Source organism: Paraglaciecola sp. 25GB23A (genome assembly GCF_040012495.1).
Taxonomy (GTDB): Bacteria; Pseudomonadota; Gammaproteobacteria; order Enterobacterales; family Alteromonadaceae; genus Paraglaciecola.
Window position 1 is genome coordinate 1095760 of record NZ_JBDYKM010000001.1, and the last position, 57671, is coordinate 1153430.

Here is a 57671-nt window from a genome sequence, read left to right on the forward strand (position 1 = left end):
ATTACGAAGAGCCTTTCTATCCTACTACTGTGTTCGTACGTGGTGGGTTTAATGGTTGGGGTGAAGGTAATCCAATGAGTTATGCAGTGGGTGGTCAATATACTGCAACCATGGATATAACTGCTGGCTCTTACGAGTTCAAGGTTGCTTCATCAGACTGGTCAACTGTGGACTACGGTTCGGCAGATGCTGATAACTCAACCACAGTCGGCAACAATAAAGATGCGGCATCAGGCGGTGGCAACCTTGCAGTTACTATCCCAGCAGATGGTAGCTATACCTTCTTGTTTAATGCAGCCGATTTAACAGCGCCAACCATTTCTGTTTTTAACGCAAGAATGTTTGGTGAGACAGCTGTATTCATTCGTGGAGGATTTAATGGTTGGGGCGAAGCTGATGAGGTTACTTATGCAGGTAACAGCACTTATGAAGCTGAAATTGCTATAGATGCGGGTGACTATGAGTTTAAAGTCGCGTCATCTGATTGGTCTACCGTCGATTTCGGTGCCCTAGGCGATGATCCCGTAGTGAACTTAGAAACAAAGACTAACTTAGGCAGCGCGGGTGCAAACTTAAAGATTACGGTAGAAAATACCGGAACCTATAAGTTTACTGTATCAGGTCCTGATCCAAGTCAGCCTAAAGTCACCGTAACGGAAGTCACACCTTAACTGATAATATGTAAAAGCTAATCCAGCCGCTTACTAGAGCGGCTTTTTTTTATCTGTTAAATAAAGACTATATAAATTAGCTATACGATTAAACTATGAAAAATAACCAGCCGCGTGTCGGACTTATAAGTCAGATATAAAGTATTAGCAGGACATATCGGGAGCGTCCATATATGTCTTAATAAATTGTCTGAGTGACTTTTTTGAGATGGTTCAGAACTGAACATAAATTGTGGACCACTTTAAGGTAGTAATTAACATTCATCCATTATCGGTGTTTTGCAAGAACCCCAATTAATGTCTAATATCTTATTGGTTCAATGAACCAAAGATTGCTTAGGTGGTCGGAGATGTTGGATAATAAATTGCGCTCCAGTAAGGGATTTTCAACATATGGCTAAAACATTTTTATTACTTTTTGTACTGATTACGATGCAAGGATCTACCCTATTTGGTCTAGCGGGTGATTTAGCTATTTTAGCCGCAGCTGGAGACCCTAATGAAGATAAGGCCGTTAATGATCCTACACGACTAGATACAGGCGGGCTGACAAAATTAGGTCTTGAACAAGATGTTAAAGTCATAAAAACGGTGTTTAATTATATCGCTGGAAAAATGCTAACAATACGGCCGCAGTAAATGCCCCTTTATTTCCTGCTAACTATGCGAATAAAGCATTATGCAAAAAAAATGATAGCTTAGTTACTGACTGTTATTCCCCAGAATATTATCAAGCGCTATATAAAGAAGCACAGAGGCAGCCCGCTGCGGTGAATAATGATGCCGCACAACCCGAACTTGTGCCACAACAAAACTCACATTCTACCGAGCCTTAGCGAGTGCACTGCGTTGGGTATAATAGTTGGCCAATGACGCACTATTTTGTTGCGCATAAAGTTGTGCCACATACTGATTAATTTGACTGTCGTGCGGCAGGGCTTCAGCTAATATTACCGCGGTTTTAAGTGTCATTTCCTTGTTGTTATCTGCTTGATAACGGGTCAAACATTCTTTCATCATGCTCAGCCAATCAATTTTTTTTAAAAAGACGGCCTTGCCTAAGGCGAGCTGCCAATCAGTGGCAGGCGGTAAATTTAGGGGTTTTTCTTTGCCATCTTCGTTTGGCTCAACAAATGGGTAGTCATTCATTAACTGCAAGACTTTGGCAAATCCCGTGTATTCTTCTGCTGGCAATAAAGGTCGTTCTGTCCACGCTTGTTCGATGCTCACGGATTGCCAGTCTGTTAGTTTTAACTGTTGTTTAAGCGCAATATAGAAACTGTCAGCTAACAAAAAATAACCACGGACATTGGGATGCAAGTGTTCAAGCATCAAATTATTGCCAATCAACCCCATGGGCGAAAATTGACTGAGGTGCTGCTCAGCATCGACTAAAATTACACTGTCATATTTTTCTGCTGTGCTTCGAATAATTGCATTTAGCTCACTGGGGGCTCTAAAACGTAAACGGTCTAAGTCGCGGGCAAGCTCAAGTTGTTGTTTGGCCCCACTTGCTTGGTTGAGCTGGACATAAAGACGACCTAACTCATAATGCGCCGATGCGTTGTCAGTCTTATCTATATATGCAGCTAATTGATTAGCTAAATTGATCGCTTGTTGTTGATCTGTACCGGCCATGGTGGACTTGATTTTTTGCAGAGCAAGGTCGATTTCAGGCGCAATGGGCTCGCTAGAAAAGGGTTTTTGATCGAGTAGGTTGCTGGCAATCGTGGCCAAATACACTGGTATATTGGCTTGTTGGTACTTATTCAGGATCAATTGCAGATTGTCAGAAAATTGTTCAAGTCCTGCCTTGTATAAATCAGAATTGAGCGGAATATCTTTGTGCTTAGCCACTTTGGCCATAAAAGTACGCGAGTTATTTTGCTCTGTAGCAAAGGCGGTTGTATGACCTTGTAAACTGGCATAGCTATTTTGTAATAATTGAAATAGCCGCAACGAGCGTAATTTTAAAAATAGCAAGGTACTGGCATAAGAGTTGGCAGCCGTATAGTTTGAGCCTACACCCAGTATGCCCAAATATTCATTGTGACCTAAGTACAGCAACACTGCGTCTGGTTGCTGTGCAATAATTTCATCAGTTAAGTCTAAAACAGTGAATGAATTAACGGCGGCAAGTGCAGTATTAACCACTTCAACATGATGCTCAGGTAAGGTCGCTTTTAAACGTTTGTCCAGCATACCGGCAAGTGAGGCACCTAAGCCATAAGGAAAACCCGCTGCGGTTGAGCCGCCTTGCACAAAAAGTCGAAAGCCATTTTGAGGTTTGTCGGTCAATAAAAAGTTCGCTTCCATCGTAACACTGGGTATATCTGCATTGGCTGCAAAATAACGTTTAACAATATCAGGGCGTGGTAGCAGATAATTTGGGTTGGCTGGATTTTTAATAAATAAAGGGTAGTCGTTACCGTAGTCCGACATTCTTAAAATACCTTCTAATCCACCCAAAAAAACCAAGGGCAAGCTGATGGCAATGGCCCAATACCACGCTGTCACTTTTTTAGGGTGTTTTTTGATTGTCATAGGGCTTTTTTCTGCATGCTTAATTGATTGAGATAATACCGCGCTTCTTTATGATCTGGCGATAAAGTTAACACCTCTTGCAAGCTAGCGATCGCCTTATCTAGTCGCTTGGTTTGATACAGCATTTGCGCCAAAGTAAGCAAATAATTGACGTTTTGCGGCTCAAGCTCATGAGCTTTGCGAGCATAATAATAAGCCAGAGTAAAATCCTGTGAATCGCGATAAAGCTTTGCCGCCACAATAGCGAGCTGTGGTTTGTGCGGCAGGGCATCAAATAAAATACCCGCTATTTTTGCTGCTTGCGGCAGATTATTATGCTGCTGATACGCAGTTAATAAGTCTTGTTGGATTTCAAGCCAAGGCGTGCCTTTGAGCCAATTGAATGCCATCTGCTGTTCAAAACTGTCGATAGGGCCAAACTCCACTTTTTGCGGGTTTGCACTAAAGGGATAATCTGCCAGTAAGTTTTTAATTTTAAAGTCTGCATTAATGATATCGACTTCTGACAACGGCATATCTAGCCAGGCTTGTTGTTCACTCACCGGATGCGAAACCGGTCCAAGCAAGTTACTTTTGATGATCTGCTCAACAAAGGTTTGTGCTAATACAAAATAACCTAATTTATTGGGGTGTAAGTGTTCATACATCAGGGTGTGATCAATTAAGCCACCGTTGTATTGCCTCAGACTTGCTTGGCTTTCAACCACACTGGCATTATAACGTTGAGCCTGCTGGCGAATAACTTGATTAAAAATACTTGGGGCCCTAAAACGCAGTAAGTCTTTGTCGCTAGCCTGAATATAATGCTGCAAGGCAAGAGGGATATCAGCTTGAGCTTGATAGAGTGAAGCGAGTTTATATTCAGGCTCTGCCGCGTTGGGATTCTCGTCAATCAGTTTTTCGAGTTGCTCTTTCGCTAAGCCACTATCCGTAAGCAGGTTATTATTAATGGTTGAAAAATCGATAGGGGGGGCAGAAGCAAACGGAGGTTGCTGAGCTTCATTTGCCGCTAAGGTACCAATTAATACCGGCACTTTAGCCTGTTGAAACCGGGCTAAAATGAGCCCTAAATTTTGTTCAAATTGCTCAAGCCCCGCGTTAAACAGGGGGCTGTCGAGTGGAATGTTTTTTTCTTTTGCTACTTGAGCCATTAGAGTATGGCTCGTATCTTTAGGATTTAGTTGGGCTTGGTTTGCATTAAATAAAGCATAATAAGCCCATTCTACCAACTGAAATAAACGCCAATCTTTGATTTTTAAAAAGAGTAGATTTGCGGCTCGACTGCCTTTACCAGCATAAGCCGAGCCAACACCCATGACACCTAAATATTCATTGTGACCGGCATAGATCAACACTAGGTCAGGTGCAATGTCGATTATCTCTGGCGTAATATCTAATAGGGTATAAGTATTAACACTGGCCATAGCGGTTGAAATGACTTCGATGTTTTTATCGGGGTAAAGCCGTTTAAAACGCGTTTGTAACTGGCCCGTGATCGAACCAAAACGACCAAAGGGAAATCCGGCTGCTGTAGAGCCGCCCAACAGCACAATACGAAAACTATCTTGTGCCTTGTTCTGCTTAAATAGCAAGGTGTCTGGACTCACATTAGGCGCTAATTCGGGGCGATGAAAATAACGTTTAATCAGCTCAGGATTAGGTTGGATATAACCCTCAGCTCCCGTAGCCGAGATAAATAAAGGGTAACTATGGCCAAAGCCCGCTAAACGTAAGCCCCACTCAACACTGGTTAAAATAACAATAGGTAACAGCAACATAATGACATAGAAGTAACTACGCACAGGGCGCAGAGGCTTGGCATTGCTGTTGTGTTTAACATGGCTTTGTATTTTTTTTCTAGAAGTCATCGATACGTCGTCTATTTAAGCGCAACTAGGATATTATCATCAAAATTCACTTAGGTTTACTCACTTAAACAGTCTAATGTTGTGCATTCGTATTCATAAAAAAAACCGTGAATTTAATCATAAATAACATATTATTTACAACTTTAACCTAAACGCTTTAATGAGAGTAAATGACAAAAATTTTAGGTATTTCAGCTTACTATCATGATAGCGCGGCAACTTTAGTGGTTGATGGCAATATTGTTGCTGCAGTGCAAGAAGAGCGTTTTAGTCGCATAAAACATGATCCTGCCTTTCCGGCTCAGGCCATCAAGTATTGTTTAAGTCATGCATCTTGCCTATTAGACGAACTTGACGCCATTGTGTTTTATGACAAACCGATGCTCAAGTTTGAGCGTTTACTCGAAACGTATCTGGCCACTGCGCCCCGCGGATTTTTGTCATTTTTGCGTGCTATGCCTATTTGGCTAAAAGAAAAACTTTATTTAAAAGCTGTATTACGTCAAGAATGCCGTCAGTTAATTCATCAACAGCGGGCAATATTAAATAGTACCAGTGTTGCTGTTGAGAAAAAAAAGCAAAAGAAACCCCCGGTACCGACTTTGCTATTTTGTGAGCATCATCAATCTCATGCTGCTTCCGCTTATTATCCAAGCCCCTTTGATGAAGCCGTTGTCTTGTGCCTAGATGGGGTAGGCGAGTGGGCGACTTCTTCAGCTTGGCATGGCAAAGGTGCAAATTTAAGTCCTCTGTGGGAGCTGCAATTTCCTCATTCACTAGGCTTACTTTATTCAGCTTTTACCTATTACTGTGGTTTTAAGGTTAATTCTGGCGAATATAAACTCATGGGTTTGGCGCCTTATGGTGAACCAAAATACGTTGATCTTATCTATCAGCATCTAATAGAGGTGAAAGATGACGGAAGTTTTCAACTGAACATGGACTATTTTGATTACCCTGCTGGCGAAACGATGACTAATAGCAAGTTTGCTGCTTTATTTGGTGGGCCGCCAAACGATACTAATGCTCAGGTTTCGCAAAAAGAAATGGACTTAGCACGTTCTATTCAAGTGGTTACAGAAGACATTGTGCTAAAAATAGCCGGTTATGCCCAGCGTGAAACTGGCTGTAAAAATCTGTGTTTAGCTGGTGGAGTGGCGTTAAATTGTGTGGCCAATGGCCGTATTCTGCGCGCGGCTATATTTGACAATATTTGGATCCAACCGGCTGCAGGAGACGCGGGGGGCTCCTTAGGCGCGGCAATGTTGGCTTGGCATCAATATTTTGAACAAGCTCGCCTTACATCGAATGCTGGTCAAGATGCTATGCATGGCGCTTATCTTGGGCCACGCTTTTGCAATCAAGCAGTGGTGCATTGTTTACAGCAACAGGGGCTTGAATATAGGGAATATGATTGGTCTACTCTGTATGCCAGGATTGCGAAGTTAATGAGCGAGGGTAATGTAATTGGTTGGTTTCAAGGGCGTATGGAATTTGGTCCTCGGGCACTGGGTAATAGGTCAATCATTGGTGATCCGCGCAGCCCTAAAATGCAATCAATCATGAATTTAAAAATTAAACAAAGAGAGTCATTTAGACCCTTTGCCCCTGCGGTGTTGGCTGAGGATGTCAGTGAGTATTTTGTACTTAATGTGCCAAGCCCTTATATGCTTTTAGTAGCTGATGTGCAGGCTGCTTTGTTGATTGATAATACTGATAAAGAGACTTTGTTTGGACTTGAAAAGCTCAAGCAACTGCGCTCGCATTTACCCGCTATTACCCACATTGATAATTCAGCCCGCGTGCAAACCGTGCATGCCCAAAGTAATCCAGAGTTTTATGCTTTGATTGAAGCCTTTAAACAACTCACTGGTTGTGGGGTTGTGATCAATACCTCATTTAATGTGCGGGGCGAACCGCCTGTTTGCTCGCCACAGGATGCTATTCGTTGTTTTCTGGCCACAGATATGGACTACTTAGTGATGAATAATATTGTGCTCGACAAAAGCCTGATGCCGCTTGAACTGATTCGGGCAGCCAAAACTCTTAGCTTTGAATTAGATTGACATTATGCTGAAACTGACAGTAAAGAAAACTGATATCGCCGGTCTAAAAGCCATCGTGTTTCCCCTGATCTGGGCATTTCCGCTGGTGTTTATGGGCTTGCTTCCTTGGTTGTTTGCGCGCAGTCCACACTGGGGCCTAAGTTATTGGTGGCCTGCACTGTTGAGCACTATTTTACTGAGTTTGTATGTTGTCTATCCTAAAGGCTTGTATTATCCCTGTCGACTATGGCTAGCTATTAGTGGTGTACTTGGATGGTTTAATACGCGAGTGATCTTGGCCCTTGCGTATTATGGCTTGATCATGCCAATTGGTTTTTTGATGCGTAATTTGGGTAAATTACAGTATCAGTCAGGCAAAAATAAGCATAAACAACATTCATTTTGGATTAAACGCCAAGATAATAACGTTAAACAGAATATGAAGGATCCGTTTTAATGTGGGAGTTTATTCAAGACTTATGGGCTTTTTTGCGGGTTAGAAAAAAAATATGGCTATTACCCATCGTTGTGGTACTGGCCTTACTGGGAGGATTAGTGGTGGCCACACAGCAATCTTCGTTAGCCACTTTTATTTATACTTTGTTTTAGTCTTTGGTCAATTTAAGGTAAACTTTATACCATAGTTAGTCTTAACACGACTTTCAGCTTAGTTGTAGACAATGCTTGTATTTTCCTTGTTTTGTTTACGCTAAACTAATTAAGTAAATCAGCTTAAAGGTTCAATAAAGTGTCTAGCGAAAATGAGTTAACATCCCAACATCATTGCAGTAAGTGTAAGAATAAAGATAACTTAGGTTTTGATTTTACAATGGCCTTTCAACCGATTATTGATTGGCAGACTAAAACTATTTTCGGCTACGAAGCCTTATGTCGCGGGCCAAATAACGAATCTGCTTATTCGGTAATTTCACAGGTAAATGATGACAATCGTTATTTATTCGATCAGCAATGTCGAGTGAAAGCCATTGCTCTGGCAGCAAAGTTAAAACTCACTTCAAAGTTGAGTATCAATTTTTTGCCCAATGCCATATACAATCCAGAACGTTGCATTAAAACTACCTTGGAAGCGGCAAAACAATACAACTTTCCGACTGAAAATATTATGTTTGAGTTTACTGAAGTTGAAAAAATTGAAGATGCTGAACATGTCAAAAAAGTCGTTGAATATTATCGAGCTTTAGGATTCCAGACGGCGATTGATGATTTTGGTGCAGGTTTCTCCGGCTTAGGATTGTTGGCCAATTTTCAAACCGATATCGTAAAATTAGATATGGGTTTAATTCGTGGTATCGCTTCCGACAAAGCTAGGCAGAGTATTGTCAAAAATTGCCTTAACATGTTTCATGATATGGGTATTACGCCCTTAGTTGAGGGTATTGAGACTCTTGATGAAATGCACTGGTTAGCCGAAGCGGGTTGCTCACTCATGCAAGGTTATCTGTTTGCAAAACCAGGCTTTGAATCGTTACCTGAAGTTGATTTTAGTCAGTTTTAGGACTTTCACTACCAGAGTTGCGGATACTTTTAGCTCAGTGCGTTGTAGAAAACAGAACAGCCTTTAGTAGGACAGACTCAATATTGTGCATAACATGGCTTATGCACAATTCATTTTATTTAGTTGCTTTCACACCGCCAGTAAGGGCAATGCGCATGGCTGCTTCAGCACTGATATTTAGTGCGGTAACCTGACTACGCTTAACGTACAAGGTATAACCGCCAATTTGGTAGCTAAAGGGAATATAAACCCCAATTTTATCCTCATCATTAAATAACTGCTGACCGGTTTTTTCGCCGGTAATAAAACCGATCAAATGCATATTGGGTTGAATCTCAATAGAAACCACTGTTTTACTGGTGTCTTTATCTTTGATAGAAAAAACCGTCATGATGTCATTAATCGCCCCATAGATAGATTTAATTAAGGGGATTTTTTCAATTTGGCGGTTGAAAAATGCCACTAAGCCATTAACAAAATATAAGTTCATTAATAGGCCTGCCAGTAAAATAATGCCGCAAGCAAGCAGTATCCCCAAACCAGGAAAATATAGGTGGTTGGGAACAAAGGGCTGTAATAAGCTTTCTGTGCCTTCCATAAACCAATAGACAAAGTATAAGGTCAAGGTTAAAGGCAATACAGCAACGAGTCCTTTAACGGAAAGGGTAACTAATTTATTCATGTTTTACTCAAGAAAAACGGGCTTAAAAAATATCATTGGGCCTTAGGTGGTGTCTCAGGCTTAAGGTTTTGTGCATATTTAACCCTAATTTTATTGGCGCCTAAGTAAGTGTCATTAAGATGTTTAATGGCGGCTTTAGCTTCACCTGGTTTGGGTATGTCAACAAAGCCAAACCCTTTGGACAAACCATTACTTTTTTCTCGAATTATAGTGCAAGATTGCACCTTGCCATGGGCTGAAAAAGCCACTAGTAGTTCTTCTTCTGTGGTTTCGCGATCTAAATTTCTGACGAGTATTTTCATTTTTTTCTCTTTATTTTAAAAGCTGGGTAGCATAATGCGTATAGTTTAACAGGTTACGTAAAAGTGTCAGAGCTGAAATTTAACTATATGTAAGACTTGAATACGTATGTAGTACGCTGTCAGAATCCCTCAGCTAAAGGTATCATTTGTAATTATTTTGTTAATAACACAAGCGTCGGATAATAATCTCTGCAACGACTTGTACTTTGTTAGGATATATTAACTATGCGCCCAACCAAATTGCGACAAGGTGTTCATGCCTGCTACTTAAGTTTGATTGCCTTGACCTTAGGAGCAACCTTGGCCTGTACCCCTGCAAATAAAGAAACCCCAAATGGTAGTACTACACCGTCAAGCGATATAGACACCATGTTGCCCACTAAACCAGAAGGTAAACCTGTTGTTTATCAGGTGTTTACTCGACTATTTGGCAATAAAAATCAAACTAATATCCCTTGGGGTACGATAGAAGAAAATGGCGTCGGCAAATTTAGTGATTTTACCGATACGGCTCTACAAGGTATTAAACAACTGGGCGTAACCCATATTTGGTACACAGGCGTGCCGCATCATGATGTCATCACCGATTATAGCGCCTATGGCATTAGTAATGACGATCCTGATGTGGTCAAAGGGCGAGCCGGTTCGCCCTATGCGGTTAAAGACTATTACAATGTTAATCCTGACTTGGCTGATGATCCCGCGCAGCGTTTGACTGAATTCGAAGCCTTAATAAAACGCACACATGATAATGGCATGCAGGTTATTATCGATATTGTACCCAATCACGTGGCGCGTAATTATCAATCTTTGCATCAAACTGCTGGAGTCTCAGACTTTGGGCAAAATGATGATACGACTGTGGAATATAGCCGTGATAATAACTTTTATTACGTGGTGGGCGAAGATTTTGAGGTGCCAGTATCCCTTGATGGTTATCAACCTTTAGGTGGCGCATCGCACCCTTTGAGTGACGGCTTATTTAAGGAATATCCGGCTAAATGGACTGGTAACGGTTCACGCTTAGCCCAACCTCATGCTAACGATTGGTATGAAACCGTAAAAGTTAACTACGGGGTCAAGCCTGATGGGTCTTATGATTTCCCCCGTCTGCCAGAGCAATATTTAAAACTCGGTATTAGTGAACATCAGACATTTTGGGCTGACAAGCAAGTTCCAGATTCTTGGCAAAAATTTCGAGATATTGCCCAGTTTTGGCTAGAGAAGGGTGTTGATGGCTTCCGGTATGATATGGCAGAAATGGTGCCAGTGGAATTTTGGAGTTATTTAAATTCATCAATAAAAAGCGTCAATCCGCAAGCATTTTTACTGGCTGAGGTATACAACCCAGATTTGTACCGTGATTATATTCAAATGGGTAAAATGGACTATCTTTACGATAAAGTTGACTTTTACGATACCTTAAAAGCCATCATGCAAGGCAAAGAATCGGCGCAGAAACTCCATTATATTCAACAAGGTATTGCTGATATTGAGTCGCATATGCTGCATTTTTTAGAAAACCACGATGAACAACGAATTCCCAGCAACGACTTTGCTGGATTAGTCGGGGGGGCGCAAATGGGCAAACCTGCTTTAGTGGTTTCAGCGCTGATGAGTCGCTCACCTACCTTGATCTATTTTGGTCAAGAAGTAGGTGAAGATGGTAGTGAAGATATGGGCTTTGGTAAACCCAGTCGCACGACTATTTTTGATTACGCTGGGGTGCCGGCTCATCAACGTTGGATGAATAATGGCAAATTCGATGGTGCTCAGCTCAGTGCAGAAGAACAAGCCTTACGTGACTACTATGTCAAAGTGTTGCGCATTTCTGCTTTTCATCCGGCTATGTTGGGTGAGTATCAAGGGATCCCTATTCTGGCGAATCATCTATATTCAGTTGAGACCGATGCTGCAGGCCGAGTGACACGCTTAGGTAATGACAGTGCGGCTAAAGTTGCGGCATTTGTACGCTACACTGCAACTGACAGTTTACTGGTGGTGAGCCATTTCTCAACAAGTGAAAGTGTCAATCTTAATTTGCCACTCGGGCGCGAACTAGTGCAAAAGATGATGTTAGGTAGTGGCAATCATAAAGTCACAGATATGTTGACGGGCAAACAATATTCTCTTGACGTGGAGGAGCAACAAGCGGTATTTAGTGCGACATTAGACCCCATGCAATCTTTGGTGATCCAATTAAAATGAAATTTAAGTGCGCTTTTTTAAGTGTTTTGCTGTTGTTGTGTGCTTGCACTGAAGGCTCTAAAGCCAATATTCAGCCCTCAACAGCTGCCGCTAATGTTGAGGTATTGCCCTTTAAGTTTGTGCTGGATGGCTTGGATAGGCAACGCACTGTGCGTCTCTATTTACCGCCAGATTACGCGCTTTCTAGCGACGCCTATCCGGTACTTTATATGCAAGATGGTCAAAATCTATTTGATCAAGCTACCGCTTATGCGGGAGAGTGGGGCGTTGACGAAACGCTCAATGAACTCGCTCAGCAACAGGCCTTAAAGTTTATTGTGGTTGGTATTGATAATGGCGGTGATAAACGCATAAATGAATACTCACCGTGGGAAAATAAGCGTTTTGGACCGGCAGAAGGCGAACTATATGTGAACTTTATTGTAGAAGTAGTTAAACCCTTCATAGACAATAATTATCGCACTAAGCCAGAGCCTCAAGATACCGCTATCATCGGCAGTTCCATGGGGGGGGTAATTGCCCATTATGCCCTTCACGCTTATCCGCAAGTCTTCGCAAAGGCGATGATCTTTTCACCCGCCTATTGGTACTCATCTGAAGTATTTGAATTCAGCAAAAGCCATAAAGCTGCGCTTAACGCCAAAATTTATGTGATGTTTGGCGATAAGGAAGGGGACGGCATGATTGTTGATACAGGTCGCATGGAACGTCAATTAAAAGAGCAGGGACACCCCCGTGAAAATATGCAGTTTAAACGGGTAGTGGGAGGCGAGCATAACGAAGCTCTGTGGCGCCAAGAATTTTTACCTGCAATTCAGTGGTTATTTGCTCCTTAGGCCTGTGGTTTAATAGCTATGCCATCGAAAGTGCCAATATATCTTTAATTAGTTAATTACTCAGGTAACCGCCGGTAATGGCGGTAACAAGGACATCAATATGAAATCCAGCCCTACAGGCTTAGTACCGACATTTGGCAAAATGAATTGGCTTAGGCCTTACTCTGATATAACAACTCGATTCAAGCTAGAGTCGCAAGGCCGCTCCATAAGGTCATTGCTACTGTTGTTATGTGTTTTAGGCCTAAGTTCGGCCACTATAGCTGCCAACTATCAGAGCCATTCTATTGACGGTAATACACTCATTATTGACAGTGACGAAGGTCGAGTGGTGATGCGTGCTTACGGAGATTCTGCGTTTGAAGTGTTATATCAAACAGCACAAGGCAAGCAATTGCCTTCTTTTGCCATCAGTGAAAAAGCGCAAACTACGCCCTTAGATGTGGCCAATAATATAGAGTTTTTATCCGTTAATGCGGGCAATATTAATGCAGTAATATCAAAGTCGCCCCTGCAAATATCTTATTATCAGGCAGGTAAACTGCTGATAGCTGAGGAAGTGGGTTTGTTTCAGCATGCCACTACTCGCGGTTTCCGGTTTAAGTTACAGGCCAATGAAAAATTACTCGGCGGTGGTCAGCGCGTCCTGGGTATGGATCGCCGCGGTCAGCGCTTTCCCTTATATAACCGTGCACACTATGGGTATACCACAGAATCCAAACAAATGTATTTTGGTTTGTCTGCAGTTATGTCGAGCGAACATTACGCCTTGATTTTTGATAATTCTGCCAGTGGTTTTATGGACTTGGGGCATACGCAAAGTGATGTCTTGCAATTTGAAGCCGTGGCAGGGCGAACCGCTTACATTGTGGTTGCCGGTGAAACTTATCCACAGCTCATTGAAAATACGGTCAATGTAACCGGGCGGCAACCTTTGCCACCGCGCTGGGCCCTAGGTAATTTTGCTTCGCGCTTTGGCTACCACAGCGAACAAGAGACCCGCGATACGGTACAGGCCTTTATCGATGAAGGATTTCCACTTGATGCGGTGGTACTTGACCTTTACTGGTTTGGTAAAGATATTAAAGGCATGATGGGTAATTTGGATTGGGATAAAGAGGCCTTTCCAGACCCCGAAGGCATGATGGCCGACTTTAAAGATCAAGGAGTAAAGACCATCGTTATTACCGAACCGTTTATCTTGTCTACCTCAAAACGTTGGCAAGAAGCAGTGGACAACAATGTGCTGGCACTCGGGCTTGATAAGCAAGCTAAACAATATGATTTTTACTTTGGTAATACGGGTTTGATTGATGTGTTTTCTGAGCAAGCCAGCCAATGGTTTAACGGCATCTATACCAATCTCTATGAGCAAGGTGTTGCCGGATGGTGGGGGGATTTAGGTGAGCCAGAGGTGCATCCTAGTGATACCCTCCATCAGTTTAATGGCATGACTGTTACTGCAGATGAAATTCACAATGCCTATGGACATATGTGGGCTAAGCAAGTGTTCGATAATCAACGGGCAATTGCGCCTAAACAGCGTCCGTTTGTCATGATGCGCAGTGGTTTTATAGGCTCGCAGCGCTACGGTATGATCCCGTGGACAGGGGATGTCAGCCGCTCATGGGGTGGCTTAGTACCTCAGGTCGAATTATCCTTACAAATGGGCTTGTTGGGTTTAGCTTATACCCATTCAGATTTAGGTGGTTTTGCTGGCGGAGATGCCTTTGATCAGGAGTTATATATTCGCTGGTTAGAATATGGTGTATTTCAACCGGTATATCGTCCACACGGACAGGAAGAAATCGCTCCAGAGCCTATTTTTCATGACAAACAAACCAAGGACATCCTGCGTGAACATGTCAAGTTGCGCTACGCTATGTTGCCTTATAATTATTCTCTAGTTTACGAAAACAGCCTGACTGGCATGCCATTGATGCGCCCGGTATTTTTTGAAGATGAAAGTAATCCGGCCTTAATTGATATTAAAGACAGCTATTTTTGGGGGAAAGCCTTATTAGTTAAACCTATTACTGAGCCTAATTTAAGTGAAATTAGCGTTGATTTACCTGCTGGTCGCTGGTTTGATTTTTGGAGTGATGATGCTTATGAAGGCAGTCAACGCATTGTATTAAAAACCGAGTTAGATCGTATTCCGGTCATGGTCAGAGCAGGAAGTTTTTTACCTATGGTGCAACCGGTGCAAAGTACCGATGATTATTCTACAGCGCAATTAGACTTGCACTACTACTCAGATACCAGCGTCACCTCTGCGCAAGCTACCATGTACGACGATGATGGTAAAAATCCTAATGCCATCGCTCTGGGCGAATACGAAACATTGAGTTTTAATGCCAAGCAACTAGATAAACAACTAGAAATTAGCTTGAATCGAGTAGGCAAATATAAGGGGATGCCACGTAAGCGAGATATACGTTTGATTATTCATAATTGGCTCAAAGCCCCAGTACAAGCACAAAAAGTGATACAAAGCTTATTGCCTGATAGTAGCTCGCCACTAGAAAACACCTCGGTTGAGCCGGTGTTAATTGAAAATAGTGTGCCTAATCAAACAACAGCAACAGGTTTGGTTGTCAAACCGGCGCCCAGTGTAACACTTGCAACGGAGAAAAATAAACCTGCCCCCATGTTGGCATCTTTGCCTTTAGTTGCTGACTTAGACACCTTAGACAAAAGTAAGACCGCCATGTATTGGGAAGAATCAACCAGCACACTGTATCTTAAATTTAGCTGGCAACATGATATTCAAGTTACTGTAAAAGAGTGAAGACTTATTAAGCTGGTTCGGTGTATACCATCCAGTATTAAATATCAAAAAGCCCACGCGATAGTGGGCTTTTTGTTGGTAAACGCTAAAGCTGCAAAAGCTCAGCGGTGCAGGTAGTTTAAGCGCTAAGTTTACTCAAACCTTGCATCAAAGTATCTTTGATTTTTTTACCTTCATCGGTATCAAGGTAAGCCTTTGCAGCGTTAACATATTGCATAATCATTTCAGGTTTTAAACCTAAGGCTTCAAATTGTTTCTTAACGTCATTAACCGCTTTTAACGAATCGCTGTAGTTGGCGGCCTTATCCATTAATCCACCTAAACCACCTTCACTGGTTATATTGCTCACATCAGGCACAGATTTGAGCAAGTCACCCACGCCAGGCAATGAATCGGCTAAACCGCTAAATTGTTCAGTTGATAAATTACCTTTTGCGTAATTAAAAAGAGAGGCCAATCCACCACTGGCTTGTGAATCACTCACCCCTAGTTTTCCGCTGACCGAAGAAATCATATCACCAACATTCGGCATGGCTGGTTTCTCGGCTTCAACTTCCATACCTAACATGCTTTTTAAAGAATCAAGCCAACCTTCTGCATGGCTTTGAGGGCTGAAGGCAAGCGCAGCTAACATAAGGCTTAGGTGTTGTAATTTCATCTTGTTCTCCTGAATGATGATGTCGACTACTATAAATTTTCGATGGGATCGAATTACTGGTGGTTATTATGGATTATTTGTAAGGCACATAGCCAATGGAAAATGCAAAATTCATAACGAGAATCACGCAATTCGTCATATTAACCTTCAAGTAAGCTGTCCGCAGCGCTGTAGATCAATATTAGGCTAATGTTGAGGGAGGATGACAGTTTGGCCAATTTAGTGAAGCTAGATGTTAAAATGCCGATGTTGCGAGCAACATCGGCATTTTTAAGCATAAAATATTAACTATTTAGTCATTTTTCTGCGAGTTAAGCCAAATGAAAGTAAAGCTAAACCGAACAGAGCTAAAGTGCTTGGTGTAGAAACCGCTACTGAGTTCTGAATATTCGCGCTTGCAGTATTGGGTAATACAACGACTGGATGAGCGCCAAAACGCGAATCTACAGAAGTGGTAAATAAATTGTCACCACTGTCATTAAAGAATGACACTGTATAAAAATCACGGTCTGTACAACAATCTGTTCTGCCGAAAATCTGGATTGACATAAGTTCAACTACTGATGCAAATGTTATCGTCAAGCTGTCGTGGCTATTATTACTACCTTCATGAAATATTTGGCCTAAGCTGTAGTTACCAGCAGTAATGCCATCGATTGCTTTTGCTGGAGTTGAAAATGAGCTCCAAGTATCCGGCGCTGTTGCTATTGCGCCGGCACTTGATAAGGCAACATCATTACTTAAATTATCTAAAGCGACGACCTCAGATACTTGCAACCAATTATTTATGGCATTGCTTATCTCGATAGACTTGACACTAATTAAGCCTGCTTGAGCACTGTAAGCAAAACTTAAAGAGACAATTGTTCCGGTTAAAAACTGCTTCAATGTATGATTAAATTTCATTGTTAAAACCTTAATATAAATAAATGATGCAAATCGCAATACTGATATAGCATTATTTGTGCCAATACTTATGTTATTGATATAATTGGTTTTATTTTGTTTGTTTGTTTTCTTTTGAAATAAATTGATAAAAAAGCTGACACTTTTTTTCTGAGCACTAAGATGTTTTTATCGCTTTAGATTAAATAATGGACACACTATCACCTATTTTTATCCTACCATCGGCAATCACTTTACAACACACACCTCCACGCCAATCCGGCGTTAAGGCTTGCATTAAGCCCATTACTTGGGCATCCATTTTTGGACAAGGATCGGTTTCACCGGTCACTAACAAAATGAGTCCGCCAATTTTAATTTGTTTACCGACTAGGCTCGCATCACATTGCAAACCTTTAAGTAATAAGTTAGCGCGTCTGATGGTCCAAGGTAAGTGGGTATTCAAGATTTCACAGGCTAACAACCATTGTTCTTCGCTTAATAGAGTAACTTGACGTTTGCCCGGTTTACCGCGGGCATCACCATCAATACCTGCTACCCGTGTCACCATTGTTTCTGGTTTGAGCTGCATCGGCGCTTTAACTTTGGGTCGAAAGGCAATGCCTTGTAAAGTAATAGAATGTGTCATTTAGTGGCTTTCTTTATTAACTAAAATGGGTTGAGATTGCACATATTTAAGACGTAAACCAAGTAATATTGCAGCCGTGCTCAATCCACAGATAAAACCAATCCAGAAGCCAGCTCCCGCCATTTTAGGCACAATCCAATCGGTTAAGCCCAATATGCAGCCTATGGTCATGCCCACAATCCAGTAAGAAATAAAACTGAGATAAAACATCCATGCGGTGTCTTTATAGCCGCGCAAGGCAGTACCTGAAATAACTTGTATGGCGTCTGAGAATTGAAACATTGCTGCGAGCAATAACAAGCTAGAGGCTAATGTGATGACCTCCTCATCAATACTATACAGTCGAGCAATCGGTTCGCGTGCTAGTACGGTTAAGGTTGCGGTAAAAACCGCAATACTTATGCCCAGTAGAAAGGCACAACGGGTGGCAATTTTTGCTTGTTCGGGACGTGATTCACCCAGCAAATACCCGATCCTAATGCTGGTTGCCATGCCTAAGCTTAGCGGGATCATAAACATCAGCGCTGAGAAGTTTAGAGCAATTTGATGAGATGCGACGATAGTTGCACCAAAAGGGGCGAGTAAAATAGCTACCACTGCAAACAAGGTAACTTCAAATAAAATGGTCATCGCAATGGGGAAGCCGAGTTTTATACACTCTTTTATTAGTTGTATGTTTGGCCAATATAGATGTTGATACAAATTAAATTGTTGCAGCTTTCGTGCATATTTGGTGTAAATGAGGGTGGCAAAAAACATTGCTACAAACACCAAGGCGGTGGCGATACCACAGCCTATACCGCCCAACTCAGGTAGGCCAAACTTACCGTAAATCAATATATAATTAGCGGGAATGTTGACTAATAAACCTATGCCCATAATGACCATACTCGGTTTGGTGATAGACAAACCTTCGCAGTAGTTGCGCAATACCTGATAAAGTGCAAAGGCAGGCATACTGAACAGAATATATTGTATGTAAGCGTAAGTGATCGATCTCACCTGAGCATCCATCTCAATTAAGTCTAATAGTGGTGGAAATACAAAACTAAAAGCAAAAGCAAGCATAGCAAACGCCATGGCTAACCATGCCATTTGTTGGGTATAGTTGGCTACTTTATCGGTTTGTTTTGCTCCGTTAAAACGCGAAATGATCAGAGGTAAGGCCAAAGTAATACCTTGGATAAATACAATGACTGGCAGGGTAAAGCCAAATCCAATCGCCACTGCTGCCATATCAGTCGCCGAATAACGACCTGCCATGATGGTGTCTGACACACCCATTAAAATTTGCGTGATCTGCGCAATAAGCAAAGGCCAAGCTAAGTGTATGATAGTTTTTAATTCTTTTTTAAACGCCACTTCATTCTTCTTTTATGCAATTTATATGGGTTGTAGGTTGGTTGTTCTGTTGTCAGAGCAGTGCAAAGGGCAAGATATTAATATTTTCACCTTGTGCAACATTGCCCTGAAATTGTGTCAGTAGTAAATAGCAATTAGCTTTAGTGATTGAACTCATTACGCCAGAGCTTTGATTCTGTTGCGCCTCTACCCACAATTGTCCTTGTTCATCTCGATAGTAATAAGCTCGCTGAAAATCAGCTCTACCCGCACGTTTATTAATATTGTTTGCCGCTTTAGCCACGAAATAATGTTGCTGGTCGTTTAACACATTTTGCCCAGATAGAGCAGATAATAACGGCAATACTAATTGCTCAAAGGTCACATAAGATGAAACAGGATTACCAGGTAGGCCACAAAAATAGGCCTTATTGAGTTGACCAAAGGCAAAAGGTTTGCCTGGTTTGATGGCAACTTTCCAAAAGTTAATCTGTCCCAGCTCAAGCAAAATATCTTTAACAAAGTCTGCTTCACCGACCGATACGCCACCACATGAAATGATGACATCACATTCATCATCTGCTCGGGCGAATATGCCGCGCAAGGCATCTTTATCGTCGGCGATAATACCGTAATTACGTATATTTACCTTGATATTTTCAAGTTTAGCACTCAAAGCGTAGCTATTGCTTTCATAGATACCGCCAGTTTTTAGTGGGCTACCTGCCTTAGTGAGTTCGTCTCCCGTGGCGATTAAACCAACGGTAAGTTGCCTAGTGACCTCAACTGTTGCTTGACCAATTGAAGCAATAAGGGCTAATTCTGCCGGCCCAAGAAAGCAGCCTTTTTTAAGTACAAGTTCACCTTGGCGAATGTCATCACCAGCACAACGAATATTGTTACCCGCCTTAGGTTGCTGCTTAAACACAACAAAGCCATCGTTAACTTGGGTATTTTCTTGCATTACTACCGCATCAGCACCCAGTGGCACAAGCGCCCCTGTCATAATACGCACACATTCACCTACCCCCAATTTTTCGCTATAAGGCTGGCCTGCCAGCGCGGTACCCACTAATTTGAGTTGCGCCTTTTTATCTAAATCGGCTGCGCGTATGGCATAACCATCCATTGCCGAATTATCAGCAGGTGGCACGTTAATAGGCGAGATAATATCGGCGGTCAGAACTCTTTTATTGGCCGAACCTAAGTCTAATATTTCTGTTTCATTGATGGCAGTGACTTGCGCCAGTATATTTTCGATTGCATTTTTAAGTGGCATTAAACCCGGCGTATCACAGTGTTCTAGTGTGTTCACAACATCCCCCAGTTCCGACAAACGACGGTCATAAAAATAGCTGCGTACTATGGCAAAAAATAAGCCTAAACGATAGGGCTGTTTACTACAATTTGTAGCACCGAAGTGTATAAAAAAGATAGATAATAAGGGTGATTTTAAAACTGCATATAAGTGAATTAGTGGAGATTATGAATACGAGTAATCACCAACTATTTAAAATTTTTTGATTAATGTCTAAGATTTTTAGATTGGTTCTTAAATTACGGTTACACACGTCCAACAAAAGCATAGATTTATGCGCTAAGTTTATGGTCTGTTATTAACCAAAGCTTCGAGGCGACTGATGAGTTTTTCATTATAGGTGCCGCTATACAACTTACGCATTGTTCCATCACGGTAACTTTGTTCTAAGGCTTGTTGCCATTGACCGACCCGTTCTTCGCTAATATCTTTTGAAAATGCTAAGTAGAGCGATATTTGTGACAGTGGCAACACAGGAATAAGTGTTATTTGCGGATCGAGTTTTGCGGCCATCGCTTCAATAGACTGCTCGTTGTAGGGGGCAAGATCAACTTTGCCTTGAATCATTAATTTTCCGCAGTTGTCTTCATTAACCGTTAGTACTAGATTGCTACCTATTTTAAACCCCAGTTCTTGTAAATAATCGACATAACTTGAACCTCGATTAGCACAAGCAACTAGCTTTGTGGCAATGATGTTGGGTGATAGGGGTAAAGTAATGTTGTCTTCGCGCCCGTACAAGGCTATATCGTAAATTTTTAATGGCCCAACCCAGTGGAACAAATCTTTACGTTCTTCTGATTTGATGGTTTCAAATAAAGCCATGTTAGCTTGAGTTTTGGTTAATTCTAATGCTCGTGCCCAAGCTAGAACGTCGACAGATGTTTTCTCACCAAGTCGCCGACTTATTATTTTAATAAGCTCAACCGTTTTACCCTTTACCAGTCCCGAAGCATCTAAATAAGCACCAGGAGGACTATGCTCAGTCAGTAAGGTTAAACTCGACTTGTTCGTTGTTCTTGTGTTGTGTAAGTCTGGTTGAACACTCAATGAGGGTTGAGGAGCTTCAGACTTGAGCCGTAGGCCTAAATAAGTAAATAAGCTAATACAAAAAAAAAAGACAATAATCCATATCGTTTTCATCGACAATTGTTGTTCCTAAACGTCAGCGCTGTTGGTATTTACGCGCGGCTCATATATCTTAACTAAATAAGCCCATTTTTTCATAGTCAATTAATAGTTAATTGGTTGTTAGGAATTTTTTTTCGAAGCAACAATACGTAAATACAGAAGGCCAAGAAAAGCAGCAAGAACCGAAGCGATTAAAATCGATGTTTTTGCGGTATTAAGATGTTCCGGATGCCCATCAAAACCCAAGGTAGCGATAAACGTCGACATCGTGAAGCCAATTCCTGCGATGAGTGAAGCGCCGATGACATGTTGCAGGTTAACATCATTTGGTAAGCAGCCAATTTTAAAACGTAGGCCCAGCCAACAAGCACCAGAAATACCGATAAACTTGCCGACAACCAAGCCAGTAATAATGCCCAGTCCAATAGGATCTTTCAGACTAGCGGTAAGTGAACTTAAGCTAAATACAACGCCAGCGTTGGTAAATGCAAATAGCGGCAAGATTAATAAGCTTACCGGCAAGTCAAGTATATCTTCCCAACGACGAAGAGGTGTGCTGGCACGTTCTGCTACTTCGCGTACTTCTTGCACTTGCTGGTGATCTTGCTTGCTACCGAGCACATCCACTTCTTGTTTTTTCTTCTGCAAAGCGCTAATTATTGATTTAGCTTTTGCCAGTAACTTCTCTGATGCTCGCTTAGGTCGAGCCGGCACCGTTAATGCAATAGCAACGCCAGCCACAGTAGGGTGAACGCCCGATTTAAGCATCAGCCACCAGGTTGTGATACCGACCATAATATAGAAAAGCGGCTGTCGAACGCCTGCGTAGTTGGCGACGGCCAAAAATATAATAAGTCCCAGTGCACCTGATAGATGCATAAGCGATATTTGCTCAGTGTAAAAGATTGCAATTACTAGAATTGCGCCAACATCGTCGACTATTGCTAGACCAACGATAAAAGCCAAAAGACTGGCAGGTATGTGTTTTCTCACTATGGTTAAAACGCCTAGGGCAAACGCGGTATCGGTTGCCATAGGGATCCCCCAACCGATCTGTGAGTCAAGTGACCAGTTGAACAATAAGTAAATAAACGCCGGTAAAAGCATTCCACCTAAGGCACAAATCATTAACATTCGTCGATTTTCAGCCCGCGCCAGATCACCGCTTAGCACCTCTCGTTTAATCTCAAGTCCGAGCAAAAAGAAAAATATCACCATCAAACCATCATTAATAAAATGTTTGAGTGACGCGCGAATTTCCAAATCACCCACAAATAAACCAATTGGGGTGTGCACTAAATTCAAGTAGGCAGAGGAGAATTCTGAATTCGCCAGCCATAAGGCTGCAATAGTAGAAAAAAGAAGAAACAGGCTGGAAGTTGTCTGAGTTCGAATGAATTTAGAAAAAGGTTGGTGAACATTTTCTAATCCACGTTGTAATGCATTTTTAGATTCGGTAGTCATCTTAATCCTATGAAAAGCCTATTAAAAATAGCCGAGCGAAGCTTGAATCTCAAGCAACTGTAATAGTGCATGTTTTTTGAGAGTTTTAAGATATTTACAAATGACAGGGGAAACAAATATTCAATAAGAGCGTCTTGATTTAATTATGAATCTAACTTGATAGATCGTCCCTGCCGTTATTGGCTTATTGCCCACAAGTGCCTGATTATAGCATAAAGAAAATTTAACTATGGGAGTATTGGAAACACAGATTATCTTGGTTAGTGCCGAATTCGTTGAAACTAACTGCAAGTAATCCCTTTTCTGCACAGATATGCGGCTCAGGTTTCAAACTTAGGCTAGACAAGCGACTAGTATGCTTAACAAAACAAGAAACAACATTCGCAGGCGAATTGTGCTGATATACTCGGATTTTAGCTTTTTTGAGGTGCGAACAAACTTTATAAAAATATCGATGAAATCAAAAATCTTAATCAGCAGGGTATCTACTTTACTCTCATCTTTGGCGGTTTAGCACAGTGGTAGTCTATTTGCTCATTTATTAAGTTGGAATTATTAAGACACCTTCTTTCACTATCACAGTTTTTGCTTCAGCTCGGTCAATGATTTTCAACAAAGTCGTTTGCACTACTTCATCAAGTCGGATATCTGTCAACGCGGTGAATGACTCTTCAAAGGTTTGAGCACCCGCTTCTTGGGTAAAACTGATTGCTACTTTAGTCGCCAATACAGAATTTGTTCCAAAGTATTGGATTTCTATCATTGGATAACCATGATCGCCTCGATTATGCAGTTTGTTCAGTCGTTTTTGCGCTTTATCTAATTTCATAATAAATTCTTATTGGTACTTTATTACTGACATAGTGCAGGTAAATAAGTGTTTAAACTAGTTTATTTATCGACAATTCGTGTTTTCAACTGGTAATAACACATATCGAGGTTGCCATTACCTTTGAAGTAAAAAAACTCGTTGTCTAGGGTCTTAGCACTAGTAAGTCTCTGCTGCATCGCTGCTGAAGCGGGCTCCTGTACTTGGATATTAATCCGTTGTTCAATAGGCAGCTTATTTGCCATTTTTGCGCTAATAATTTTACTGCGTTTTTCTGGCTTTTCTATAATACCACTTGGGTTATTATTCTCAGCTCGATGCAGTGCTTGTATGATCGACATCCCATATAAGACATGGCCGAAAGAACTCATATTGCGATCTAAGTGACGCGGTGCCTGTCCCATAACAATATAAAAATCACTGGTGGCTGAATTGATTTCAGTACTGCGTGCCATGGCGACATTACCCGGGTAATGCAGCAGCCATTCGTCTGTGGTGATTGGGTCTCGTCCCGCAATAAATCCATTTAAAAAGCCAGTTTGTGGCGCGATAAAATCAGGGGACTGAACAACAGTGAAATTTGAATCAGCCGGCGCTTTACGACTAAACTCAGCGCCTAAAGGGCTGCTGTGAGCAGTGAGTTTTTGCTCGGTTATATCGCCCGCTTGAGCAACAAAACCATCGATAACTCGATAGAAATCAAGCCCATCATAATAGCCTTCGTTTACTAAGGCTTTAAAGCGCGCAACATGCTTTGGCGCGATAAACGGCGCAAGCTCTATGATTACGGTGCCACCATCAAGTTGCAAATAGACAATGTTGTCTGCATCAGGATTACGCCATTCTTCCAGCGCGAACAAGGCTGGACTAAGTAAGAGTAGAATGAGCGAAAAAAGTATTTTCATAGTGATACCAATTAATATTTCAATTATTCAAACAAAAAACTCGCCTTAGAGCGAGTTTTTTGTTTTTTTACTTTGTTGCGAAGCGCGCTCGCTCATCTACTTAACTTCTTCACCAGCGGCTTGTTTATCCGCATGGTAACTAGAACGCACCATAGGACCACAAGCTGCATGGGTAAAGCCAATCTCTTTAGCAATAACACCTAGCTCATCAAATTCATCAGGATGCACATAGCGTTTAAGTGGGTAGTGATGTTTGCTCGGCTGTAAGTATTGTCCAAGGGTCAACATTTCAACGTTGTGACTGCGTAAGTCTTTTAGTACTTCAGCGATTTCATTTTTATCTTCGCCCATACCCATCATCAAACCTGATTTGGTAGGAATATCGGGGTGTTGTGCCTTGAATTTTTTAAGTAAATCAAGTGACCACTGGTAGTTTGCGCCAGGACGACATTCCAAATACAAACGGGGGATTGTTTCAAGATTGTGGTTAAACACATCAGGTACGCCGTTTTTAAATATTTCTAATGCTCTGTCCATACGACCACGAAAGTCGGGCACTAATACTTCAATTTTGGTACTCGGGCTGTGCTCACGGATAGCATTGATACAGTCAACAAAGTGCTGAGCGCCACCATCACGCAAATCATCGCGGTCGACTGAGGTAATAACCACATATTTAAGGCGCATTTCAGCAATAGTTTTGGCTAGCTTAATTGGTTCTTCTGCACTTGGTGGCAGAGGTTTGCCGTGGGCCACATCACAGAAGGGGCAACGACGAGTGCAAATGTCGCCTAAAATCATGAAGGTTGCAGTGCCATGATTAAAACATTCAGCCAAGTTGGGACAACTTGCTTCTTCACACACGGAATGCAAATTATTTTTACGAAGCGTATTCTTGATGTGATCGATATTTGCTGTGTTACTGGGTAACTTGATCTTTATCCAATTAGGTTTACGCAACATTTCTGTTTTTTCAGTCGGTAAAATAGTGATGGGAATATGTTTTACTTTTTCATCATCACGCAGTTTCACGCCTGCTTGAACACGACCTTGTATTTGCACCTTACTCATCAAAACCTTCTTTGTATTCAATTAATGTGGACGGATTTTGTTGTGATATACCAATTAACTCACATAACGATTCGACAACTTTTAGGCCAGCCTCCGCAATATTCGCTGGGCCACCCAACTCATTGCAATTTACCATCTCTAGGCCTGCGTAACCACAAGGATTAATACGCAAAAAAGGACTAAGGTCCATATTTACGTTTAATGCTAAGCCATGAAAAGAGCAACCTTTGCGGATCCTGAGTCCAATAGAACATACTTTTTTACTGTCAACGTAAACACCTGGTGCGTCTGCTTTGGGATAAGCGGCGATACCATAGGTTTTTAAAGTATTAACAATGCATTCTTCAAGGGCTGTGACTAAGGTTCGAACCCCCAATTTATTGCGCTTTAAATTAAGTAGCACATAGAGCATTTGTTGACCTGGGCCGTGATAGGTGACTTGTCCACCGCGATCTACTTTGACCACTGGGATGTTGCCAGGAGCGAGTATGTGCTCTTCTTTACCTGCTTGGCCTTGAGTAAATACGGGATCATGTTCAACTAACCAAAGTTCGTCTGGGGTATCTTCATCCCGTTTGTCAGTGAATTCCTGCATAGCTTGCCAGATGGGCAAATAAGCGCGTCGGCCTAATTGCCTTATAATGACATGTGGTTGATATGGCATAACTACCTGTTTCGGTTACAGAACAACACGTACTAATTCTAGTTTTGCCAGTTCAATATAAATGGTTTCCATATGTTCTTTACTGGTCACAGTGACGTTGAGAGAAATGGAATGATAATTGCCTTTTGAGCTTGGTTTAACCTTAGGGGTGTAATCTCCAGGGGCGTGAATTTGTAAACAACTAATCACGTCCTCAGGTAGGCGCTCATGCGCCACACCCATAACCTTGAAGTTTTGCTGACAAGGAAAATCTAGTAGTTTGTCAAAATTAGTTTCCATTACGCTCTCAATCTTGTTTGATAGAAATCTAGCTGTCAAAGCCAAGTTTTAATTTCACGAAGTCGACCATACGATCGAAAAATCCACCTTCGTTGACTTCCTGCAAAGTGACCAAGGGGTACTCTGCAATGTCTTCACCTTCTATCTGTAAATATAATGTTCCTACCACTTCACCTTTGGCTAGCGGCGCTTTTAGGTTTTTATCGAGTTTAAAATTAGCTTCTAATTTCTTACTTTGCCCACGAGGAATCGTTATGGGGGTATCTTGTAAAATACCAAGATCGACAGTTTCTTTGTCGCCCATAAATATACGTTGTGTTACAAAACTACTACCCGCTTTATAAGGGGTGATCGTTTCAAAAAATCTAAATCCATATTTAAGTAATTTTTTGTTTTCTTCTTTTCGGGCACGATCGCTTTCTGTACCCATGACCACTGAAATTAAACGCATCCCGTCTTGAGTCGCTGAAGTAACCAAACTATAGCCAGCATCTGAGGTGTGACCGGTTTTTATTCCATCCACATTCAAACTTTTGTCCCATAACAAGCCGTTACGGTTATATTGTTTGATGCCGTTAAAGGTAAATTCTTTTTCACTATAAATAGCATATTCATGTGGCACGTCTCTAATTAATGCTTTAGCTAAAGTGGCCATGTCTCTTGGTGTGGTGTAATGGTCTGCATCATGTAAACCATGACTATTCATAAAGTGAGTGGATGACATGCCGAGCTTTTCAGAGTGCATATTCATCATACTAGCAAAGGCACTTTCACTGCCTGCAATATGTTCAGCCATTGCAACACACGCATCGTTACCTGATTGGATAATAATACCGCGGTTGAGATCAGCAACTGATATTTGTTTACCCACTTCAATAAACATGACAGATGAATCAGGGAAGTTCTTAGCCCAGGCATTTTCAGAAATAGTCACTAAGTCAGATTCTTTGATATTGCCATTAACAATTTCTTTGCCGATAACATAGCTGGTCATCATTTTAGTCAAACTGGCTGGCGGCAGAAGTATATCCGCATTCTGTTCAGCGATGACTTTACCGGTTTGATAATCCAAAAGTATAAAACCTTTTGCCGCAACCCCTGGAGCTGGAGGAATAACAACCGCGGCCATAGAAGCGGTACTGATAAATAAAAGACTAAGACTGCTAAATACAACAGCTCTGAAAGAATAATTTTTGTGCATTAATCAACCGTTTTTTGATTTGAGTTAGGAGACAGTGAGCTAGTGAGTGATGGATAGCTCTTTAAATTTGGCCGCTAATATAGCACTTTTGCACTTAAAATACTGCTGATAGAACAATAAATTCAGGCAATTTGTAAGAATTTGCAAACCTAGGACTTCGACTGAGAAAAGTGCGAAAAGTTTATCTTTTATGATTTTTCTTTAAGGTAGATACACTTTATAGGCACCTTGATAGCCATTAATTTTGAGTTCGTTTAATAATTGATTACTCGTCTGTTCGTCGTTAAGTGGGCCTAATTGCAAACGATATAGTCCGTTTTCATATGGGGCCTGGTAAGGCACCTGATATAACGATGTTAAGCCATTTCCGAGTAAATCAATTTTAGTCTTGTCTTGTAAGGCCGCGACTTGGATATAAACATTTTTTGTATTGGTTTGAGCAAGTGATTGTGGAGGGGCAAGAGCTGGAATAGTAGGGCCCGTGCCTACTGTCATTTGCCCCAGCTCATCAACGTGAAGTACATCTAACTTAACTTTTGCTACTCCAGAACTTAACATGCCGAGTTTTAGAGCGGCAGCATAGGAGAGATCAATTAGTCTCTCAGAATGAAAAGGGCCTCTATCGTTTATCCGCACAATAGCTTGGTTGCCGTTCGCTAAATTAGTAACTCGTGCAAACGACGGCAGAGGCAGCGTTTTATGTGCTGCGGTCATCGTGTACATGTCATAAATTTCGCCATTTGAAGTTAAATGGCCATGGAATTTTTGTCCGTACCAAGATGCTAATCCTTCAGCACTATAACCCTTGCCAGTGGGTAAAGGTGTGTAGTGCACACCTCTTATTGTATAAGGGCGCTGATTGGCTGGTGCATAAGGCTGGTATTGCGGCACGGCATCGTGCATCAGCACTGATTCTGGTGGTGCGTGAGGGGCTGAGTCATGTTTTTGCTGGTATCGACTTGTTTCGGTCTGAGCACAGCCAATGAGAAGACTGGTTAATATTAAACAATAGAGACTTTGGCGTAAGGTTAAGCACATATTATTCGACTGCCGTTACCTTTAATTGCGCTTCTCTTGCCGCAACTAATTGCTCACTTAACTGATAGACAACCATGGCGTATAGGGGGCTGTGATTATAGCGGGTAATCGTATAGAAATTACTTAGCACTAACCAGTACTCGGGCTGCTGAGCTTGTTCAAATTCAATTAGTTTAACCTTAGTGTCCATAGCTAAAGTACTTTTCGTTTTTTCTTTTAGGCTAACACCCAAGTCATTGGCCTGTTGCCATGTGTGTTGTAATTTCAACTGCCTGTTTAATAGGCTTTTGTAACGACTGCCTTGAATATCTGCAGGATAAGTAATAGCTTGACCTGCTTGCCAACCATGGCGCTTAAAATAATTGGCCACACTGCCAATGGCGTCAACTGGATTATTGAGCAGATCCCGCACTCCGTCCTGATCAAAATCCACGGCGTAGGCTCGATAACTTGAGGGGATAAATTGTCCCCAACCCATGGCGCCAGCATAAGAGCCCATCAAAGATGTGACTTCAAACTTTTCCTCACGGGCAAGTAAAAATAATTGCTCTAGTTCACTAGTAAAAAATGTGGAACGAGGTGGATAACTAAAGGCGAGTGTTTGCAGTGCATCATATACCGAGTATTTACCTAAGTAGCTTCCGTAGAATGTTTCTACTCCAATAATTGCTACGATAATTTGTGCGGGTACTCCAGTTTGCTTTTCAGCCAAGGCTAATTCAGTAGCGTAGCGTTGCCAAAATTCTAGTCCTTTGTCTAAGCGTTTTTCAGTCAAAAATATCGGATAATATTGAAACCAAGGTTTGGCCTCCCAAGGCTTTGCAATGGCTTGTAAGATTGCTTCATTTGGTATGGTTGTGGCAAATAGTTGGTCAAGCTGGTTTTTATCAAATTGATGTTTGTTTACCATTAAATCAATAAAGCTTTTCTGCTTTTCTTTGACTGATGCCATTGCATTGGCGGTAAAACATAGAACACACAAAAGAACAAAAAAGTGCGGCAAAGCAGTTTTTTTTAAAGCTGAATGGTATAAAAATTTCATTTGCTAAGCATCACTCTAAAGGTATCTTTGCTATTGGGCCGAACGGCCATCCCTAACGAGATAATAATCTTTTCTGGGTACTGATTGACATTAGTATTCCAAATCCAGCCAATAAAGTCACCATAGAGGTGCCCCCGTAACTGATTAAAGGCAGCGGTACACCGACCACTGGCAGAATACCAGAAACCATACCCATGTTGACAAACACATAGACAAAAAAGGTAAGGGTGATACTGCCGGCCAATATTTTACTATAAGCATCTTGAGCATTAACAGCAATTAACATTCCGCGGGCTACAATAAATGCATAAATGACTAAAAGACCAACAATCCCCCAGAAGCCAAACTCTTCACTAAAAACCGCAAAGATAAAATCGGTATGTCTTTCGGGTAAGAATTCTAATTGCGATTGGGTGCCTTGCAGCCAACCTTTGCCATTTAAGCCGCCAGAGCCGATAGCGATCTGTGACTGAATAATGTGATAACCGGAGCCTAGGGGATCACTTTCTGGGTTTAGAAAAGTGAGTACTCGTTGCTTTTGGTAGTCTTTCATCAAGAAAGTCCACATTATCGGCGTAAAAGCAGAAGCACAGACTGCGACCCCAATAATAAAACGCCAGCTCATACCGGCTAGAAATAAGCCAAAAATACCCGAGCTAGCGATAAGTAACGCAGTACCTAAGTCTGGTTGTTTGGCAATAAGGAGGGTAGGTATACCAACAAGAATAAAACCACCTAGTATATGGCTAATTTTAGGTGGTAGATTAAAGCGACTAATATACCAAGCTATCATCATAGGGACTGCAAGTTTCAAAATTTCAGAGGGCTGAAAACGAAAGAAACCTAAATCAAGCCAGCGTTGAGCGCCTTTACCCACGACTCCAAAAGCCAAAACGGCGACTAGCATTAATACACCTACGAGATAAAAATATAATGATAATTTGCTGTAGACCAAAGAGGGTATTTGGGCAATTGCCAACATCACTGCTAAAGCCAGTCCTAGTCGTGTTATCTGACGTTGAATCAGATCTATATCTTGCCCTCCGGCGGAATAAATAGTGACCAACCCCACTGCCATAAGAATAAGTAGGCCAAAAAGTAAAGGGCCGTCACAATGAATGCGCCTTAAAAAACTGTCGTTATTCGTGCTAAATTTAGTTCGTAACACCGCTTAGTCCGTTTCAGTTATTGGTTTAGATGTACTATTCGAGCTTGCGGTAATAGGCGGGGAATCTATCACTTTGTGCTCAGGAAAGACTTGGTCTTTAAAATAATAATCCATCATAATACGCGCTATAGGCGCTGCTTGTGCTCCGCCATGCCCAGCGTTTTCAAGCACCACTGTTAAGACAATTTGTGGTTTATCATAAGGGGCATAACCCACGTACATAGCGTTATCTCTGTTTTCTTCAGATAATTTACTGGCATCGTATTTTGCGTCTTGAGCTATGGCAACAAGTTGCGCTGTGCCAGTTTTGCCCGCCGAAGTATAATTTGTGTTGGTAAAAGCGGCTCTGCCACTACCCGCGCGATTAACCACGCCATACATTGCATCGAGTACCACATCCCAATTCTGTTCATTTTTCATCTGAATAGGGCGACGTTCTTTGAGAGGTTCAAGCTCTAACTGATTATTCTGCATCTCCCCCCGCATAATTTGTGGAATGAAGCGCCGTCCTTTATTGGCCAAATCAGTAATCGCCTGGGTTAGTTGAATAGGGGTGGCTGTCCAATAGCTTTGGCCAATGCCTACGTTGATGGTATCACCAATATACCAAGGGCGATTGAACACCGCTTTGACAATGCCGCGGCTGGGCATTAGACCATCTGCTTCTTCATGTAAATCGACTCCGGTGTAATCACCAAAACCAAATTCATTCATACTTTCACTAATTCGATCGATACCGATACGATAGGCCAAATCGTAAAAATAGGTATCACAAGATACCTCAATGGCTTTCGTCACGTTTACCCAGCCGTGCCCCCATTTATTATGGTCGCGCCAAATTCGTTCAACATTGGCTAGTTTGTATTTACCCAGATCATGAATTTTGGTGTCAACAGTCACTAATTTTTCTTCTAATCCGAGTAAAGCCAGCAAGGGTTTGACGGTGGATGCGGGCGGATATTGACCTTGCGTAGCGCGGTTTATCAATGGGCGGTCTTTGGATGCTAGTAACTTGTTGTATTCCTTACTACTTATACCGTGTACAAACAAATTAGGGTCATAACTAGGGCTGCTATATAAAACCAAAACTCCGCCGTCGCGAGGATCAATTACTACCACAGAACCTCGCTCTCCAGCAAAAGCCTGTTGCGCTTGGATCTGCATATTAATATCGATATTGAGCACTAGGTCTTTGCCAGGTATAGGTGGTTCAAAGTCTAAAGTGCGGATAATGCGGCCTCTACTGTTGACTTCAACTTCTTGATAACCCACTTGGCCATGGAGTAACTCTTCATGGTATTTTTCTATGCCTAATTTACCAATATCGTAGGTTGCTGCATAGTTGGCTTCTTGGCCGGCTTCAGCTAATTTTTGTAGATCAGATTTATTAATTTTGGCGACATACCCCAGTACATGAGTAGCGGTTTCACCAAACGGGTAATGACGGGCTAATCGTGCTTCCACAGAGACGCCAGGAAACTGATATTGATGAGCAGAAAATAAAGCAACTTCTTCTGGAGTCAGTCGGTTTCTCAGCGTAACCGGTTTAAAACGACGTTGACGTTTAAGGGCTTGATTAAATTCATCTATTTCATCATCGTCTAAACTTAACAACTGTTGTAATTCAGTCAGTGTTTCTTCGAGATCACTGATTTCTTCGGGAATGACTTCAATACTATAAACTGGCAGGTTTTCTGCGAGCAATATACCATTACGGTCGTAAATCAATCCTCTATTAGGTGCCACCGGTAAAACTTTGATGCGATTACCATTCGAACGGGTTTGATAATCTTCGAAGCGGGTTACTTGTAAATAATGTAAATTGGTTAAAACGATAGCTATCATAACAACAATAACTAACATGGCAATAACACTGCGTCTGGCAAATAAATTGGCTTCAGCCGTATGGTCTTTTATGATAATACGCGGTGTAGGCAAAACTATTCTCTATGATAAGGATGGTTATTGTTGACCGACCATGCTCGATATAAACTCTCGGCCACTATAATGCGAACAAGTGGGTGTGGTAATGTCAGACTCGACAATGACCACTTTTGTTCCGCAGCCTGAATACATTCTGGGGCTAAACCTTCTGGCCCGCCAATCAATAAACTGACATCTCGACCATCCATTTGCCACTTTTCCATTTGACTCGCTAGTTTTGGCGTATCCCAAGAGTCACCAGTCACCTCTAGGGTAACAATTCTATTGCCCTTGGGAATAGCCGCTAACGTCAGCTCGCCTTCTTTTTGCAATATACGTTTAATGTCGGCATTTTTACCGCGTTTACCGGCCGAAATTTCCGTCAAACTCAGCGGCATATCACTGGGGAAGCGTCTCAAGTATTCTTGAAAGCCTTGTTCCACCCAAGCAGGCATTTTTTGCCCAACGGCGATAAGTTGAATACGCATGGAAATTAGTTATACGTTGCTGTGTTCACTAGAGCGTATTTTAACTCCAGAGTTTTTCTAATTGATAAAAATCACGCGCTTCATCTTGCATCACGTGAACGATAACATCGCCTAAATCAACCAGTACCCAATCACCTGTTTCACGTCCTTCAATACCCAGAGGTTGGGTACCGGCTTGTTTTGCTTCAACGATAATATTTTCTGCAATAGAAACAACATGACGTTTTGAATTACCTGAACACACTAACATAGTTTCAGTGACCGATGATTTTTCTGCGACATCAAGATCGACTATATCACGACCTTTTAGGTCTTCTATTTTTTCGATGACAAATGCTTTTAACTGTTGATGATCCAAAAATATTCCTTACAAATTTAAATTGAGCCCTAAGTTTATCAGATATTCGTACTTTGCTGATATAACTTAAATTGCTCGATATAGCGATAAATAGCACTAGGTAACAGACCTTGCGGGTTTTGCCCCTTAACAAGTAAGGCTCTTATTTGGCTTGAAGACACGTTTATTTCAGGGGTTTTAGCCAAATAGATATAGCCAGCCAGCTTTTGCTGAAGTAAGGCTACCTGGGTAATTTGATGTTTGGCCAATATGCGCTGCATAATTATCTGATTATTTTCTTCAGCTTTGGGAGGTGTTTGGTGTTCGCGTTGACACACTATAAAATGACACAAGCCCAATAACTCTTGCCAGCGGTGCCATTTTGGCAGTGAATAGAGCGAATCACTACCAATAAAAAAGCAGATGGGAGAGTGAGGATGACGTTGTCGAAAAGCCAGTAGGGTTTCAACACTATAACTAACCTTTGATTGCTCAATTTCCCAAGGCTCGGGATAAAAAAGTGGATACTCGTCGCATACCAGTTTAATCATTGCCAACCGTTGCTGACTGGTGCTTTGTGCCGCGTTTTTATGGGCAGGAATATAATTTGGCATCAAAGCGACAGAATCTATATTGGCCAGTTTAGCCGCAGCAATCACAGGGTATATGTGGCCATTATGGATAGGGTCAAAGGTGCCACCAAAAAGCCCAATAGCAGGACTTAAAGGCATTAATCACTCAACCCGTAATCAAGGGGCAGGGCATCTAAATTGTATGGCATAAACAGTAAACATAAATGACATAATTCAACATAAGATCGTAAAATTTGCGATTGTTTGATGGCAAAATCAAGGGTGGTGAGTTTTTTTTGCAAAGCATGTAAATGAGCAAAATCTAAACGCTTGAGAGCGGACAAATATAAGGCTTGTCGATTTCCCCAAATACGATGTTGATTCCAATTTGGCGCTTGACCAGATTGTTGGGCAAATAACAGGGCCTGTAAGGTTTGCCATTCGCGAGTCAAAGCCCATAAAATAATGTTAGGCTCTATTCCTTCGCTTTCTAAGCGGTAGAGCATTTTGACGGCCTTTTGAGCCTCACCTGCCAGCAGCACATCAATCAAATGGAACACAGTAAAGCGACTTTGATCAACCACCGCCTGTTCTACTTGCTCTAAACTAAGTTTGCCTGAGGGATACAACAAGGCGAGTTTTTGCACCTCTTGCTTGGCTGCCAATAGGTTGCCTTCACAAAAATCAGCCAGTAGTTGGCAGATTTCTTTAGATGCTTGTAAACCTTCTACTTGCATTTGTTGAGCTAACCATTGTTGTAACTGATTGCCTTCAAGAGGATAACAAGGGATATACACCCCAGTTTTATCGAGCAGCTTAAACCATTTACTGGACTGAACATCCTTGCCAATTTTGGCTCCATGGATGACGAACAGTAAATCATTATTTCCTTGTGCAGCAAGCATGCTAAGCACTTTACTGCCTTCAGCTCCCGGTTTACCCGTCGGTAATTCCAGTTCAATGAATTGTTTGCTCGAAAATAACGACAGGGTTTGGGTCGCTTCAACTAAGCTATCCCAATTGAATTGACTATCAACAGTCAGAGACTGCCTTTCATCAAATCCCTGTTTTAGCGCCACGGTTCGGATATTTTGGATAGCTTCTAATTTTTGCTGGGGTTCGTCACCAAAAATCAGATAAAAGGGGGCTAAACGTTGCTCTATGGCTGCTTTAAGTCTATTAGGATAAATCTGCATTACAAGGTTGTGAGTGTTTTACGATTAGCATAACTGGTGGATATTTGCCGAATAATACGGTCTGCTGCCTGTTGTCGCATTTCAGCTAGAACCAAATCGAGTTCGCGAGATTTGGCTAAGACCGCATCTGGATCATCTTGATATTCACGGGTGACAGTAAATTCGACAGCTTGGAAAGCATCTTGAGCAAATTGTAATTGGTATTTTACGGTATAAACCAATTCATATTCAGCCACTTGACCGGTGTTAAACAGTGAAAGTAAACGGCGTTCTAGGGCATCAGGTAACAAAGTGATAGTCAAATCAGGAGAAGACTGAGCAATATTAGTGTCAATCAACTCCAATTTATAAGGCTTTAAGCGCTTGGTCAGCGCACGCTCCAAAGAGGTGTTATGGGCTGTTGAACTTAATTGAATAGTTTTGATTTCAGCGGGCAAATGAAAAGCGCCACGTAGACTAAAACCGCAACCTGTTAGGACCACAATAAGAACGCCTAACACCCAAGCTTTTATTATTTTAACTACCACCTAGTTTGTACCCTTGTTTAATTTGCCACAATATTAAGTAACTTGCCGGGGATATAGATGATTTTGCGTACCGTCTTACCTTCGACAAAAGGTTGCACATTATGTTCTTGTAAACCCAAGGTTTCGACTTGTTCTTGTGTTGCATCAGCAGCGACTGTAATTTTCGCCCTAACTTTACCGTTTACTTGCACCACAACCAGTTTTTCATCTTCAACTAGGGCAGCTGTATCAACTTGTGGCCACGCGGCAGTTTCAATGTCACCATCAAATCCCAGTTCTTTGTATAAGACATGACAAATATGCGGAGCGATAGGTGCGAGTAACAACACAATCGCGTTAATTCCTTCGCGCACAATTGCTTTGTCTTGTGCTTCTACTTGCGACGCTTTTTGCAAATTATTAAGCAACTCCATAATCGCAGCAACGGCTGTATTGAATGTTTGACGACGTCCAACATCATCTGTCACTTTTTCAATGGTTTTGTGAATAAGGCGACGCACATTTTTCTGCTCAGCCGTTAATGAGCTTAAGTCTAAGGTTTCAACAGGTCCTAATTCAAGATGTTCTTGGGTAAGGTTCCATAAACGTTTTACAAAACGATGAGAGCCATCTACGCCGGAGTCAATCCATTCTAAAGTTTGCTCAGGTGGTGCGGCAAACATAGTAAAGACTCGAATAGTATCGGCACCATAGACGTCTATTACTTGCTGGGGGTCAATGCCGTTATTCTTCGATTTCGACATTTTAGTCATACCGCCGTGTTTCACTTCTTGCCCATCGGCAGCTAACACAGAACGAACGATTCGACCTTTTTCATCTTTTTCACTGATGACGTCAGCGGGAGAATACCAAATTTGTTTGCCTGTTTCGTCTTCGCGATAAAATGAATCAGCTAATACCATACCTTGACACAATAGACGTTTGAAGGGCTCATCAGATTCAACTAGGCCTTCATCACGCAATAGCTTGTGGAAAAAGCGCGAATATAAAAGATGCAAAATAGCATGTTCAATGCCGCCCACATATTGATCTACCGGTAACCAATAATTGGCTTGGCTCGGGTCAAGCATGGCTTGTTCATTTTGCGCGCAAGTGTAACGCGCGTAGTACCATGATGACTCCATAAAGGTGTCAAAGGTATCTGTTTCACGTATTGCATCCTGCCCTAGATATTGAGTTTTTGCCCATTCAGGATCGGCTTTGATAGGAGATATCACCCCATTCATATGCACGTCTTCAGGCAATACCACGGGTAATTGATCTTCAGGTACTGGAACGGCTTTGCCATCTTCTAAGTTTAACATCGGGATAGGGGTACCCCAATAACGCTGTCTTGATACACCCCAATCACGCAAACGGTAATTAACTTTCTTTTTACCTTTGCCTAGTTCGGCTAATTTTGCCGCTATTTTTTCAAAGGCTTCAGCTGAATTTAAGCCATCATACTCATGGGAGTTAACCAACAAGCCTTTTTCGGTATAGGCAGCTTGGGTGACGTCAACTTGCGTTTCATTGTCACTGGCAGCAATAACCTGTTTAATAGTAAGTTGATATTTGCTCGCAAATTCCCAATCACGTTGATCGTGGCCAGGAACTGCCATTACTGCACCTGAGCCGTAACCCATTAAAACAAAGTTGGCGACCCAAATAGGCACAAACTCACCACTGAGTGGATGAATAGCATAATACCCTGTGGCAAAGCCCTTTTTTTCCATGGTGGCTAATTCAGCTTCGGCAACCTTGGTATTTTTGCATTCGTCAATAAAATGCGCTAATTCTGCGTTTTCTTTGGCCGCCTCTAGGGCAATGGGATGTTGTGCTGCTACAGCAACATAAGTCACACCAAATAACGTATCGGGTCTGGTGGTATAAACATCAAATGAGTCTGCACCAGCTATCGTATTGACTAAATTAAAGGTGATTTCGACACCTTCAGAACGACCAATCCAATTTTTTTGCATTGTACGGACTTGGTCTGGCCAATCGCTCAATTGCTCAAGGTCATTAACCAGCTCTTCAGCATAGTCTGTAATTTTAATAAACCACTGAGGGATTTCTTTTTGTTCTACCAGAGCGCCAGAGCGCCATCCTCTGCCGTCGATAACTTGCTCATTTGCCAATACGGTTTGGTCAATGGGATCCCAGTTGACGGTAGAATTTTTTTTGTAGACCAAGCCTTTTTCATATAAACGCGTGAAAAACCACTGTTCCCAGCGATAATAATCAGGTTTACAGGTTGCCACTTCTCTATCCCAGTCATAACCAAAACCAAGTGATTTTAACTGGTTTTTCATATACTCAATATTGGCATATGTCCATTTAGCCGGAGCCGTATTGTTATTGACCGCCGCATTTTCAGCGGGCAGGCCGAACGCATCCCAGCCCATAGGTTGCAAAACGTTTTTGCCTTGCATGCGTTGAAAACGACTAATGACATCACCGATGGTGTAGTTACGTACATGGCCCATATGTAAACGACCGCTAGGATAGGGAAACATAGATAAACAATAAAACTTTTCTTTTTCAGGCTGTTCAACGGCCTTAAAAGTGTTATTGCTTTCCCAGAATGCTTGCACCTCTTTTTCAATTTTTTGAGGTTGGTATTGTTTTTGTGCCATTAAAAAAGATTCCACTAATGTGAGTGCTTCGCGCGTCGCGATATTAATTTATAGCCTGATAGAATACCTTAGCCCTAGAGGTGGCGACAATAGAAGAGCTGGCTTTTGTCTATTATATCGCGGTGTTTTTTTGTAAAAGTAGCTAAATGCCACTGAACTGATGATTATTTAAGCAAGCTAGTCTTCCTTGACCATCTGGTTAAATTTTAAATTTGCCTGTTAGACTGGCGACGGTATGGCTCATGGCGACAATATCCTTGTTGGTTTCTGCGCTCTTTCTGGCAATTTCTAAAGTTTTTTCATTGGCTTCTTTGATATGACTGACGTTTTGTTCAATGGAATTAAGCGTCTTGTTTTGCTCGTTGGCTGCAGAGGCAATAGTGGTCGCCCCTTGTAAGTTTTTCTCTATTGCTATGCGTATGTTATTAAACGTACTCTCTGCATGTGATACGAGCTCTACATTTTCTCCAGCTTGTTTTAAGCCTGACTTCATGACTTCCAGTGTTTCAGACGACTGATTTTGCAATTGTTCAATGATTTTAGTAATTTGCCCCGTTGATTCTTGAGTCCGTTTTGCCAAAGTTCTGACTTCATCAGCAACTACCGCAAAGCCTCGACCTTGCTCGCCAGCCCTAGCCGCCTCTATCGCTGCATTGAGGGCGAGAAGATTTGTTTGTTCGGCAATACCTTTGATTACTTCGATTACCGTGGTTATATTTTGTGAATATTCCTCGAGCTTTTCAGTCTTCGCAGTAGAGTCACTGATTGATGCTGCGAGTGTCTGCATCATCCGATTTGCGTGATTAACATCTTGCATACCCTCTGAAGCAAGTTTACTTGTTTCTTGCGTTATATTGGCAGATTGAGCCGCATGATTAGCGACGCCTTTTGATGTTTCGTTAAGGTCATGCACCGCGCCAACAATTTCAGTAACTCGACCATTTAGGTTATCGACTAAGGTATTGAGTTGATTTATATTTTCCTGACCACTTTCAGAGGTTTTATCCAAACTATTAGAAACAGTAGTAATTTCTTGGATAATAGTGTGAATGTTTGCAATAAAAGCATTGATGCCGTCTGATAATAAACCCAGCTCATCTTTACTACTAAAGTTAATGCGTTTTGTGAGATCTCCTTGACCTTGGGCAATATCATTGACACGGCGAGTGATACTATCCAAAGGATTTAAAATAAGTTTGTGGATCAAAAATCCCATCAACAGCAAAATGACGACGTCTAATAACACAATTTGCACAATGCTGCGTTTTAGCGCAAAAGAGAACGCTTGATCAATAGATTCACTGGAGTAGATTAGTTCAATTTTACCGGCGTTGAAGTCTTCACCCTGATCGTTGAACTTAATAATTTGTTCTTTTTTGAAAAGAAAATCACCGCTGTATGAGCCGTTATTTGCCGATTCAGACTCTTGATCCCAATTGATTTCAAACAGTTGATTATTCTCATTGTCAAACGCTTTGACACCCACCAAATCATTTGTACCAAGTTCTGCTTCGGCTACTTTACGGGCATTATCAACATTGAAGTTCCACATTGAATTAGCAAGCGTTATACCGAGTCTTTTTGCTGTGTTTTGTGATGCAATTTCGGCTTGGTCATTTAACTTTATTTGACTTATCCATATGTCTACAACGGCATACAAACATAGGGTTAAGGTTAACGCTAAAAGTAACGCCAAGTTTAATTTTCTTCTCAAGCTCATCTTATAACACACTCACAAAGTGACACAAAGTCTGTGTCTACACCTTAGCTGGTTTTTGCCAACAGACAAGTGAGTTTTAAACTATCATGTGCAAAGAGGTGTGCCGTTGAGCTATGCTCTGAATGAGCTTGTAGTTATTTTTTATCAGATAGAAGTAGGTAGATGATGAGAAAACTGAGTTATAAAAATTTTGTTGCAGCTATATTTTTTTGCGGACTTCTTACTCCTGTATCAGCTGAAAAAATTACTGTGGGTGTCTTAACATCCAGTGGTATTCAACGTTCCATGTACACCGCTTTTGCTAAAGACTTTGAAGCGGCAAATCCCACTATTGAGGTTGAAGTCTTATTTCGCAGTGATTCAGAATACAAGACTGATTTAGTAAAATGGTTTGCACAAGGCAGTGGACCAGATATCTTAAATTGGCAAGGAGGGGAGCGTCTTTACCAATATGTAAGAGATGGGTATGTAAAAGACATTAGTGATTTTTGGCAACAAAATAACTTAGAGGATGTATTTAGTGACGGCGCTAAAGGCGCTATTTCATATGAAGGCAAACGATTTGCCATTCCAATATCCTATTATCAGTGGGGTTTTTACTATCGTGAGTCTTTGTTTCAGAAATATAATTTGTCGCCACCCAATACGTGGCAAGAATTTTTGGACGTCTGCGCTAAGCTAAAAGCCGCTGGTATTACGCCAATAACGATTGGTGCTGAATTTAAGTGGCCTACGGCTGCATGGTTTGATTATATTAACTTGCGCATTAACGGGTTAACCTTTCATCAATCGTTGCTCAAGGGTGAAATTCCTTACACCGATCCTCGGGTCAGAGAAGTATTTGTGATCTGGAAAAATTTGCTTGACCAAGATTTTTTTGTTGATCGTTACAATGGTTGGAATTGGCAAGAGGCCATGCCTTTTATGTATCATAAGTTAGCTGGTATGACCTTGATTGGTAACTTCTTTGCTGGTGCGATGCCTTCCGCAATTAGAGATGACTTTCGCTTTTTTCGCTTTCCAATCATTGACAGTCAAATGGGCCTGTATGAAGAGGCACCACTTGATTTGTTTATGGTGCCAAGTTATGCCCGCAAAACACCAGCGATGGATAAGTTTTTACTATTTTTAGCGAGTAAACCATTTCAACAAGATTTTAATGAAAAATTAGGTATGATCTCGCCAAATGTGAGCAGTGAGTCAAGTTCTGATTATTTTATCAAAGAAGGGAGTCGAATTTTAAATGCTTCTGCCGGTGTTTCACAATTTTTTGATAGGGATGCCAACGCTGATATGGCCGGCGCTGCCACCGAAATCTTCACCGTATTCATGGACAGTAGAGATATTTCATTGGCATTAGATAAGCTAGAACAAGCGCGCAAAAAATATATGCCGTAAACGCATTTTTTTTTGAGTGTAAGCTGAATAAATATGACATCAGACTGGGTTAGCTTGACCAATGCACTAATCTCGGATTTATTTTCATACTTGCTTGGGCTAATATGCTGCGACTTTGATTAGAGTCCAAATACTTATTAAATGAATGAGCCTAATTGCTCGCAGCTTACATAAAGCCTGAAGCTTAGTTTTGATAACTGTTTGACAGCATTTCAAATCCACGTTTCACTAGGCAGTATTGAGTGCTTCTCATCCCCAACAAAAAATATAAGCCCAAATCAACATATGCAAAGTAAATATGCTTTAGAGCTCCACCAACTCACTGCCAAACCCAGCAGACGATTAATCAACCAGGCATTAAAAGATGAGCAAGCACTAAACTCGACTTTTATTGGTCAAGACAGAGCTAAAGATGCGCTGGCATTTGGGCTCGATATCAACGCTCGTGGGTATAATCTATATGTAATGGGTGAGCAAGCCACTGGACGTTTTACCTTGGTCCGTGAATATATTGATAAATATGTTAATAGTGCAGCTACGCCTGATGACTGGTGTTATATCAATAATTTTGAAGATGAAAGAGAACCTTTTGCTTTACGCTTGCCTGCTGGCGAAAGTAAGACTTTATATAAAGAAATAAATATCTTATTGGATGAGTTGTTAGATACTTTTCCGGCTGCATTTGATAATCCTGGGTACCAACGTAAAAAAGCCGCCATAGCGAGAGAATTTGAACAGGGTTATGACAAAGCGATAGATGCCGTTGAATCACTGGCGCAGCGCAAAGGTGTCAGTTTGTTTGAAGAAGGTGGGGTTATTACCTTTTCGCCAGTGGTTGAAGGTAAAACTCTGACAGACCAAGATTTTGCAGAGTTAAATGAAGAGCAACGAACCCATTTTTATAAACTGATTGATGAATTAGAAGATAGTCTCAGTGAAGCTTTAATCGAGTTACCAAAATGGAAACGTGCTTCATCAGAAAAATTACGTGCGCTAAAAAACGCCACAGCAGAACAGGGGATTAAACCCCTATTGAAGAAGTTAGAACATAAATACGCTGCTGATTTGGCGATACTAAAATTTCTTCGGCAGTTAAAACCCCATTTGGTAGAGACGATTGTAGAATTACTGGCCGAAGAAAAGAAAGATGAGAAATCTGACGAGAGAGCTGACGACTTAGACAAGCGTAGTATTTTAGAGGAACAGTATCTACCTAATATTTTGGTTGCGCACTCTCTTGATAGTGGTGCGCCATTAATTTACGAACCCAATCCATCCCATCAAAATCTATTTGGTCGCATTGAATATACCAATGTTCAAGGCTCGGTCTATACCAATTATCGCATGATCCGCCCAGGGGCTTTGCATAAGGCCAATGGGGGATATTTATTATTAGATGTCGACAAATTAATTGAGCAACCTTATGCGTGGGAAACACTCAAATTAGTGCTCAAGTCGGGTATGTTGAAAATGGATATTCCTCAACATGATACGGGTATGGTTAATTCAATTACCCTCAATCCGCAGCAAATACCAATTAATGTAAAGGTCGTATTATTGGGCTCCAGGGACTTATATTATACGTTACAAGAATATGATGATGAGTTTTATGAGCTTTTTAGGGTGTTGGTGGACTTTGATCATGAAATCCCCTTGGACAAACAAACCTTATTTGATTTTGTTGGCCGAGCTAGAAGCCAAGTTAGTGCCCTTGGCTTGAGTGATATTTCAGCTAAAGCAATGTACCGCTTGGTTGAATTCAGCTTGCGTTTAGCTGAGCATCAAAACAGGCTATCCGCACGTTTTTCAGAAGTAATTGAATTGCTGCATGAAGCAGCCTACTTCTGCCGAAAAGCTGCGGTAACCTTATTAGATGTAACGCACATAGAGGCTGCTTTGGCGGCAAAAACTCACCGCACCGGCAGGGTAAGTGAAGCGGTACTGGATGATATAAAACAAGGGCAGATATTGATTGCCAGTGATGGGGTTGATGTTGGTAAAGTGAACGGATTAACGGTTTTAGAAGTGGGCGATTGTATGTTTGGTACCCCTGCTCGTATTACCTCTACCGTTTATGCTGGTGCCACTGGTGTAGTCGATATCGAGCGTGAAGTAGAGCTCGGTCAGCCAATCCATTCAAAGGGGGTGCTCTTATTGACCGGGTATCTAGGCCATAAATATGCTCAACTATTTCCCTTAACACTTTCAGCCAATATTGCGATAGAACAGTCTTATGGCCATATTGATGGTGATAGTGCTTCTTTAGCGGAATTGATTGCCTTAATTTCTGCTTTAACCAAAATTCCTGCGCGTCAAGATTTGGCTATTACCGGTTCCATAAATCAATATGGACAAGTGCAATCAGTGGGGGGCGTCAATGAAAAAATAGAAGGTTTTTTCAAATTGTGCCAACACCGCGAATTAACCGGCAAGCAGGGGGTGATTATTCCCAAATCAAATCAAATTAATTTGATGCTAGATAAAGAAATTATTGCCGCGGTTAAAAGTGGTAAATTTCATATATATGTAGTTGAAACAGTGGAGCAAGCCTTAGAGTTGTTAATGAATAAAGATGTCGGACAACTCAATAGTAAAGGTCGTTATCCCAAAGGATCAATCAATTACACTGCGGTGCTAAGTTTATTAAATATTGCCAACATCGTTAGTGGTGGCGAGGATTAAACTAATAAAGTACTGCTAGTTTTTAGCAATAAAACGCTGCGCAATTAAGGGCAAAAAAATGAAATTACTTGCTTCTAGATACTGCTTTTTGAACTAAATCTGCTACTATCCGGCGTTTGAAACACCAACTAAATATCGAAGTGTAGAATCATGCAAATTACAAAAAATAGCGTTGTTCAGTTTAACTATGTCATCAAAGAGCTTGATGGTAAAGAAGTAGAGAGTAACAAAGGCCAAGCGCCAGTTGCTTATTTGCACGGCCACAATGGCATGATGCCAGGTATCGAGAAAAATTTAGAAGGAAAACAAGCCGGCGAAAACGTTTCAGTTGAATTGCCCGCCAGTGAAACCTTTGGCGACGTGCTTGAAAACAGTGAACAACGAGTCTCCGTGAAACATTTACAAGGGGCTAGTAAGTGGTCTGCCGGTATGAGCGCAGTAGTCAACACTGAGCATGGTCAGAGACAAGTAACTATTGTAAAAGTCGGCAAATTCATGGCTACTGTAGATACCAATCATCCATTAGCAGGTAAAACCTTGCAGTTTGAATTAGATGTAGTTGCCGTGCGTGAAGCGACCGAAGAAGAATTGGAGCATGGTCATGCTCATGGTGAAGGCGGTCATCACCACTAAAAAAGAGGGATGCTGAGACTTTAGTTATCTCAGCATCCAACTTGGTTTCTATCACTAGAAACCTTTGTAAAAACTTTACTTCCTAGGTAACTCGACTTTATTTTCATCGCTCTGTCTATAAACGATCAATACATGGCCAATAACCTGTAGTTTTATGGATTTAGTTTCGCGCACAATGGCGTCCATAATTAAAGTTTTTTCTTCGCGGTCGTCAGATGGGACTTTTATTTTAATTAACTCATGATGGGCAAGAGCTCCATCAATTTCAGCTAATACGCCCTCTGTCAGGCCGTTTTGTCCTAATTGCACTACGGGTTTTAGCGAATGTGCTAAGCCCTTAAGATATTGCTTTTGTTTATTTGATAATGTCATGGCGTAATATTTCTTACAAAATTATTCAATACGAATGGTTGAAAAGCGTTATTCTACCGCCATAACTCGGTTATTCCTAATCACAACGCTAATCAATGACAAAGAAAAAGCAATCCGGTAGCAGTACACGTTGGCTTCAAGAACATTTCGCTGACAAATATGTGCAACAAGCGAAAAAACAAGGTTTACGCTCACGTGCCGTCTTCAAGATTGAAGAAATTCATCAAAAAGACAACTTGATCAGGCTCGGTATGAATGTAGTTGACTTAGGCGCTGCGCCCGGCGGGTGGTCACAATATGCTGTTGAACTTGTTGGGGATGCAGGCATGGTGATCGCTTGTGACATTCTGCCAATGGATTCATTAGCAGGGGTAGAGTTTTTACAAGGCGATTTCCGAGAAGAAACAGTTTTAAACGAATTGTTGAACAAAATCGGTGGAAAAAACGTAGACGTAGTAATGTCGGATATGGCGCCGAACATGAGTGGTAATGATGCTGCAGACCAAGCTAAGTCAATGTATTTGGTTGAGTTAGCTTTAGACATGTGCCATCAAGTGTTGAAACGCAATGGCAGTTTTATTGTCAAAGTATTTATGGGGGAAGGCTTTGATGATTATTTCAAAGCAGTGAAACAAGCGTTTACTGTGGTTAAAACTCGCAAGCCTGAGTCTTCAAGAGCACGCTCGCGGGAAGTTTATCTGGTAGCGACGGGCTATAAATTATAGTAACCTGATGGTCTGTGTTTAGACTCAGCAGAAATGAAACAATAGAGGTTAATTAACTTGAGCGATATGGCAAAGAACTTAATTTTATGGCTAGTAATTGCGGTAGTACTGATGTCGGTATTCCAAAATTTTTCTGGCAGTGAAACTACCAAGGTACAGACGGACTACACACAATTTTTGAGTGAGGTTCGCTCTGGTAATATTAACCGTGCCACCATTGATAAAGATTCGGGCGCCATTAATGGCGTTAAACGCAATGGTGAAGAGTTTGTTACCTATATCCCTTATCTTGATATGAAGTTAATGGATGACTTAGTCGAAAATAATGTTGCTGTTTTTGGTAAACCACCTGAAGAGTCTTCGATTTTAACTACTATTTTCATTTCATGGTTCCCGATGATTTTATTGATTGGTGTGTGGATCTTTTTCATGCGTCAAATGCAAGGCGGCGGTGGTCGTGGAGCTATGTCGTTTGGGAAAAGTAAGGCACGTTTATTAGGTGAAGATCAGATAAAGACTACTTTTGCCGATGTAGCAGGGTGTGATGAAGCAAAAGAAGATGTGTCTGAATTAGTCGACTTTTTGCGTGACCCCAGCAAATTCCAAAAGTTAGGTGGTAAAATACCCAAAGGTATATTGATGGTAGGTCCTCCAGGAACCGGTAAAACTTTATTAGCAAAAGCGATTGCTGGTGAAGCTAAAGTTCCTTTCTTCACTATTTCTGGCTCCGATTTTGTCGAAATGTTTGTTGGTGTTGGTGCTTCACGTGTTCGTGACATGTTCGAGCAAGCTAAAAAGTCAGCACCTTGTATTATATTCATCGATGAAATTGATGCCGTCGGCCGTAAGCGTGGCGCGGGTCTTGGTGGTGGTCATGATGAACGTGAGCAAACCCTCAACCAAATGTTAGTAGAGATGGATGGTTTTGAAGGTCATGAAGGTATTATTGTTATCGCTGCGACTAACCGCCCAGACGTGTTAGATCCAGCATTATTGCGTCCAGGTCGTTTTGACCGTCAAGTAATCGTTGGCTTACCTGACATTCGAGGTCGTGAGCAAATTTTAAAAGTACATATCCGTAAAGTACCTTGTGGCGATAATGTTGAACCCGGCGTCATTGCTCGTGGTACACCTGGTTTCTCAGGTGCTGATCTGGCTAACCTGGTCAATGAGGCTGCGTTATTTGCTGCTCGTACTGGCAAGCGTGTTGTGTCGATGGAAGAGTTTGATAAAGCCAAAGACAAGATCATGATGGGCTCTGAGCGTAAGAACATGGTTATGTCTGAGGAAGAGAAAACCAATACGGCCTACCATGAAGCAGGTCATGCAATTGTAGGTAAATTAGTACCTGAGCATGATCCAGTGTACAAAGTATCTATTATTCCACGCGGCAGAGCATTAGGCGTTACCATGTATTTGCCTGAACAGGATCGTTACAGCCACAGTAAACGTCATCTTGAAAGCATGATCTCTAGTTTATACGGTGGTCGTATTGCCGAGGCAATAACACTGGGTAATGAAGGTGTAACTACTGGTGCATCAAATGATATTGAACGTGCCAGTGAGCTTGCTCGTAAAATGGTTACGCAGTGGGGCTTGTCTGACAAGATGGGACCGCTGTTGTATGCAGAAGAAGAAGGCGAAGTATTTTTAGGTCGCTCTTCAGCTAAGTCACTGAGAATGTCTAATCAAACCGCCTTGGCGATTGATGAAGAAGTAAAAGATATTATCAACCGTAACTATGCACGAGCAGAGAAAATTCTGACTGAAAATCGCGATATCCTTGAATCAATGAAAGATTGTTTGATGAAATATGAAACCATCGATGCATTGCAAATTTCAGATTTAATGGCACGTAGAGAAGTTCGTCCACCCGCTGATTGGGTTAAGGATGAAAAGAAAAATGATACTAATAAACCAACAGGTGGAGCTCCGGTTGTTGATGGTGAGAAGAAGCCAGAAAAACCATCGAGTCCAGTTGGCAAACCTGGTGATGCAACAAGTTAATAGACTTTAATTGACTAATAAAACGCTTTGCTGGCATTGCCTCAAAGCGTTTTTTGTTAATTGAATTATTAGATTCACTTCAGCTTATAACGGAAAAACCACTTGCATGCAGTTTAAAGATAAATTTATTGATTTATCTAGCCCCAAAGTTATGGGGATTCTCAACGTAACCCCAGATTCATTTTCTGACGGCGGTATCTTTGTCCAAATCGATCAAGCTTTTTCGCAAGTCCAACAAATGGTGGAGGCGGGTGCGAGCTTTATTGATGTAGGAGGGGAGTCTACCCGACCAGGTGCAAAAGCTGTTTCTGAACAACAAGAGCTTGAACGCGTTATCCCCATTATCGAAGCTATTCATCAACGTTTTGATTGCGTTATTTCGATTGATACCAGCAAGGCGCTAGTAATGTCAGAAGCTGTGGCTGCCGGTGCAAGCTTAATCAATGATGTGCGTGCATTGCAGGAAGAGGGGGCCTTAATTGCTGCGGCAAAAGCACAAGTGCCGGTTTGCTTGATGCATATGCAAGGACAACCTCGTACAATGCAAACTGCGCCCGAATATCATGATGTGGTGAATGATGTAATTGAGTTTCTTAAAAAACGTATCGATTCATGTTTTCAAGCGGGTATAGAGGCGCACAATATTATAGTGGATCCTGGTTTCGGTTTTGGTAAAAATTTAGCGCATAATTATCAGTTACTCGCTAACCTTGATAAATTAAAGCAGCTTAACACTGCGATTTTAATAGGCTTATCAAGAAAATCGATGATTGGGAATGTTGTAAATAGAGCAGTAAATGAACGCTTGGCTGGCAGTATTAGTGCCGCACTTTTAGCCGTTCAACAAGGCGCGCAAATTATTCGAGTCCATGATGTTAAAGAAACAGTGGATGCGATAAAAATATTATTAATGATGAACACGTATAAGGAAAATCGTGATGAGCGATAGAAAGTATTTTGGCACAGATGGTATTCGCGGCAAGGTAGGTGAAAGCTTTATCAACCCTGAGTTTGTTATGAAGTTGGGTTGGGCTGCCGGTAAAGTGTTGGCAGGACAAGGCACGAATAAAGTCTTAATTGGTAAAGATACTCGGATTTCCGGTTATATGTTGGAATCAGCCTTAGAGGCAGGTTTATCTGCTGCGGGTATTAGTATTGGTTTGCTTGGCCCTATGCCAACCCCTGCTATTGCCTATCTTACTAAAACATTCAGATGCGAAGCCGGTATTGTTATTAGTGCCTCACACAATCCATATTACGACAATGGTATTAAGTTTTTTTCTGCCGATGGCATGAAGTTAGACGATGATATTGAATTAGCGATCGAAGCTCAAATGGAAAAACCAATGGAATGTGTAGCTTCTGACAAACTGGGTAAAGCCAGTCGAATAAACGACGCCGCTGGTCGCTATATTGAATTTTGCAAAGGTAACTTTCCCTCAGAGCTATCGCTCAAAGGATTAAAAATTGTGGTGGATTGTGCCCATGGCGCAACCTATCACATCGCCCCGAATGTACTCAGTGAGTTGGGTGCTGAAGTGATAGAAATCGGCACTGAGCCGAACGGTTTAAACATCAACCGCAAAGTGGGGGCAACATCAATGAAAGCCGTCACTGAAAGCGTATTAGAAAATCATGCCGACCTTGGTTTCGCCCTTGATGGCGATGGTGACCGTTTAATGCTGGTTGACCATAAAGGTAACGTTATTGACGGTGATCAAATTGTTTATATGATAGCCAGAGACGTACTTAAATCAGGTCAGCTTAAAGGCGGCGTTGTTGGCACAGTAATGAGTAACTTGGGTTTAGAAGTGGCGCTTGCCACCCTCGGTGTGCCGTTTGTCCGCAGTAAAGTGGGCGACCGATACGTCATGGAACTGTTGCAGCAAAAAGGCTGGTCAATTGGTGGCGAGAGCTCAGGCCACGTATTGAATCTTGCTGCTGCATCTACCGGAGACGGAATAGTGGCGGGGCTGCAAGTATTAGCCGCCATGTTGCGTGCTCACATGACGCTCAATGAGCTAGCTCGAGGAATGGAAAAATATCCTCAAACTTTACTTAATATCAGATTTACTGAAGGTCAAAACCCTTTGGAGCATGTATCAGTGCAACAAGCTGTGATTGAGGCAGAGAAAAATCTCGGTGATAAAGGGCGAGTTTTACTTAGAAAAAGTGGAACTGAACCCTTGATTCGTGTCATGGTTGAAGCGAATGATGCCGGTGCTTCTAGCCAATGGGCTGAATATATCGCTGATACTGTACGTAAAGTAATCGAATAAGTAACTAAGCACTTAAATATCAAGCTTGGTGCTTGTATATTTAAGTGCGGTTGGTTAATATCTCGCGCGCTTTTTTATAAGCGGCCTAAGGAATTAAAGTGCAAATATTATCTCGTCGACCCATCGTTGCTGGTAACTGGAAAATGAACGGTAACAAATCATTAGTCAGCTTACTTGAAGATAAGTTAGCTCATGAAGATTTGTCCCATCTTGATGTGGTAATTTGCCCACCATTCCCTTATTTGGGTTTGTTTGGAGATACTGTCTCCTTAGGTGCGCAAAATATGAGTATGCACGACTCTGGTGCCCATACTGGCGAAGTTTCTGCATCTATGTTGCAAGAAACAGGTTGCAGTTATGTAATACTAGGGCACTCTGAGAGACGCGCTGACCATGCAGAGACAAATGAAATTGTCGCTCTAAAGGTAGAGAAAGCCTTAGCTGCGGGTTTGACTCCCATTTTATGTGTGGGAGAAACAGAGGAAATTCGTGATGGTGGCAATCTGTTTGCATTTTTAGCAGAGCAAATTGACGCTGTTGAACAGCAAATTGGTATTTTGCAGTTCGCACATATTGTTTTGGCTTATGAGCCCATTTGGGCAATCGGTACGGGTAAAACCGCCAGTCCAGAGCAAGCGCAAGAAGTTCACCAATTTTTACGTGAACATCTAGCCAAAAAGAATAGTGACATTGCAACTAAAATTAACATTTTATATGGCGGCAGTGTTAAGGGCAGCAATGCCAAAGAGTTATTTAGTCAACAAGACGTAGATGGTGGATTGATTGGCGGTGCCAGTTTAAATCCAGAAGATTTTTTAAGTATTTGCTTAGCGGCAAAGCAATAGAGGCAAGTGATGGATTTTTACGAAATTTTAATTTTTGTGTATGTAATCGTAGCACTTATGTTGATTGGATTTGTATTGATCCAACAAGGTAAAGGCGCAGATATGGGGGCTTCCTTTGGTAGTGGTGGTTCAAATACTGTTTTCGGTTCTACTGGTTCTGGTAACTTTTTAACGCGCACTACAGCAATATTAGCGACCTTGTTTTTTGTTATCAGTTTAATACTCGGTACGCAAACGAATAAAAAAGAAAAAGCGTTAGATGACTGGCAGAATATTGAAGTACCAGTAATAGAACAACCTGTTGATTCTGATGTGCCTGCAACGGTTACTGCCAAAGACAGTGATGCGCCGATGACTGCAGCACCTCAAGAAGAGTTAGAAGTTCCAAACTAAAGTTTAAAAAAGCGGATGTGGTGGAATTGGTAGACACGCCATCTTGAGGGGGTGGTGAGCATAGCTTGTGAGGGTTCGAGTCCCTCCATCCGCACCATATAAATGAAGGGCTGTAACGGTAAGATGTTACGGCCTTTTTTTTTATGGTGTAAAAATGCGGTAAAAAGAACACATTAATAGAGATGAAAAAGTGGTTTTATCGTTTTATATGCTAAATATCCTTTAGGTAAACACGTGGTATAATTTTTGTGGGTTATTTTTGTAGTATGGCGATGCTAATTACCCCTTTTATACGATCCTAAGTCTACAGGAAGGGGTTATATTCGATAGCATTACTTAGGCAAAAAATAGTTTCTCCAAGTGCATCAAATCCTTGTATGATCAGTGTTGAGATGGTCCAACATTATGTGGTAGTTAGATGTCTAATACTTATAAAAACATGCGCTGGTTTGTTATATTCCTGTCATCTGCTTGTTTTAGTCTTGCTGCTTATTCTCAGGATACTTTAAGTGTGTTGGCATGGCCTGGGTATGCTGATTCAGATTTAGTGAACATTTTTGAACAGCGTTATCAGGTTAAGGTTAATGTCACCATAGTTGACTCTGATGACACGATGTGGACTCGGTTAAATGCAGGTAAAGGGGACAAATTTGATGTGTTTGCTGTTAATACCGCCCAATTACAACGTTACATTGATAAGGGCATCAGCGTTCCCTTAACATTGTCTAATATCCCAAATAGTAAAAAACAACTGCCACGTTTTAGCGATCTTTCTTCAATACCTGGTCTGATCCGAAATGGTAAAATATATGCCATTCCTTACACTTATTCAGAAATGGGTCTTATTTATGATCGAAAAGAGTTTAGTCAGCCTCCTGATTCTTTTTCGGTGATGTGGGATAAACGTTATCAAGGTCGAGTATTGATGTATGCGGGGAGTGAGCACAATTTTTCGTTTGCCGCGTTATCGCTTGGTTTAAAAAATCCTTTTCAGATCCCAAATTCAGAGTTTGGTTTGGTGACCCAGCAAGTTATTGCTTTGCGCAGAAATATTTTGACTTATTATGAGAAACCGGAAGAAGCGACACTGCTATTTAACGAAAATCATATTGCAGTAATGTTCGCAAATTATGGTTCTCAACAAGTCAAAATGCTCAAAGAAACTCAAGCTAATATTGGTTATGTTATCCCCAATGAAGGTGCTTTAGCTTGGTTGGATTGTTGGTCTGTTACTCGTGACGCTAAAAATAAAAAATTAGCGGAGCATTGGATTAACTTTCTATTGGAACAAAAGGTAAGCCATGCTCTATCAGAAAGACAAGGCTTAGCAAATACGCTTGAAGAACCAGAAGGGTTAACCGCATCAGATAAACTTATCTGGTTGGAGCGGGTCGAAAATATGGATAAACGGAAACTGCTTTGGGATAGAGTTATCTCTGGCGAAGTGCCGGAAGAATTTTAATGGCAGCAGTATCATCAAATAATAATGAGCCTGTAAAGTTTGGCATTGCGATTAAACTTACAATCCTACTGTCCCTCTTTGGGATTTTAGCCAGCGCTTCTACAGGGTATTTCACCTTTAATGCGACACGCGATATTTTATCGGATAAAGCGACGCAAGGAATGATTGATGCCACAAAACTTCTCGGCCGACGTTTTTATTCGATGGCTAATGAGGCCGCAAACCAAACAAGAGTTCTGGCAAATACAAAGTTAGTAGACGCTTCTTTTGGCCATGAAAGCTCCTCGATTATTGCTCGAGAATCTTTGTCAGATAATTTCAAAAGTTTATTGTCGGTTTATCCTGAATATTTTCAAGTTCGATTAATTGGCGCGCAAGAGTATGGTCGCGAAATGGTGCGGGTTGACCGGGATGAAGGCCAACTAGTTGTGGTCCCTCAAACTCATCTGCAAGAAAAACAACATTATCCTTATGTTTATAAAGCCTTAAAACTGAATAAAGGAGAAGTTTTCTTTTCGAAAATTTTCATAAATCATGAACGGGGGGCTCATGCAGGATTAGGTCAACCTACATTGCAGGTTGCATCGCCTGTTATTGATGACAAAGGAAAAGCGATTGGGGTGATTGTCATTAATGTCGACTTGAATTTGATGTTTAGCATATTGAAGTCAGATATGTCTGAGGAGTATCAACTGTATTTGACTAATGAGACAGGTGATTTTCTTATTCATCCAAATAGGCTAGAAACTTTTGGTTTTGATCGTGGGCGACAATTTTTAGTACAAGAGACCTTTCAGCCAGTTGATCAAATTATTAATTCTGGCGCACAAGCCGTCAGTGTTCGCCAAAGGCTAGGTGTTGATAATATTGAAAGTATCGGTGGGTTTACCAGTATTCCTTTTAGTCAATCTACTGGTAATCGTTTTGTTATTATCGGTTTAACAGTGCCGATTGATTTTGTTTTATCTGAAACGAACACCTTGACTGAAACAGGTCTGCGGGTTGTTTTGGGATTGAGTTTTCTCGGTATTCTTATATCGCTCATAGTGGCGAGAATATTTGTGCGGCCTTTGAAGAACTTGGTAGCAGTTGTGCGTCGGTTTAGCGAGACAAATCAGGTGACTCGACTCACCAATTATAAGCAGGATGAACTAGGGCTGCTGGCAAATAGTATCGTCAGTATGCAAGAAGGTATTTTAACTCATTTAAATAATCTTAATGACCAAAATACTCAACTCAATCACGAAATTCACGAGCGAGAAAAAATTGAAGCTTATGATAAATTCCACACACATACATTAGAGTTATTGGGCCAAAATAAAAATTTAAATGATATCCTTGCAACGATCGTTTTAGGGATAGAGGGGCTAAAAGAAAAATTTATTTGTAGCATCCTCTTGATTGATAAAAGCGGTAAAAAATTTGTTAGAGTGATTGCCCCAAACTTACCTGACTTTTATAACGAAGCGCTTGAGGGGGTTGAAATTGGCATAGGTGTTGGTTCTTGTGGTACAGCGGCGTTCACAAAAGAACTGGTCATTGTTGAAGACATTCAGACGCACCCTTTTTGGAATGATTATAAAGTATTAGCAGCGCAGGCAAACTTAGCTTCATGTTGGTCTCAGCCTATTATCTCTTCATCAGGCTTAACATTAGGCACTTTTGCAATGTATTGTCGTGAAGTGGCTGCCCCTTCTGCAGATGATATAGAACTCATTAAGAGAACGGCTCGCTTAACTAGTGTTTCAATTGAACGAAAGTATGCAGAAGAAGAAGTTAATAATCTTGCTTTTTTTGACTCACTGACCCTGCTACCGAATAGGCGCTTATTACTCGACCGTTTGAATCAGGAGCTCGCGGCAAGAGCACATAACAAAAAGCTCGCCGCTCTTCTATTTATTGATCTGGATAAATTCAAGGCGCTGAATGACTCATTAGGCCATGATATGGGTGACCTATTATTACAACAAGTCGCGAGTCGAATCAAAGCTAGTGTAAGAGAGAGTGACACAGTGTCTCGTTTAGGTGGTGACGAGTTTGTTGTCATGCTTAAAGGACTCAGTGAACAAGTGATTGCCGCAGTGTCCGAAGCGGACGTTGTCGGCAACAAAATTCTACATTCATTGTCTGAAACCTACCAACTCGCTTCTCATCAATACCTTATAACACCGAGTATTGGTATTACATTATTAAGTGCAAACCATCAAAATGCTGATGAAGTATTTAAGCAAGCTGATATTGCTATGTATCAGTCTAAAAAAACAGGTGGCTGCGCGCTATCTTTCTATGACCCCGACATGCAAGCTCATCTTATTTCGCGTATTCGTATTGAAACCGAATTACGTGAAGCCATTAGCAAGGGAAAACAACTTGAACTTTACTATCAACCTCAGATTAACTCATTAGATATTGTAACGGGGGCTGAAGCGCTAATTCGTTGGAATACTTTGGACCGAGGTATTGTGTCTCCAGTGGAGTTTATTGCTATTGCGGAAGAATCAGGTTTGATTTTACCCTTGGGAGATTGGGTTTTAGAAACAGCCTGCCAGCAACTTGCAAGTTGGGCATTAGAAGAAAAATCAGCTCATTTGACCTTGGCCGTGAATGTTAGTGCAAGACAAATGGGCGTTCCTGCATTTGTTGAGAATATATTAAGTATCGTTAGTCAGGCGAATATTAACCCTGAGAAACTGAAGCTAGAGATTACAGAAAGCATCTTATTGGAAAACATGGAAGATACAATTATAAAAATGACAGCACTTAAGGCTCGAGGTATAAAATTTTCTATCGACGATTTTGGTACCGGATATTCGTCTTTGCAATACCTAAAACGTTTACCATTGGATCAGCTTAAAATTGACAAATCATTTATTCAAGATATTGAAAATGACCCGAATGATAGAGCAATTGTACGGACGATTATTGCTATGGCAAATAGTTTAAATTTAGAGGTGATCGCTGAGGGCGTGGAAACAGAAAAACAGAGGGAACTACTGATTAACAAAGGCTGTTTTAACTACCAAGGATATTTGTTCAGTAAACCCTTGCCTGTGACAATGTTTAACCAGTACCTGACAATGCATTAAATCTAATCTACAAACCCATGGGGGCAGAATCTTACAGCATAGCCCCCACTATTGCTGTTACCGTTCTAACTTGACATGGTTAGCAAATTAACAAGACACCTATGATAACGATCTGCCAAAAAATAGTTTTGCGATTTATTAAGATGGGTGTCTTTGTAATTATCCCAATTTGCCTGGCACAAAAATACAATTACAGCGTAATGCTTGGATCGGCTACCCGAAGTTGATTATCTCAATGCGTTATTTACTGCTACTAATTCTGACTTTTCAGAGTTGATTAAAATGCGTTTAAAAGTAGGTTTGCTTCCATAAACGTGCCTAGCGAACAGCTCCCTGAACTACACATATTTGGTAGGGGTATTTCGACTTTAAACACTCTTAATCGCCTAAAAGTTGTAGTTGCTCATACCCGAACATTTATTCCAGACCCCGCAGGTATTTCATCGGCTCTGACCCCCTACTAGCATTTTATTTTGGGTATATCGCTCCATTGAGTCGTATATTGAGGTGACAAGAACTCACGACGCATTGCAAATTTCTGTTCAAATCCTTTCGCTGCAATATGTAAAGTGGAACGGCCAAATCGAGCGTTAATCTTATCCATGCATTTCATCAATTCAGGGTTGTCTGTTGACTCGTTGAATAGGTCAAACTGAAACAATTGCTCGCGATGTAAATCCATCAAGCCCACACCACACTTATAATAACGAATGCTTGACTGATACAAACTAGGCATGGCCGCTTGAATCACTTTGATGATGTTTCGGGTATCGTTAGTGGGCACAGTAAATCGATGAAAATAGGATTGCTTAAAATATCCTTCTGAGTCATGGGGTGAATTTGTAGCAAACACGATCATGTTGCTAGCCAAACTTTCTTGTTTACGCAGTTTTTTTGCCACAACTTCAGCATGAGTGGCTAATGCCGCCCGTAATACTTCATTATCAGTAACGCGTTGCCCAAAGCTTCGGGTGCTATATATTTCTTTTTTAGAGGCTCGCACATCATCCCACGCGTTCCGCACTTCACCATTAAGCTCTCTCACTGTGCTTTCAAGTAAAATAGAGAAGTCTTTTCTGATTTGGGTTGGTGATTTATTGGCTAAATCCCAAGCCGTTTTGATGCCCATAAAGTTGAGCTGTTTCCCCAGCCTATTACCTATGCCCCATACATCAGTGACAGTCATTTGTGACAGGATAGCTTGGCGAGTGCTTTGACTATCAATCACGGCAACACCATCAAATCCCGCTAACTTTTTAGACGCAAAGTTTGCGGCTTTGGCTAATGTTGGTGTGGCTCCCA

General features: G+C 41.4%; 50 protein-coding genes and 1 tRNA gene (2 of these 51 only partly in view). 21 read left to right on the plus strand and 30 right to left on the minus strand.

The window, feature by feature from the left end:
* Both ABKW31_RS04625 and ABKW31_RS04630 read left to right on the plus strand, forming a co-directional pair.
* On the plus strand, nt 1–671 hold the 3' end of the coding sequence (locus ABKW31_RS04625) for an alpha-1,6-glucosidase domain-containing protein (protein ID WP_348615201.1). The gene continues 3664 nt to the left of window position 1, outside the view; only the last 671 of its 4335 coding nucleotides appear in the window; the start codon falls outside the window, past its left edge; its stop codon occupies nt 669–671.
* A 393-nt stretch (nt 672–1064) separates the two neighbouring features.
* Entirely contained in the window at nt 1065–1310 is a 246-nt protein-coding gene (locus ABKW31_RS04630; RefSeq protein WP_348615041.1) for a hypothetical protein, read from the plus strand.
* Between the two features lie 183 nt (nt 1311–1493).
* On the opposite strand, the gene ABKW31_RS04635 is transcribed toward ABKW31_RS04630, so the two are convergent.
* Both ABKW31_RS04635 and ABKW31_RS04640 read right to left on the minus strand, forming a co-directional pair.
* Nucleotides 1494–3215, minus strand: coding sequence for a hypothetical protein (locus ABKW31_RS04635; protein ID WP_348615043.1), 1722 nt, complete (start codon nt 3213–3215; stop codon nt 1494–1496).
* Nucleotides 3212–5083, minus strand: a complete 1872-nt coding sequence (locus ABKW31_RS04640; RefSeq protein WP_348615044.1) for a CDC27 family protein — start codon at nt 5081–5083, stop codon at nt 3212–3214. Before ABKW31_RS04640 ends, ABKW31_RS04635 begins: the two co-directional genes overlap by 4 nt.
* Nucleotides 5084–5253: 170 nt before the next feature.
* On the opposite strand from ABKW31_RS04640, the gene ABKW31_RS04645 reads away from it, so the two are divergent.
* The 4 genes from ABKW31_RS04645 (at nt 5254) to ABKW31_RS04660 (ending at nt 8644) form a co-directional block, all read left to right on the plus strand.
* On the plus strand, nt 5254–7149 hold the full coding sequence (locus tag ABKW31_RS04645) for a carbamoyltransferase (protein ID WP_348615045.1): 1896 nt from the start codon (nt 5254–5256) through the stop codon (nt 7147–7149).
* A 4-nt stretch (nt 7150–7153) separates the two neighbouring features.
* Nucleotides 7154–7585 carry an SxtJ family membrane protein gene (locus ABKW31_RS04650; protein WP_348615046.1) on the plus strand — a complete coding sequence of 144 codons (432 nt, stop codon included), beginning with the start codon at nt 7154–7156 and terminating at the stop codon, nt 7583–7585.
* Entirely contained in the window at nt 7585–7737 is a 153-nt protein-coding gene (locus tag ABKW31_RS04655; protein ID WP_348615047.1) for a DUF5989 family protein, read from the plus strand. Before ABKW31_RS04650 ends, ABKW31_RS04655 begins: the two co-directional genes overlap by 1 nt.
* 139 nt (nt 7738–7876) lie before the next feature.
* Complete coding sequence (locus ABKW31_RS04660; protein WP_348615049.1) at nt 7877–8644, plus strand: EAL domain-containing protein; 768 nt, start codon at nt 7877–7879, stop codon at nt 8642–8644.
* A gap of 115 nt (nt 8645–8759) precedes the next feature.
* Here ABKW31_RS04660 and ABKW31_RS04665 read toward each other — a convergent pair whose 3' ends face one another.
* Both ABKW31_RS04665 and ABKW31_RS04670 read right to left on the minus strand, forming a co-directional pair.
* Nucleotides 8760–9326, minus strand: coding sequence for a DUF502 domain-containing protein (locus tag ABKW31_RS04665; RefSeq protein ID WP_348615051.1), 567 nt, complete (start codon nt 9324–9326; stop codon nt 8760–8762).
* A gap of 32 nt (nt 9327–9358) precedes the next feature.
* A complete protein-coding gene (locus tag ABKW31_RS04670) occupies nt 9359–9628 on the minus strand; it encodes an RNA-binding protein (RefSeq protein WP_348615052.1) in 270 nt (89 codons plus the stop codon).
* Between the two features lie 369 nt (nt 9629–9997).
* Between ABKW31_RS04670 and ABKW31_RS04675 the strand changes: the two genes are divergently transcribed.
* The 3 genes from ABKW31_RS04675 (at nt 9998) to ABKW31_RS04685 (ending at nt 15463) form a co-directional block, all read left to right on the plus strand.
* Nucleotides 9998–11836, plus strand: coding sequence for an alpha-amylase family protein (locus ABKW31_RS04675; protein ID WP_348615202.1), 1839 nt, complete (start codon nt 9998–10000; stop codon nt 11834–11836).
* Nucleotides 11833–12672 (plus strand): alpha/beta hydrolase-fold protein, encoded by an 840-nt coding sequence (locus tag ABKW31_RS04680; RefSeq protein WP_348615054.1) that lies wholly within the window; start codon nt 11833–11835, stop codon nt 12670–12672. Before ABKW31_RS04675 ends, ABKW31_RS04680 begins: the two co-directional genes overlap by 4 nt.
* 100 nt (nt 12673–12772) lie before the next feature.
* Nucleotides 12773–15463 carry a TIM-barrel domain-containing protein gene (locus tag ABKW31_RS04685; RefSeq protein WP_348615056.1) on the plus strand — a complete coding sequence of 897 codons (2691 nt, stop codon included), beginning with the start codon at nt 12773–12775 and terminating at the stop codon, nt 15461–15463.
* 118 nt (nt 15464–15581) lie between these two features.
* On the opposite strand, the gene ABKW31_RS04690 is transcribed toward ABKW31_RS04685, so the two are convergent.
* From ABKW31_RS04690 to ABKW31_RS04805, 24 genes are all read right to left on the minus strand, one after another.
* Nucleotides 15582–16121 carry a DUF2780 domain-containing protein gene (locus tag ABKW31_RS04690; protein WP_348615058.1) on the minus strand — a complete coding sequence of 180 codons (540 nt, stop codon included), beginning with the start codon at nt 16119–16121 and terminating at the stop codon, nt 15582–15584.
* Nucleotides 16122–16409: 288 nt separating this feature from the next.
* Nucleotides 16410–17027: a hypothetical protein gene (locus ABKW31_RS04695; protein ID WP_348615060.1), complete on the minus strand. Its 618-nt coding sequence runs from the start codon at nt 17025–17027 to the stop codon at nt 16410–16412.
* Nucleotides 17028–17208: 181 nt separating this feature from the next.
* Nucleotides 17209–17655 carry an MOSC domain-containing protein gene (locus ABKW31_RS04700; protein ID WP_348615061.1) on the minus strand — a complete coding sequence of 149 codons (447 nt, stop codon included), beginning with the start codon at nt 17653–17655 and terminating at the stop codon, nt 17209–17211.
* Nucleotides 17656–19017, minus strand: a complete 1362-nt coding sequence (locus ABKW31_RS04705; RefSeq protein WP_348615063.1) for an MATE family efflux transporter — start codon at nt 19015–19017, stop codon at nt 17656–17658. It lies immediately after the preceding gene.
* A gap of 52 nt (nt 19018–19069) precedes the next feature.
* Nucleotides 19070–20311: a gephyrin-like molybdotransferase Glp gene (gene glp, locus ABKW31_RS04710; RefSeq protein ID WP_348615065.1), complete on the minus strand. Its 1242-nt coding sequence runs from the start codon at nt 20309–20311 to the stop codon at nt 19070–19072.
* A 288-nt stretch (nt 20312–20599) separates the two neighbouring features.
* Nucleotides 20600–21457, minus strand: a complete 858-nt coding sequence (locus tag ABKW31_RS04715; RefSeq protein WP_348615066.1) for a transporter substrate-binding domain-containing protein — start codon at nt 21455–21457, stop codon at nt 20600–20602.
* Nucleotides 21458–21565: 108 nt separating this feature from the next.
* Nucleotides 21566–22909 (minus strand): Na+/H+ antiporter NhaA, encoded by a 1344-nt coding sequence (nhaA, locus tag ABKW31_RS04720; protein WP_348615068.1) that lies wholly within the window; start codon nt 22907–22909, stop codon nt 21566–21568.
* Nucleotides 22910–23450: 541 nt separating this feature from the next.
* Complete coding sequence (locus ABKW31_RS04725) at nt 23451–23738, minus strand: hypothetical protein (RefSeq protein WP_348615069.1); 288 nt, start codon at nt 23736–23738, stop codon at nt 23451–23453.
* A gap of 62 nt (nt 23739–23800) precedes the next feature.
* Nucleotides 23801–24643: a peptidylprolyl isomerase gene (locus ABKW31_RS04730; RefSeq protein ID WP_348615070.1), complete on the minus strand. Its 843-nt coding sequence runs from the start codon at nt 24641–24643 to the stop codon at nt 23801–23803.
* Between the two features lie 96 nt (nt 24644–24739).
* Complete coding sequence (gene lipA, locus ABKW31_RS04735; protein ID WP_348615071.1) at nt 24740–25714, minus strand: lipoyl synthase; 975 nt, start codon at nt 25712–25714, stop codon at nt 24740–24742.
* Nucleotides 25707–26378, minus strand: a complete 672-nt coding sequence (gene lipB / locus ABKW31_RS04740; RefSeq protein WP_348615072.1) for a lipoyl(octanoyl) transferase LipB — start codon at nt 26376–26378, stop codon at nt 25707–25709. The genes lipA and lipB overlap by 8 nt, the downstream gene beginning before the upstream one ends.
* A 15-nt stretch (nt 26379–26393) precedes the next feature.
* Nucleotides 26394–26657, minus strand: coding sequence for a DUF493 family protein YbeD (gene ybeD / locus ABKW31_RS04745; RefSeq protein ID WP_348615073.1), 264 nt, complete (start codon nt 26655–26657; stop codon nt 26394–26396).
* A 28-nt stretch (nt 26658–26685) separates the two neighbouring features.
* Nucleotides 26686–27786: a serine hydrolase gene (locus ABKW31_RS04750; protein ID WP_348615203.1), complete on the minus strand. Its 1101-nt coding sequence runs from the start codon at nt 27784–27786 to the stop codon at nt 26686–26688.
* A gap of 273 nt (nt 27787–28059) precedes the next feature.
* A complete protein-coding gene (locus ABKW31_RS04755) occupies nt 28060–28896 on the minus strand; it encodes a septal ring lytic transglycosylase RlpA family protein (protein ID WP_348615074.1) in 837 nt (278 codons plus the stop codon).
* 1 nt (nt 28897) lies between these two features.
* The gene (mltB, locus tag ABKW31_RS04760) at nt 28898–29938 is read right to left on the minus strand and encodes a lytic murein transglycosylase B (RefSeq protein ID WP_348615075.1); all 1041 of its coding nucleotides are present in this window, start codon (nt 29936–29938) and stop codon (nt 28898–28900) included.
* A gap of 52 nt (nt 29939–29990) precedes the next feature.
* Entirely contained in the window at nt 29991–31106 is a 1116-nt protein-coding gene (gene rodA, locus ABKW31_RS04765; RefSeq protein WP_348615076.1) for a rod shape-determining protein RodA, read from the minus strand.
* Nucleotides 31107–31109: 3 nt separating this feature from the next.
* The gene (gene mrdA, locus ABKW31_RS04770; RefSeq protein ID WP_348615077.1) at nt 31110–33044 is read right to left on the minus strand and encodes a penicillin-binding protein 2; all 1935 of its coding nucleotides are present in this window, start codon (nt 33042–33044) and stop codon (nt 31110–31112) included.
* A 2-nt stretch (nt 33045–33046) separates the two neighbouring features.
* Nucleotides 33047–33517: a 23S rRNA (pseudouridine(1915)-N(3))-methyltransferase RlmH gene (gene rlmH, locus ABKW31_RS04775; RefSeq protein WP_348615078.1), complete on the minus strand. Its 471-nt coding sequence runs from the start codon at nt 33515–33517 to the stop codon at nt 33047–33049.
* A gap of 40 nt (nt 33518–33557) precedes the next feature.
* The gene (gene rsfS / locus ABKW31_RS04780) at nt 33558–33875 is read right to left on the minus strand and encodes a ribosome silencing factor (RefSeq protein WP_348615079.1); all 318 of its coding nucleotides are present in this window, start codon (nt 33873–33875) and stop codon (nt 33558–33560) included.
* A gap of 38 nt (nt 33876–33913) precedes the next feature.
* Nucleotides 33914–34585: a nicotinate-nucleotide adenylyltransferase gene (gene nadD, locus ABKW31_RS04785; protein WP_348615080.1), complete on the minus strand. Its 672-nt coding sequence runs from the start codon at nt 34583–34585 to the stop codon at nt 33914–33916.
* Nucleotides 34585–35622, minus strand: a complete 1038-nt coding sequence (gene holA / locus ABKW31_RS04790; protein WP_348615081.1) for a DNA polymerase III subunit delta — start codon at nt 35620–35622, stop codon at nt 34585–34587. Before holA ends, nadD begins: the two co-directional genes overlap by 1 nt.
* Nucleotides 35622–36149, minus strand: a complete 528-nt coding sequence (gene lptE, locus ABKW31_RS04795; RefSeq protein ID WP_348615082.1) for an LPS assembly lipoprotein LptE — start codon at nt 36147–36149, stop codon at nt 35622–35624. Before lptE ends, holA begins: the two co-directional genes overlap by 1 nt.
* A gap of 17 nt (nt 36150–36166) precedes the next feature.
* The gene (leuS, locus tag ABKW31_RS04800) at nt 36167–38767 is read right to left on the minus strand and encodes a leucine--tRNA ligase (protein WP_348615083.1); all 2601 of its coding nucleotides are present in this window, start codon (nt 38765–38767) and stop codon (nt 36167–36169) included.
* 199 nt (nt 38768–38966) lie between these two features.
* On the minus strand, nt 38967–40463 hold the full coding sequence (locus ABKW31_RS04805; RefSeq protein WP_348615084.1) for a methyl-accepting chemotaxis protein: 1497 nt from the start codon (nt 40461–40463) through the stop codon (nt 38967–38969).
* A gap of 186 nt (nt 40464–40649) precedes the next feature.
* Between ABKW31_RS04805 and ABKW31_RS04810 the strand changes: the two genes are divergently transcribed.
* The 3 genes from ABKW31_RS04810 to ABKW31_RS04820 all read left to right on the plus strand — a co-directional run bounded on the left by ABKW31_RS04810 (nt 40650) and on the right by ABKW31_RS04820 (nt 45200).
* Complete coding sequence (locus tag ABKW31_RS04810; protein WP_348615085.1) at nt 40650–41885, plus strand: ABC transporter substrate-binding protein; 1236 nt, start codon at nt 40650–40652, stop codon at nt 41883–41885.
* A 285-nt stretch (nt 41886–42170) separates the two neighbouring features.
* Nucleotides 42171–44567, plus strand: a complete 2397-nt coding sequence (locus ABKW31_RS04815; protein ID WP_348615086.1) for an ATP-binding protein — start codon at nt 42171–42173, stop codon at nt 44565–44567.
* A 150-nt stretch (nt 44568–44717) separates the two neighbouring features.
* Nucleotides 44718–45200 carry a peptidylprolyl isomerase gene (locus ABKW31_RS04820; RefSeq protein WP_348615087.1) on the plus strand — a complete coding sequence of 161 codons (483 nt, stop codon included), beginning with the start codon at nt 44718–44720 and terminating at the stop codon, nt 45198–45200.
* A 75-nt stretch (nt 45201–45275) separates the two neighbouring features.
* Here the strand turns inward: ABKW31_RS04820 and yhbY are convergent, their stop codons facing one another.
* Nucleotides 45276–45572 (minus strand): ribosome assembly RNA-binding protein YhbY, encoded by a 297-nt coding sequence (gene yhbY / locus ABKW31_RS04825; RefSeq protein WP_348615088.1) that lies wholly within the window; start codon nt 45570–45572, stop codon nt 45276–45278.
* Nucleotides 45573–45667: 95 nt separating this feature from the next.
* Here yhbY and rlmE point away from each other — a divergent pair, with 95 nt between their 5' ends.
* From rlmE to ABKW31_RS04870, 9 genes are all read left to right on the plus strand, one after another.
* On the plus strand, nt 45668–46297 hold the full coding sequence (rlmE, locus tag ABKW31_RS04830; protein ID WP_348615089.1) for a 23S rRNA (uridine(2552)-2'-O)-methyltransferase RlmE: 630 nt from the start codon (nt 45668–45670) through the stop codon (nt 46295–46297).
* A 57-nt stretch (nt 46298–46354) separates the two neighbouring features.
* Complete coding sequence (gene ftsH, locus ABKW31_RS04835; RefSeq protein WP_348615090.1) at nt 46355–48304, plus strand: ATP-dependent zinc metalloprotease FtsH; 1950 nt, start codon at nt 46355–46357, stop codon at nt 48302–48304.
* A 106-nt stretch (nt 48305–48410) separates the two neighbouring features.
* Nucleotides 48411–49253, plus strand: coding sequence for a dihydropteroate synthase (gene folP, locus ABKW31_RS04840; RefSeq protein ID WP_348615091.1), 843 nt, complete (start codon nt 48411–48413; stop codon nt 49251–49253).
* Nucleotides 49243–50583, plus strand: a complete 1341-nt coding sequence (glmM, locus tag ABKW31_RS04845) for a phosphoglucosamine mutase (protein WP_348615093.1) — start codon at nt 49243–49245, stop codon at nt 50581–50583. Before folP ends, glmM begins: the two co-directional genes overlap by 11 nt.
* Nucleotides 50584–50681: 98 nt before the next feature.
* Entirely contained in the window at nt 50682–51428 is a 747-nt protein-coding gene (gene tpiA, locus ABKW31_RS04850) for a triose-phosphate isomerase (protein WP_348615094.1), read from the plus strand.
* Nucleotides 51429–51437: 9 nt separating this feature from the next.
* Complete coding sequence (gene secG, locus ABKW31_RS04855; RefSeq protein ID WP_348615095.1) at nt 51438–51821, plus strand: preprotein translocase subunit SecG; 384 nt, start codon at nt 51438–51440, stop codon at nt 51819–51821.
* 11 nt (nt 51822–51832) lie between these two features.
* A tRNA-Leu gene (locus ABKW31_RS04860) sits at nt 51833–51918 on the plus strand.
* A 321-nt stretch (nt 51919–52239) separates the two neighbouring features.
* Complete coding sequence (locus ABKW31_RS04865; protein WP_348615096.1) at nt 52240–53283, plus strand: extracellular solute-binding protein; 1044 nt, start codon at nt 52240–52242, stop codon at nt 53281–53283.
* A complete protein-coding gene (locus ABKW31_RS04870; RefSeq protein ID WP_348615097.1) occupies nt 53283–56369 on the plus strand; it encodes an EAL domain-containing protein in 3087 nt (1028 codons plus the stop codon). The genes ABKW31_RS04865 and ABKW31_RS04870 overlap by 1 nt, the downstream gene beginning before the upstream one ends.
* A 460-nt stretch (nt 56370–56829) precedes the next feature.
* On the opposite strand, the gene ABKW31_RS04875 is transcribed toward ABKW31_RS04870, so the two are convergent.
* Nucleotides 56830–57671 carry the 3' portion of a Y-family DNA polymerase gene (locus ABKW31_RS04875; RefSeq protein ID WP_348615098.1) on the minus strand. It continues 424 nt past the right edge of the window, so the window shows 842 of its 1266 coding nt (coding positions 425–1266); its start codon lies off the right edge, out of view; its stop codon occupies nt 56830–56832.

Coding starts and splice junctions, on each gene's coding strand:
- ABKW31_RS04630 (WP_348615041.1), top strand. CDS start 1,065: ATGGCTAAAACATTTTTATTACTTTTTGTACTGATTACGATGCAAGGA.
- ABKW31_RS04635 (WP_348615043.1), bottom strand. CDS start 3,215: ATGACAATCAAAAAACACCCTAAAAAAGTGACAGCGTGGTATTGGGCC.
- ABKW31_RS04640 (WP_348615044.1), bottom strand. CDS start 5,083: ATGACTTCTAGAAAAAAAATACAAAGCCATGTTAAACACAACAGCAAT.
- ABKW31_RS04645 (WP_348615045.1), top strand. CDS start 5,254: ATGACAAAAATTTTAGGTATTTCAGCTTACTATCATGATAGCGCGGCA.
- ABKW31_RS04650 (WP_348615046.1), top strand. CDS start 7,154: ATGCTGAAACTGACAGTAAAGAAAACTGATATCGCCGGTCTAAAAGCC.
- ABKW31_RS04655 (WP_348615047.1), top strand. CDS start 7,585: ATGTGGGAGTTTATTCAAGACTTATGGGCTTTTTTGCGGGTTAGAAAA.
- ABKW31_RS04665 (WP_348615051.1), bottom strand. CDS start 9,326: ATGAATAAATTAGTTACCCTTTCCGTTAAAGGACTCGTTGCTGTATTG.
- ABKW31_RS04670 (WP_348615052.1), bottom strand. CDS start 9,628: ATGAAAATACTCGTCAGAAATTTAGATCGCGAAACCACAGAAGAAGAA.
- ABKW31_RS04675 (WP_348615202.1), top strand. CDS start 9,998: ATGTTGCCCACTAAACCAGAAGGTAAACCTGTTGTTTATCAGGTGTTT.
- ABKW31_RS04680 (WP_348615054.1), top strand. CDS start 11,833: ATGAAATTTAAGTGCGCTTTTTTAAGTGTTTTGCTGTTGTTGTGTGCT.
- ABKW31_RS04685 (WP_348615056.1), top strand. CDS start 12,773: ATGAAATCCAGCCCTACAGGCTTAGTACCGACATTTGGCAAAATGAAT.
- ABKW31_RS04690 (WP_348615058.1), bottom strand. CDS start 16,121: ATGAAATTACAACACCTAAGCCTTATGTTAGCTGCGCTTGCCTTCAGC.
- ABKW31_RS04695 (WP_348615060.1), bottom strand. CDS start 17,027: ATGAAATTTAATCATACATTGAAGCAGTTTTTAACCGGAACAATTGTC.
- ABKW31_RS04700 (WP_348615061.1), bottom strand. CDS start 17,655: ATGACACATTCTATTACTTTACAAGGCATTGCCTTTCGACCCAAAGTT.
- ABKW31_RS04715 (WP_348615066.1), bottom strand. CDS start 21,457: ATGAAAACGATATGGATTATTGTCTTTTTTTTTTGTATTAGCTTATTT.
- nhaA (WP_348615068.1), bottom strand. CDS start 22,909: ATGACTACCGAATCTAAAAATGCATTACAACGTGGATTAGAAAATGTT.
- ABKW31_RS04725 (WP_348615069.1), bottom strand. CDS start 23,738: ATGAAATTAGATAAAGCGCAAAAACGACTGAACAAACTGCATAATCGA.
- ABKW31_RS04730 (WP_348615070.1), bottom strand. CDS start 24,643: ATGAAAATACTTTTTTCGCTCATTCTACTCTTACTTAGTCCAGCCTTG.
- lipA (WP_348615071.1), bottom strand. CDS start 25,714: ATGAGTAAGGTGCAAATACAAGGTCGTGTTCAAGCAGGCGTGAAACTG.
- lipB (WP_348615072.1), bottom strand. CDS start 26,378: ATGCCATATCAACCACATGTCATTATAAGGCAATTAGGCCGACGCGCT.
- ybeD (WP_348615073.1), bottom strand. CDS start 26,657: ATGGAAACTAATTTTGACAAACTACTAGATTTTCCTTGTCAGCAAAAC.
- ABKW31_RS04750 (WP_348615203.1), bottom strand. CDS start 27,786: ATGGCCGCGGTTGTTATTCCTCCAGCTCCAGGGGTTGCGGCAAAAGGT.
- ABKW31_RS04755 (WP_348615074.1), bottom strand. CDS start 28,896: ATGTGCTTAACCTTACGCCAAAGTCTCTATTGTTTAATATTAACCAGT.
- mltB (WP_348615075.1), bottom strand. CDS start 29,938: ATGAAATTTTTATACCATTCAGCTTTAAAAAAAACTGCTTTGCCGCAC.
- rlmH (WP_348615078.1), bottom strand. CDS start 33,517: ATGCGTATTCAACTTATCGCCGTTGGGCAAAAAATGCCTGCTTGGGTG.
- nadD (WP_348615080.1), bottom strand. CDS start 34,585: ATGCCTTTAAGTCCTGCTATTGGGCTTTTTGGTGGCACCTTTGACCCT.
- holA (WP_348615081.1), bottom strand. CDS start 35,622: ATGCAGATTTATCCTAATAGACTTAAAGCAGCCATAGAGCAACGTTTA.
- leuS (WP_348615083.1), bottom strand. CDS start 38,767: ATGGCACAAAAACAATACCAACCTCAAAAAATTGAAAAAGAGGTGCAA.
- ABKW31_RS04810 (WP_348615085.1), top strand. CDS start 40,650: ATGATGAGAAAACTGAGTTATAAAAATTTTGTTGCAGCTATATTTTTT.
- ABKW31_RS04815 (WP_348615086.1), top strand. CDS start 42,171: ATGCAAAGTAAATATGCTTTAGAGCTCCACCAACTCACTGCCAAACCC.
- ABKW31_RS04820 (WP_348615087.1), top strand. CDS start 44,718: ATGCAAATTACAAAAAATAGCGTTGTTCAGTTTAACTATGTCATCAAA.
- yhbY (WP_348615088.1), bottom strand. CDS start 45,572: ATGACATTATCAAATAAACAAAAGCAATATCTTAAGGGCTTAGCACAT.
- rlmE (WP_348615089.1), top strand. CDS start 45,668: ATGACAAAGAAAAAGCAATCCGGTAGCAGTACACGTTGGCTTCAAGAA.
- folP (WP_348615091.1), top strand. CDS start 48,411: ATGCAGTTTAAAGATAAATTTATTGATTTATCTAGCCCCAAAGTTATG.
- glmM (WP_348615093.1), top strand. CDS start 49,243: ATGAGCGATAGAAAGTATTTTGGCACAGATGGTATTCGCGGCAAGGTA.
- secG (WP_348615095.1), top strand. CDS start 51,438: ATGGATTTTTACGAAATTTTAATTTTTGTGTATGTAATCGTAGCACTT.
- ABKW31_RS04865 (WP_348615096.1), top strand. CDS start 52,240: ATGTCTAATACTTATAAAAACATGCGCTGGTTTGTTATATTCCTGTCA.
- ABKW31_RS04870 (WP_348615097.1), top strand. CDS start 53,283: ATGGCAGCAGTATCATCAAATAATAATGAGCCTGTAAAGTTTGGCATT.